The organism is Sulfurivermis sp. (genome assembly GCF_059410345.1).
The window spans coordinates 1-56819 of the sequence record NZ_JBLJDO010000018.1; the positions used below are offsets into that span (position 1 = coordinate 1).

Here is a 56819-nt window from a genome sequence, read left to right on the forward strand (position 1 = left end):
GCATCACGCAACAATTGCACATCGGCCACCTTCCACGGCGACCGCAATCCAAGAATCTGGGCGTACAGGTCTATGTCTCTCATGGTTCAACAGGCTAAGCTACCCACTCGATCCGGGGAAGAGCCAAGAAATCAAACCACGGCGGGCACGGAAGACACGGAGGGCGTAGAAGGATCAGCGACGGCTTGCGCAATCTCCGTGCCCTCCGTGGTCAAAACTCGTTCAGTGACTTTCTTCCGCCACCACCGCGGCGTAGCCGGCGGCATCGAGCAGACCGGCGAGGTCAGCGGCATTGGCCGGCTTCATCTTGAACAGCCAGCCGTCGCCGTAGGAGTCTTTGTTTACCAGCTCCGGATTGTCGGACAGCTTATCGTTGGCACCGATCACTTCACCGGCGATGGGGGCGTACACGTCGGAGGCGGCCTTCACCGACTCCACTACCGCGCAGTCCTGATCACTCTTCAGTGTGCGGCCCACCTCGGGCAGCTCGACGAACACCATGTCGCCCAGCAGTTCCTGGGCGTGCTCGGTGATGCCGATGGTAACGGTGCCGTCGCTCTCTGCGCGCACCCATTCGTGAGTCTTGGTGTACTTCAGTTCGGCCGGTACGTTGCTCATGGTTGTCTCCTCGGTCTCAATACGTGGGTTGTTCGGTTCAATCGATGCAGGGCTGGCCGTTGCGCACGAAGGGCGGCTTGACCACGCGCGCCTTGAGGCGCTTGCCGCGGATGTCTACCTCACACTCGCGCACCTCACCGGCCGGCACCCGGGCCAGCGCCACGGCGCGGCCCAGGCTCGGCGCAAAGGTGCCCGAGGTGATCTCGCCGGCGCCCTGCGCGGTAAATACCTGCTGGTGGCTGCGCAGCACGCCCTTATCCTCCAGCACCAGCCCGATCAGCTGCTGCGGCACACCGGCGCTGCGCTGCGCCTCCAACACCGGACGGCCGATGAAGTCACGCTCCTGCGGTTCCCAGGCCACGGTCCAGCCCAGCCCGGAAACCAGCGGTGTGGTGTCCTCGTCCATGTCCTGGCCGTACAGGTTCATGCCCGCCTCCAGGCGCAACGTATCGCGCGCACCCAGGCCGCAGGGCTTCACCTCCTGGGCATACAACTCGTTCCACAATTCTTCCGCCTGCTCCGTCGGCACCATGATCTCGTAGCCGTCCTCGCCGGTATAGCCGGTACGGGCGATGAACAGGTTGCCGGCTTCCACCGCAGCGAAACGCGGCAACTGCGGCGCCGCGCCGATGCGCGCGCCCAGCGCGGCCTGCGCCTTGGCACGGGCATTGGGGCCCTGCACGGCGATCATCGCCAGCCCATCTTGCACGTCCACCTCCACGTCGAAGGACGGGGCATGACGACGCAGCCAAGCGATGTCCTTGTGGCGGGTGCCGGCATTGACCACCATGCGGAACCACACCGGAGTCATATAGTAAACGATCAGGTCGTCGATCACCCCGCCGCGCTCGTTGAGCATGCAGCTGTAGATGGCCTTGCCGGGCACCGTCAGGCGGGCCACGTCGTTGGCCAGCAGGTAGCGCAGGAAGTCGGTCACCCGTGCCCCGCGCAGGTCCACTACACACATGTGCGACACGTCGAACATGCCCGCGTCACGGCGCACCTGATGATGCTCCTCGATCTGCGAACCATAGTGGATCGGCATGTCCCAGCCGGCGAAATCCACCATCTTCGCCCCCAGCGCCACATGCGCTTCATACAACGGTGTTCTGTTTCCCACCAGCGTTCTCCCCCAAAGCCATTAACCACGGAGCACACGGAAGACACGGAGAACCTCTACGCGGCATTGATGCCGGCGCCGTGTTCTCCGTGACTCTCCGTGGTTCAACCTACCTTACTCTTCCGCGTGATACGAGCTGCGCACCATCGGCCCGGCCTTGACCCACGCGAAGCCCAGGGCCTCCGCCTCACGGGCGTAAGCGGCGAAAGTGTCGGGATGGACATATTCCTTCACCGGCAGGTGCTGCCGGGTCGGGCGCAGGTACTGGCCCAGGGCCAGACGGCTCACACCGATGCCGCGCAGGTCACGCATCACCGCCACCACCTCGTCGAAGGTCTCGCCCAACCCCAGCATCAGCGCCGACTTGGCCGCCACCCCGGGCTGTGCCGCGGCCAGTTCCAGCAGGCGCAGGGATCGCTCGTACTTGGCACCCTTGCGCACCGTGCGGTACAGCGACGGCACGGTCTCCACGTTGTGACCCCAGACGAAGTCCGCTGCGGCGGCGCACAGCGCCGCGACGGCCGGTTCCTGGCAGCCGCGGAAGTCCGGCGTGAGCACTTCCAGGCCGATGGCCGGACGACGCGCGCGCAACTCGCGCAGGGTGGCGGCAAAGATACCGGCGCCGCCATCGGACAGCTCGTCGCGGTTCACCGAGGTGAGCACCACGTAATCCAGATTCATCTGCGCCACCGCCTCCGCCACCCGGCGCGGCTCGTCCAGGTCCAGCGTGCCGGGACGGCCGGTCTTCACCGCACAGAAGCCGCAGGCGCGGGTGCAGGTATCACCCAGCAGCATGATGCTGGCGGTACCGCGGCTCCAGCATTCGCCGCGATTGGGGCAGCGCGCCTCCTCGCATACGGTGTGCAGGCCATGGCCGTGCACCCGCTGCGCCGTGGCGGCGTAGTCTCCCGCCGCCAGCGACTGGCGCACCCACGCCGGCATGCGCCCGATATTGGGCTGCACCGAGTGGTCGAAGACAGGGATGGCTGTGGTGCTTCGATTCATGAGTCTGTAACTTACCGATGAAGCTTCCAACACCCGCCGCGGAAGATGCGGAACGGTGAATTGATTCACTCCGCGTCTCTGCAACAGATGTCTGTTGTTAACCCGGAAACAAAAAAGGGGCGACGCAAGGCCCAAGCCTTGCGTCGCCCCTCTGTCCTTTGCACCTGAGAGCTTAACCCCTTCGGTGGGCTGATCAGCAGCCTCTCTCCAGAGCCGACCGGAGTGACGCGGTCCTTTTGCCTGAGCGAGTATCCGGGCGATTTGCGCCTTCGGCGGCAGGGCTGACCTGCTCTCTCCCACGGTTCCAGGGTCGGTGCGGCACTATAACCTGGGAGGGGTGCCCCTTGCCAGCGGCGGCAGGTCGCCGGATAGCCCCATACCGCGGCGCATGAAGAAGTTCTTCATGGGGTGCAGGCGGTCGGCCAGACTCAGGCCAACGTTGCGCAGCTGCACCAACGGCACTTTATCGTTACTGAACAGGCGCTTGAACACATCCATCGCGCCCACCATGGCGATGTTGTCGCCCTTGCGCCAGCGCTCGTAGCGCCGCAGCAGGCTCAGGCTGCCGACATCCTTGCGCCCGGCCTTGAGCAGCACATCGGCCAATGCGGCCACGTCCAGCATGCCGATGTTGAGTCCCTGGCCGGCCAGGGGATGCAGGGCGTGAGCGGCGTTGCCGGCCAGGGCCAGACGCGGCAGCACATAGCGGTCGGCGTGTTGCAGGCGCAGCGGGAACACGCCGCGCGGCCCCACCGACTCCATGCGCCCGAGGCCATCGCCAAAGGCCTGTTGCAACTGGTCGAGGAATTCACCGGCCGGCAGGGTACGCAATACCTCGGCCTGTGCATGACTGGTGGACCAGACGATGGAACTGTAGCCTGCGGGCAGCGGCAGGAAGGCCAGCGGGCCGCTGGGCAGGAAGCGCTGCCAGGCAGCGTTCTGGTGATGCTTGGAGGTCTGCACCGTGGCCACCAGCGCGCTCTGGTCGTAGGCCCAGCCGGTGCTGTCGATGCCTGCCTGCTCGCGCACCCAGGAGGTAGTGCCGTCGGTGCCGACCAACAGCCGGGCCGTGAGGGTGCGGCCATCGGCGAGGAATAGTTGCGCCGCATCTGCGCCCAGTTGCAGGCCGGTGGCATGGGCCGGGCAGAGCAGGTCGATGTTGTCGAACTCACCCAGGCGATCGAGCAAGGCGGCGAGGATCACGCGATTTTCGACGATGTGGCCCAGGTCCGGCTCACCCAGCTCGGTGCAGTCGAAATGAATGGCACCGCTGCCGCAGGCGTCCCACACGTGCATCGCCTCGTAGGGCTGCACGCGCCGCGCCACCATGCCGCCCCAGGCGCCCACGGCGGCGAACACATTCTGTGTGGCGCGGGTGATGGCGCTGACGCGGATATCGAAATCGTCGGCGGGAAAATGGCGCGGCGCCACCACCGGCTCCACCACCGCCACGCGCAGCTTAGAACCGCCCAGGGCGCAGGCCAGCGACGCACCCACCATGCCGCCGCCGATAATCGCGATGTCGTAATCCAGTTTCATAGCGTTTCTGCCCAAAGATAGGGTCCGCGAATGGATGCCAATGTTTTCTTACCCGGGCTGCGGGATATTCGCGTTCATTTGCGGGCGCCTTGCCTTAATGGCAGGCCGCAGGCCAGTCGCGGCAAATGGCCGACCAACCCCATCGCCTGCCGCGCCAGCAAGTGCCTGGCCGGCGGCAGGGTATCCAGTGCCAGCAAACCGAGATTGCGCGCGAGTTTCAGCGGCGACAACGTGTTGGAATAGGTGCGCACCAGACCGTCGGTGAAGGCGGCGGTGCGCAGGTAGTCGGGGCGCCGCCAGGAAGCGTAATCCTTTAGCACCGACATGCTGCCGATGTCCGCACCGTCCGCCACCGCACCGGCGATCACCTGTGCCAGCGCCGCCACGTCGCGCAGACCAAGATTGAAGCCCTGCCCGGCCACCGGATGGATGGCATGGGCGGCATTGCCGATGAAGGCGACGCGCGCGCTCGCCGCCTCGCGCACGAAACGCAGCACCAGCGGATAGGCATGGCGCCCCGAGGTGCGCACAAAGCGGCCGGCGCGATAGCCGAAACGCTGTTGCAAGTGTTGCAGGAATTCCGCATCGCTGAGGGCCAGCAACGCGTCCACCTGCTCGTCACGCGCCGTCCACACCAGAGACCAGCGCCGGCCGCGCAACGCCGCATCGCCGTCGCCTGGCGGGTCACAGGGCAGCAGGGCCAGCGGTCCGGTGTCGGTGAAGCGCTCATAGGCGATGTTGCCGTGCGGCCGTTCGGTGGCGACGGTGGCAATCACCGCGGTCTGGCCGTAGCCCAGTTCCCAGGTGCGCGCGCCGATCTGTTCACGCACGGTGGAGCGGCCGCCGTCAGCAGCCACCAGCAGACGCGCACGCAGGTGACGCGGCGCACCGTCATGCTGCAACTGCACGGCAACCCCGTCGTCCTCCACCTGCGCCGCGGTGAGTTCGGCCGGGCACAGCAGCTCGACGTTGCTGCACTGCGCCAGCGCATCGGTGAGCGCCGCGCCAATGACGCGCCCCTCCACCACATAACCCAGCGCATTGACCCGTTCTTCCGCCGCCTCCAGCCGCGCCGTGCCGAATCCGCCGCGTTCGGAGACGTGAATATGTTCGATGGCGGTGACGCCGTGCGCCGCCAGACCATCCCACACGCCCATGCTGTGCAGGATGCGCTGCGAACCGGCGGCCAAGGCGATGGCGCGCGCATCGAAGGCGGGCTGTGCGGCAGAGTAATATGGCACCGCCTCCACCAACGCGATGGACACGGGCAGATCTTTCAGCGCCAACGCCAGACTGGCACCGGCCATACCACCGCCGATGATGGCGACGTCATAAACAGAAGATTCGCGGTTCGAGGTTCGAGGTGCAGATGGCGTACCCATGTCTCACACCTCCCCGCTAACCGAGGTTTTCGCCACACGAAACACGAAATGCGAAACGTTCATCGCCGACTCATCCACGCTTCGATCTCGTCCGCATCCTTGATCGCCTCCCTGGTCAACACCTCATGGCCGGTCTTGGTAACCAACACATCGTCCTCGATGCGGATGCCGGTGTTGTGCCACTTCTTCGCCACGCCCTTGGCAGGGCTGACGTACAGACCCGGCTCGATGGTCAGTACCATGCCCGGCTCCAGCACGCGCCACTCCTCACCCACCTTGTATTCGCCCACGTCGTGCACATCCATGCCGAGCCAGTGGCCAGTACGGTGCATATAGAACTGACGGTAGGCCTGATCCTTGATGAGTTGCGGCACGCGCCCCTTGAGCAGGCCCAGCTTGACCAGCCCCTGGGTCAGCACCTTCACCGCGGCCTCGTGCGGCTGGTTCCAGTGGTTGCCCGGCTGCACCTGTTCGATGGCTGCATAGTTGGCCTCCAGCACCAGGTCGTACAGCGCCCGCTGTTCCGGCGAGAAACGACCATTGACCGGAAAGGTGCGCGTGATGTCCGCGGCATAGTAGTCGTACTCGCAACCGGCATCGATGAGCACCAGGTCGCCGTCCCGCAGCTCGTCGCTGTTTTCCGTGTAGTGCAGGATGCAGCCGTTGGCGCCGCCGCCAACGATGGAGTTGTAGGAGGCAAAACGTGCGCCGTGCGTCATGAACTCGTGCAGGATCTCCGCCTCCAGCTGGTACTCATGCATGCCGGGCCGGCTGGCACGCATGGCGCGCAGGTGGGCCTGGGCGGTGATCTTCGCCGCCTTGCGCATGGTCGCCACCTCGGCCGCGCTCTTGTACAGGCGCATGTCGTGCAGCAGGTGGTCCAGGGAGACAAATTCGCCCGGGGTATGCACACCGGCGCGCGACTTCTTGCGCAGGGTGTTGATCCAGTCCATCACCTGACGGTCGAAGTCACTGTGCGCGCCCATGGTGTAATACACGCGCTCTTTGTTCTCCAGCAGGCCCGGCAGGATCTCGTCGATGTCGGTGATGGGGAAGGCGTCGTCGGCGCCGTACTGTTCCATGGCGCCCTCCAGCCCGGCGCGGCGGCCGTGCCAGGTTTCCATCTCGGCATCCTTCTCACGGCAGAACAGCAGAAACTCGCCGTGAGCACGCCCCGGGATCAGCACCGCCACCGCCTCCGGCTCGGGAAAGCCGGTGAGATAGTAGAAGTCGCTGTCGGCACGGTAGTGGTACTCGGTGTCGCGGCTGCGCACGCGCTCGGGGGCAGTGGGCAGGATGGCGATGGCATCGGCGCCCATGTACTGCATCAGGCGCTTGCGCCGCTTGGCAAATTCGCTACGGTTCATGATCGGCCGGGCTCAGTGCAGCGTGGGGTCCACCTGCGGCGCGGCGCGGGTGGGGTTAAGCTCTTCGTTCACCAGCAATACGGCGGTGCGCACGTATTCGAGCAGTTCGGTGTAGGCCTCCTCGTCCTCCTCCTCCTCGCCCACGTCGTAGCTGCCGGCACGCGACAGCTGTACCAGATCGCGTAGCACTTCGCCGCTGTCGCCGGGCATTTTGGCCACGTCCTTCAGTCCGCCCAGGCTCATGCCAAGGAGATAGCCCTGGCACCACTCCCCCAGGGCCTCCACCCGCTCCGCCAGCGGTTGATCGTCGGCCGGCAGCAGGGGCTGAAAATCCAGCAGGGCATCGTTGAGCTGGGCCACCACCGCCTGGCGCAGCCCCTCCAGGGTATCCGCCGCCTCCTGCGCCAGCACATCGCCGGCGGCCAGGTCCGGCACCACATGGCCCAGCCACTGCTCGCGCGTAAGGCCACGTGCCGCGCACAGCCAGCCGGTGAGGATGCCGTGGCACTCGGCCACACTCATCTCCGCATCGAGACGGCGCAGGGCGGCATCGACCAGGGCGGTGGCATCATTGGGGGTTTCGCTCATGGATTCTCCAGAAGGGCAGCCGGCTGGCCGCGCAAAGTGAGATGATCGTAGCATCGCCATCACAGCGACAACACCCCACGGCGGGCATGACATTGACCGCTTATCGCCACCGCTCTATAGTGGATTCGCTTTTTGCGGCCACCGCCGCGCCTATTTCATTACGGACACTACGCCGCCTGTCGACCATGAAGGACGAACTGGACATCAACATCCTGGAACGCCGTGTGGATGAGCTCATCCGCACCGTGGATCGGCTGCGCGACGAAAACCTGTCCCTGCGCGAACAGCACGCCTCGCTGCTGACGGAACGTGCCAAACTGCTGGAAAAGACCGAGTTGGCGCGCACCCGCGTGGAAGCGATGATTCACCGCATCAAGGCAATGGAGCAAGGCTGAAATGGCCGCCAACGATATCGTGCAGGTGCCGGTGCGCATTCTGGACAAGGAGTACACCATCGCCTGCCCGGCGGAGGAGCGTGACGGCCTGGTCGAGTCGGCGCGCATCCTCAACGACAAGATGCGCGATATCCGCAGCAGCGGCAAGGTCATCGGCAGCGAGCGTATCGCCGTTCTTGCAGCGCTCAACATCACTCACGAATTACTGCAACAACGCCAGCACGGAAGCAGCTATACTGGTGACCTCGGCCGACGTCTGCGCCGCCTGCAGGAGCGCATCGAAGGCGCCCTGGAAAGCGAAGACCGGCAACTCAAGCTATAGATTCAGCATTACAAGTTCACCTATGGGTGCCCCCTGCAGGGTACGTTAGTCGCTGGGGATTTCTTGAGCCGATAATCACACCCCCGGGGCTGCTTGCGACGGTATTGTGTGCATGTCCGCGCTGCGGAAAGCCTGATATGCCGACCGGCAGTCCCACTTGAGCCATTGGGTTCAAGGAGCAACGGTGACGACGGCCCAAGCGGAGGGCACCCTCCTTAATTCACGTGAGGTCGCGAAGGCGGGGGATCGCGAGATAGTCATGACAACTATCCTTACCGAGTCCTCTCTCGCCGCCTCTCCCGACCGTAACGCCATCCGGCGTGCGATGCGCTGTCGGCGCCGCGCCCTGTCCCGGGCGGAAAGAAACCAGGCGGCGCGGTACTTGGCGCGGCAGCTAGGCAACTCCACCCTGTTTCTACGCAGCGAGCACATCGCCTTTTACCTCGCCAACGACGGCGAGATGGATCTGGCGCCGCTCATTCGCCGCGCCTGGGCCATGGGCAAGCACTGTTACCTGCCGGTGCTGAGCCCGGCCTTCCACAACCGGCTCTGGTTCGCCCGCTACCGCCCCGACACGCCACTGACACCCAATCGTTTTCGCATCCCGGAACCGGCCCTGCGTTGGGACGATGCACGTGCGGCCAGTTGCATCGATCTGATGCTCACGCCGCTGGTCGCCTTCGACGGCCGCGGCAACCGCCTGGGCATGGGCGGCGGTTTCTATGACCGCACCCTGGCCTACCTGCTGCACCGCGAACACTGGCGCAAACCGGCCCTCATCGGCACCGCCTACGAATTCCAGCGGTTGGAGCAACTGCCCCACGCCGCCTGGGATGTGCCATTGGACGGCATCGTCACTGAACGAGGGCTGTACCGCTGCGGACAATAAAAAACCCGCCTTGCGGCGGGTTTTGTTCTCTTGGGCTCTCGTGGCTTGATTATTTCTTGTTGGCCTCGGCCACCGTAGGCGCCGGCGTACCTTACATCATCGCCTGCGTTATACCGGTAAAGAGGACCCCCATCGCTATCAGGGCTGCAAGCACCACGAGCAAGTCGGGTTTGCGTCGTCTCATCCTGACCTCCGTTACCTCTCCCACCCCTCCGTGGCAAATTCCGCGTCACTGCGATTGACCTATATAGCGCAAGGTCTTTTGTCTGACAAGAGGCCTGGGTCACAAAAAGCGCGTTTTGGGCTTCTATTTGCCCCTTTTCGTTACCATATCGCCCACTCACCCTTTGGAGAGCATTCCCCATGAACTATTGGCTGATGAAATCCGAGCCCGATGTCTTCGGCATCGACCACTTGGCGAGCCGTCCCCAACAGACCGAATACTGGGACGGTGTGCGCAATTACCAGGCGCGCAACATGCTGCGCGACCAGATGCAGGTGGGCGACCAGGTGTTCTTCTACCACTCCAACTGCAAGGTGCCTGGCATCGTCGGTATCGCCGAGATCGTCCGCGCCGGGTATCCCGACCACACCGCGCGGGATCCCGAGGGCAAGTATTACGATCCGAAAAGCACCGCGGACAAGCCCATCTGGTACATGGTGGACGTACGCCTGGTGCGCAAACTGAAGCGCACCATCACCCTGGAGGAACTCAAGCAGCGACCGGAACTGACAGAGATGCCGCTGGTACGGCGCGGCAACCGGCTGTCGGTGATGCCGGTCAGTGCGCAGGAATGGGAAGCGATCCTGGCGTTGGAATAAAGTTTCGAGTTTCGAAAAGCGGTTCCTGCCTTCTGCGAAACCCGAAACTCGCAACTCGAAACCGTTTTTGCGCCCTAGCGCAAAAACAACTCGTAAGCCGGATTGCCGCTTTCGTCCCAGTACGGATAGCCGATCTGAGCGAGGAAATCCTGGAATTTGGCCTCGTCGGCGGCGGGCACCTGGATGCCGCACAGGATGCGGCCATAGTCGGCGCCGTGGTTGCGGTAGTGGAACAGGCTGATGTTCCAGTGCTGGCCCATGTGGTTCAGGAAGCGCAACAGGGCGCCGGGGCGCTCGGGAAACTCGAAGCGCAGCAGGCGCTCATCGGCCAGGCCGCCGGTGTGACCGCCGACCATATAGCGCACGTGCAACTTGGCGATTTCATTGTCGGTCATGTCCAGCAGCGGGTAGCCCTGGCTCTTTAGCAAGGCCACCAGCTCTTCCTTGTCGCGGGCACCGTCGCGCATCTCCACGCCGACGAAGATGTGCGCCTCGGCGGCATCGGCGTAGCGGTAGTTGAACTCGGTGATGGCACGCTGACCCAGCGTTTCGCAGAACTGGCGGAAGCTGCCCGGCCGCTCGGGGATAGTGACGGCGAACAGGGCCTCGCGCTGTTCGCCCAGTTCGGCGCGCTCGGCCACATGACGCAGACGGTCGAAATTCATGTTGGCGCCGGAGTTGATGGCCACCAACGCCTGATCGCGCACGCCCTCGCGCTGCACATAGCGCTTCATGCCCGCCACCGCCAGGGCGCCGGCCGGCTCGACGATGGCGCGGGTATCCTCGAAGATATCCTTGATGGCCGCGCACACCTCGTCGGTGGACACCAGGATCACCTCGTCCACCCATTGCCGCGCCACACGGAACGGTTCGGCCCCGGCCTGACGCACCGCCACACCGTCGACAAATATCCCCACCTGCTCCAGCACCACCCGCTCCCCGGCCTGGAGGGCATCGTGCATGGACGCTGCATCATCAGGTTCCACCCCGATCACCCGCACATCCGGCCGCAGGTATTTGATGTAAGCGGCGACGCCGGCGATGAGGCCGCCGCCCCCCACCGGGACGAATACGGCATGCAGGTCAGGCGCCGAATACTGGCGCAGGATCTCCATTGCCACCGTGCCCTGGCCGGCGATGACGTCCTCGTCGTCGTAGGGGTGGATGAAGGTACGGCCCTGCTCGTCCGCCAGTTGGCGGGCATGGGCATAGGCCTCGTCGTAGGCATTACCGTGCAGTTCGATGCGGGCGCCGCGACGGCGCACCGCCTGTACCTTGATCTCCGGGGTGGTGCGCGGCATCACGATGAGCGCGTCCAGCCCCAGTTTCTGCGCCGCCAGGGCCACGCCCTGGGCATGATTGCCGGCGGAGGCGGCGATGACACCGCGGGCGCGGGCCTCGGGCGACAGCGAGGCAATTTTGTTGTAGGCGCCGCGCAGCTTGAAGGAAAACACCGGCTGCAGATCCTCACGCTTGAGCAACACCTTGTTGCCCAGACGGCGCGACAGGCCGGGGGCAGCCTCCAGCGGGGTTTCACGGGCGACGTCGTAAACCCGGGCCTGCAATATCTTTTTGGCGTAATGTTCGAGCATCCGGCTACGATACCAGTTATCCCGCCCCGGTGTCAGCGCGCCCGCTTGGCGTATAATCGGGGCCATCAATAAATTTCGCCGCGCCGCTGCGACCCGGGTTTTAGGTCTGTGCGGCGGATGAATAAGCACAAACAAATGTCTCGGAGAGCACAATGACGCAAGACGAAATGAAGAAGGCGGTCGCCAAGGCCGCCCTGCAACACGTGGTGCCCGACACCATCATCGGCATCGGCACCGGCTCCACTGCCAACCACTTCATCGACTTCCTGGCGGAGATCAAATCCTCCATCACCGGCACCGTGGCCAGTTCGGTGGCCAGCGCCGAGCGCCTGAAGAAACATGGCATCCCGGTACTGGACCTGAACGATGTGGGCGAAATCTCCGTCTACGTGGATGGCGCCGACGAAACCAACCGCCGCATGCACCTGGTCAAGGGTGGCGGCGGCGCGCTGACACGCGAAAAGATCGTGGCGGCGGCAAGCAAAAAATTCGTCTGCATCGTCGACGAAACCAAGGTGGTCGACGTGCTGGGCAAGTTCCCGCTGCCGGTGGAGGTGATCCCCATGGCGCGCAGCTATGTGGCGCGCGAACTGGTCAAGCTGGGGGGCAGTCCGGTCTACCGCGACGGCTTCGTCACCGACAACGGCAACGTGATCCTCGATGTGCACGGCCTGCAGATCAAGGAACCCACCGAGTTCGAGGCCCGCCTCAACAACATCGTCGGCGTGGTCACCAACGGCCTGTTCGCCCTGCGTCCCGCCGACGTGGTACTGGTCGGCACCCCCGACGGGGTCAGAACGCTATAGCAACCCCTTGGCCGCAGAGTGCGGAGACTGACCTCCGCGTCTCTGCGGCCAGTGTTATATGTCCTGGTAGTGCGGGCGATAAGTATTTGACGCTACACTCGACGGCGCGGCGGCAGCAAGGGAGCAGGCGTGGACATAGCAACCCTGTTGGGTCTCATTGGCGGCATCGCCATCATCTTTGCCGCCATCATCACCGGCTCCGATCTGACCATTTTCATCAACCTGCCCGGTCTGATGATCGTCGTCGGCGGAACGGTCGCCGCCACTCTGATCAAGTTTCCCCTCACCCATTGCTTCAGTGCCGTGCGCGTGGCGTTCAAGGCCTTTCGCAATGAAATCGATGCCCCTCTCGACCTGATCCGTCAGGCCAATGAACTGGCCGCCGTGGCGCGCAAAAGCGGTGTACTGGCCCTGGATGGCCACGCGGTTTCCAATGAATTCCTCGCCAAGGGCATCCAGCTGGCGGTGGACGGTCTGCCGCCGGAGTTCGTGCGCAAGGCGCTGCACGAGGACATGCAGCAGTCCATGGAGCGCCATGAAATCGGCCAGCGCATCTTCCGCGCCATCGGCGAGTCGGCCCCGGCCTTCGGCATGATCGGCACCCTGGTCGGCCTGGTACAGATGCTGGCCAACCTGCAGGACCCGTCCAGCATCGGCCCGGCCATGGCGGTCGCCCTGCTCACCACCCTGTATGGCGCCCTCATCGCCAACCTCGTCGCCCTGCCCATTGCCGACAAGCTGGAGCTGCGCGGCATGCAGGAACGGGTGAACAAGCTGCTGATGATCGAGAGCATGACCGCCATCCAGCAGGGACAGAACCCACGCCTGATGGATGAGGTGCTGGAGGCCTATCTCCCGCATCACGAACGCGAGCGGCTGGCGGCACTGTTGCAGACCGACAAGAGCCGCAGTGAACAGGAGAGCGGCGGCGCCTAGCCGCCCACGCCCATGTCCGGCAAACAAGGCCGCCGCGGCGCCCCGGTCTGGATGGTGACCTTCGCCGATCTGATGGCCCTGCTCACCACTTTCTTTGTGCTGCTGCTGTCGGTGTCCCAAATCGACGCCCAGCGCTACCGCCAGATCGCCGGCTCGCTGGAACGTGCCTTCGGCATCCAGTGGCTGGCTCAGCGCAGCGAGTCACCAGGACGTGAAGTGCTGATGGAGGGCAAACCGGAGGCTCCGATCGAGGCTGTGGTAGTGCAGCCGCCGCCGTTACCTGAAGATTTGGCGCAGCCGCAGGTGGATAGTAATCTGCAACGCTTCCGCGACGGACTGCTGCAGGATATCCAACAGGAACGGCTGGAGCTGAGCCGCAACAGTGAAGGCGAGCTGCTGATCAGTTTCCGCCACGAGGCGGCCTTTGAGTCAGGCAGTGAGGTCCTGCTGCCCCAGTTCCGCCCGGTAATCGACCGCATCGGCCGGCTCATCGCCACCACCGAGGGCGCCGTGATCGTCGCCGGGCACACCGACGACCGCCCGATCAGCACGCCGCGTTTCCGCTCCAATTGGGATCTGTCCAGCGCACGTGCCGTCTCGGTGGTACATCGTCTGCTGGAAATGCACACTGTCGAGGGCGCCCGCCTCATCGCCGAAGGCTACGGTGAAACGCGCCCCTTGCTGCCCAACGACAACGACACCAACCGCGCCCGTAACCGCCGCGTGGAGATACGTATCAAGGATCGGAGCAACACGCCATGAGCACGCCAACCGGCCGCCCCGAGCGGCGCAAGTTTTTCCGCATCGATGATGACATCTATCTGGAATACCGCCGGCTGGAAGAAGATGAGTATCAACAACGCCTCAAGCAGCCGGCCGGAGCGCGCCACGACAGTTCCAGTATGGCCCTACAGCTGCACAGTCTGACCACCCAGTCGAGCAACATCCTGTCGCAGATCCGCAAACGCGATCCGGATGTGGGCCAGTACCTGGCGATCATCGACCGCAAACTGGAGCTGCTCAGCCGCGCCCTGCTCGGCAGCCAGCTGGGCAACATCAGTGGCCCGAATACCCATGTCAACCTGAGCGGCAATGGCATTGCCTTTTTAAGTGCGGAGACACTGCCGCGCGACAGCAAGCTGGAACTGCGCCTGATGCTGTTCCCTGGCAACACGATAATCAACACCCTCGGCCGGGTGGTGCACTGCCTCACCGGCCGCAGTACTACCCCCCACCCCTACCGCATCGGTGTCGAGTTCACCCACATCGCGGAAATCGCCCGCGACGCCCTGGTCCGGCACACCCTGGAGTTGCAGTCGGCGCGGCTGCGGCAGAAGAAAGAGAAGGGCTAGGGCAGGAAAATGCCTTTCGAGCCCCTGCGGTTAGGGAAGCTCTGAATAAGTTCAGCGCTACCGCGGCACAGGGATGTGCCGCCATGTTCCAACGACCATAAGTCGTTGGAACATGAGGCGAATCGAAAATCACATTTTTCGATTCGCGTGGGCTGAGAAGTCCAGGATGGCCTTATTCAGACTTTCCTTAGAAGTTTGGCTTGACCGGCGCGTCCTTGTACATCTGCACACTGGCCAGGATCTCGGCCTTGGCGGCCTCGACACCCTCCCAACCCTGCACGCGCACCCACTTGCCCTCGTCCAGGTCCTTGTAGTGCTCAAAGAAGTGGGCGATCTGCTCCAGCAGCGCCGGGGACACGTCGCCGATGTCCTGCACCTTGCGGAAGATGCGGCACAACTTGTCGACGGGCACCGCCAGCACCTTGGCATCGTCACCGGACTCGTCGGTCATCTTCAGCACACCCACCGGACGGCAGCGGATCACCGATCCGGGGATCAGCGGCACCGGGGTCACTACCAGCACGTCCACCGGGTCACCGTCGTTGGACAGGGTGTGGGGTACATAGCCGTAGTTGCAGGGATAGTGCATCGCGGTGTTCATGAAGCGGTCCACGAACATGGCACCGGTATCCTTGTCCACTTCATACTTCACCGGGTCGGAATGGGCCGGGATCTCGATGATGACGTTGATGTCGTTGGGAACGTCCTTGCCGGAAGTGACGCGGTCCAAATTCATGGAAAAAACCTCTGCGGAATGGCAAAAAGAAAAGGCCGGCATTATATACCGGCCTTATAAGCGGATAAAAGATACAAGGGAAAAGGTACAGGGACGTCCCCTGTACCTTTCCCAGTGTTGTTACAGCAGCGGCACGATGAGCAGGGCCACGATGTTGATGATCTTGATCAGCGGGTTGATGGCCGGGCCGGCGGTGTCCTTGTAGGGATCACCCACGGTGTCGCCGGTGACCGCCGCCTTGTGGGCGTCGGAACCCTTGCCGCCGTGGTTGCCTTCCTCGATGTACTTCTTGGCGTTGTCCCAGGCGCCGCCGCCGGTGGTCATGGAGATGGCCACGAAGATGCCGGTGACGATACAGCCCAGCAGCACGCCGCCCAGGGCCTCGGCACCCAGGGTCAGGCCGACGATGACCGGCACCGCCACCGGCAGCAGCGAGGGCACGATCATCTCGCGGATGGCGGACTTGGTGAGCATGTCCACCGCCTTGGAGTAATCGGGCTTCTGCGTGCGCGCCATGATGCCCGGCATTTCCTTGAACTGGCGGCGCACCTCGACCACGATGCCGCCCGCCGCACGACCGACCGCCTCCATCGCCATGGCACCGAACAGGTAGGGGATCATGCCGCCGATGAACAGGCCGATGATCACGCGGTGATCAGACAGGCTGAACTCAACCAGCTTGCCCACCGCCTCCAGGCCGTGGGTGTAGTCGGCGAACAGTACCAGTGCCGCCAGACCGGCAGAGCCGATGGCATAGCCCTTGGTCACGGCCTTAGTGGTGTTGCCCACCGCATCCAGCGGGTCGGTGATGTTGCGGATGGAGTCGTCCAGCTCCGCCATCTCGGCGATACCACCGGCGTTGTCGGTGATGGGACCGTAGGCGTCCAGGGCCACGATGATGCCGGTCATGGACAGCATGGAGGTGGCCGCGATGGCAATGCCGTACAGGCCGGCCAGTTCGTAGGCACCCCAGATGGACAGGCACACGGCCAGTACCGGCGCCGCCGTGGACTTCATCGACACACCCAGACCGGCGATGACGTTGGTGCCGTGGCCGGTGGTGGAGGCCTGCGCGATGTGACGCACCGGGCTGAACTCGGTGGCGGTGTAGTATTCGGTGATCCACACCATCGCCGCGGTCAGCGCCAGGCCGATCAGCGCACTCAGATACAGGTTCATGGCACTGAGGATTTCGCCGCCGCCGATATCGACGCCGTCGCCCAGCAGCCAGGTGGTGATGGGGTAGAAGGCGATGGCCGCCAGCACACCGGACACGATCACACCGCGGTACAGGGCGTTCATGATCTTGCCGCCTTCGCGCACGTGCACGAAGAAGGTACCGATGATGGAGGCGATGATGGACACGCCGCCCAGCACCAGCGGGTAGATGGCGGCGATATCGCCGGCATCCTTGAGCAGCAGGGCACCAAGCAGCATGGTGGCAATCACGGTCACCGCGTAGGTCTCGAACAGGTCGGCGGCCATACCGGCACAGTCGCCCACGTTATCGCCCACGTTGTCGGCGATGACCGCCGGGTTGCGCGGGTCATCCTCGGGGATACCCGCCTCGACCTTGCCCACCAGGTCGGCACCGACGTCAGCGCCCTTGGTGAAGATGCCGCCGCCCAGACGGGCGAAGATGGAGATCAGCGAACCGCCGAAGGCCAGACCAACCAGCGGATGCAGCGGGTCTTCCACGCCCATGGCGAGCAGGATGGCGTAGTAGCCGGCCACACCGAGCAGGCCCAGACCGACCACCAGCAGGCCGGTGATGGCACCGCCGCGGAAGGCCACCTGCATGGCGGCATCCAGACCGCCCTTGGCGGCCTCGGCGGTACGCACATTGGCACGCACAGAGATGTTCATGCCGATATAGCCCGCCACACCGGAGAACAGCGCGCCGATGGCGAAACCGACGGCACTGCCCCAGCCGATGAACACTCCCACCAGCAGGAACAGCACCACACCGACGATACCGATGGTGGTGTACTGGCGGTTGAGATAGGCCGATGCACCTTCCTGTACCGCCTGGGCAATCTCGCGCATGCGCTCGTTGCCCTCCGCCTTGCCCAGGATCCATTGCACCGAGAAGATGCCATATAGCAGTGCCGCCACGGCACAGGCCAACGCAAATATCAAACCACTACTCATGCTCGCTTCCTCCTGTTTTGATGACTGTTGTTCTTAACCGGAAACTGATTTATCGCAATTGCGCCCCAATAAACACAAAGGGGAGCTTACGCTCCCCTTTGTCACCTCACTTCTTCAACTCGTAGGTTGTTTTCAGCTTTTTCGCCACCGCGACGTTCTTTAGCGTCACGTACTGTGGCAGGCCGTTCTTGTACGGCGGGTAATCCTCGCCCTTGATCAGCGGCGACAGGTACTCGCGGCATTTGTCGGTAATGCCAAAGCCATCCTTGGTAATGAAGTTCTTCGGCATCATCTTCTCGACGTTGGCCACCTTGGACAGCGGGGCCATGCCCACCTTCCACTTATAGGGGCTGCTGGAGACGCGGTCGATGGTCGGCATCACGGAGTTGTGGCCCTTGAGGGCGAACTCCACCGCTGCCTTGCCCATGGCATAGGCCTGCTCCACGTCGCTCTTGGAGGCGATGTGGCGGGCGGCGCGCTGCAGGTAGTCGGCCACACCCCAGTGGAACTTGTGGCCCAGGGCCTCCTTGATCATGTTGGCGACCACCGGGGCGGCACCACCCAACTGGGCATGGCCGAAGGCATCGCGGGTACCCTGCTCGGCCAGGAACTTGCCGTCTGGCCAGTGGCAGCCCTCGGACACCACCACGGTGCAATAGCCGAACTTCTTCACCAGGCTGTCGACCTTGGCCAGGAACTTGTCCTTGTCGAACAGTACCTCGGGGAACAGCACCACGATGGGCAGCTCGCAGTCCTTGGTGGAGGCCATGGCGCCGGCGGCAGCGATCCAGCCGGCATGACGGCCCATCACCTCCAGCACGAACACCTTGGTGGAGGTGGCGCACATGGAGCGCACGTCGAAGGTCGCCTCCAGGGTGGAGACGGCGATGTACTTGGCCACCGAGCCGAAGCCGGGGCAGTTGTCGGTGATCGGCAGGTCGTTGTCCACGGTCTTGGGCACGTGGATGGCCTGCACCGGGTAACCCATGGCCTCGGACAGCTGGGATACCTTGTAGCAGGTGTCGGCCGAGTCGCCGCCGCCGTTGTAGAAGAAGTAGCCAATGTTATGGGCCTTGAACACCTCGATCAGGCGCTCGTACTCGGCCTTGTTCTGCTCCAGGCTCTTCAGCTTGAAGCGGCAGGAGCCGAAGGCGCCGGACGGAGTATGACGCAGGGCGGCGATGGCCTTGGCTGACTCCTTGGAGGTGTCGATGAGGTCCTCGGTGAGGGCGCCGATGATGCCGTTACGGCCGGCGTAGACCTTGCCGATCTTGTCCTTGTGCTTGCGGGCGGTCTCGATGACGCCACAAGCCGAGGCGTTGATGACGGCGGTCACGCCGCCGGACTGGGCATAGAAGGCATTCTTTTTCTTTGCCATGGTGCTTGGTTGCTCCCGTTCGATAGTGAATTAGCGGTCTTGTTGTGCCGTTTGCTTCGCGTCGTGGTCCGCCTGCACCTGCAGCAGGGTGACCGTGCACTCGGCCAGATTGTCGAACTCGTCTATGCCGGTGCCGAATTGCTGGTGTACCCGGTAAAAGAACTGGCTGCGGTAGCGGCGGTCGCCCACCTTGAAGATAACGAAGTTGGTGCCGCTGCCGTCGCGCCAGAACAGAACCGGGCACGGGGTCAGGGTGCTGGAATGAGGATCGAGTCGCAGTTCGGCATCACCGATTTCGGTCTCCACGTCATGGCCGTAACGCTGCCTGAGCGTGTCGCGCACGGTCCACAATTCGGACTCGGTAAAATCAGGAATGGAATTCATCGATCACCAACGCCGCCGCAACGCATTTTTTGTATCAATTTCACTCGGATACATTGACTTGAGTATTAAGTGCGATTAGCTTAATCGCATGCTACTTGTAAAGGTAATGCAATTTGTGTATGTGGGCATGGAAAAAACTTAATAATCGTATATAACTGCCGCTTAAGAGTCACCTGACAGAGAGGGATACATGAGAATCGTATTGTTGGGGGCGCCCGGATCGGGCAAGGGTACACAGGCCAAACTGCTGGTCGACAAATATCACGTTCCACAAATTTCCACCGGTGATCTGCTGCGTGCGGCGGTAGCCGCCAACTCCCCCCTCGGCCAACGCGCCAAGGCGGCGATGGAAGCAGGTCAGCTGGTATCGGACGACATCGTCCTCGGCATCATCGAGGAACGCCTGTCGCAGCCGGACGCCAAGCGGGGCTTCATCCTCGATGGCTTCCCGCGCAACATCCCCCAGGCCGAGTCCCTGGACAGCATGCTGTCCAAGCTGGGGATGCCCATCGAGTCCGCACTGCTCATCGATGTCGATTTCGACATCCTGCTGCAGCGTCTGACCGGCCGCCGCACCTGTGAATCCTGCGGCCAGATGTACAACATCTACACCACGCCACCCCGTCTGGAGGATCGCTGCGACAAGTGCGGCGGCAACCTGCGCCACCGCGCCGACGACAACGAGGAAACCATCGGCAATCGCCTGCGTGTTTACGAAGCGCAGACGGCACCGCTGATTGAGTACTTCCGTCGGCAAGGGAAACTCCATACAATCAACGGCATCGGCGAGATCAACGAGATCTTCGATGCGATTATCGGAACCTTGAAAACCTCAACCAAGCACAAGGGGGAAAAAACCATGGAAGCAGAGCAGAACGAGGCCAATAAACCGGCAGCCGCCGAGGCCGCCACCAAGAAACCCGCGGCCCGTAAGAAAGCAGCAAAGAAGGCCGCCCCCAAGAAGAAGGCTGCTGCCAAGAAGGCCGCGGCTAAGAAGGCTGCTCCGAAGAAGAAGGCAGCCGCCAAGAAGAAGGCTGCTCCGAAGAAGAAGGTAGCCGCCAAGAAGAAGGCAGTGAAGAAGGCCGTAGCCAAGAAAAAGGCTGCTCCGAAGAAGAAGGTAGCCGCCAAGAAGAAGGCTGCTCCGAAGAAGAAGGCAGCCGCCAAGAAGAAGGCCGCTCCGAAGAAGAAGGTAGCCGCCAAGAAGAAGGCCGCTCCGAAGAAGAAGGCAGCCGCCAAGAAGAAGGCCGCCCCGAAGAAGAAGGTAGCCGCCAAGAAGAAGGCTGCTCCGAAGAAGAAGGCAGCCGCCAAGAAGAAGGCCGCCAAGAAGAAATAATCCTTCTTCCGGCAGCCGCTAAAGAAACGGCCACCCTCGGGTGGCCGTTTTTTTTTCAGGGATGGCCGGGAGCGGCGCTTGGACAGGGGAGCTTATGCCGCGAAGACCGGGGAGAGGGGCGCCTGTTCGGCCATGTTCGCCGGGGGGCCTGCAAGAGGAGAAACTGGAAGCCGGGGGCCGGCACAACCGGCCCCCCGGTAGGGAAACGATACAGCGGTGGCTCAGCGGTAGTTGGGATCGACCCAGCAGCGGGGCAAGGCCTCGCCGGACGGGAACAGCAGCTCCGCCTTGGCAAAATTGGCCGGATCCTGCAGCTCTTCACCGGCATGGAACCGTCCCGCCACCTGCTTGCGGTAAGGATCGGCGAGGGACTTCATATCCAGAACCTCCACCAAATCGCCGCTGGCTGCATGCTTCAGGTACATGGCTGCTCCTTTCGTTGTGCGGCACCTGCCGCTGTCGGATCGATATCGCCGAAACCGCAGGCACCCACTGCATGGACAAAGGGGCACCTGATACGGCGCATTCGCCGAGAGGACTCGGCACCTACGAAGCGCGGCGTCAGAACGCCCCCATCTCCAGATCGGCGGTGATGCTCTCCAGGCCGATACGGGCACAGCGCTCGTCCTGCTCGCCGGTGGGCGCACCGCTGACGCCGACACCGCCGAGGATCATGCCGCCTGCCGTGATGGGCAGCCCACCGGCGCTGAATACCAGCCCTTCCACCTTACCCACCGAGAAGGGCTTGGTAAAGCGGTCTTCCATCGCCGAAGTGGGGCTGTTGAAAGACATGGCGGTGTAGGCCTTTTGCCGACTGATCACCAGGGTCAGGTCCGGCGCCAGCACGTCGCGCAGCACCACCTGGGGGTGACCGCCGCGATCCATTACCGTTACACCGATCTGTACACCTTCCTTGCGGCACTGGGCGATGGCGGCCTGGGCCAGCTTGAGCGCCATCTCCATGGACAGACGCTTGATGTTGACCACCGGCTCCTCGGCCGCAGCAGGAGCGGCAACGCCCACCGCCAGGACGCTCGCCAGGGTAATGCCGCACAGCTTGTTCTTGTTCATGGACTCCTCCTCGTTATTAAAGGCAGATTCAAGTTACAAGATACAAGATACAACGGGTTCGTGCCGTATTCCTTCTGTCGTTACAGGAGCACACGCTCGATACCACCGTTCTGGGCCTGGTCGATGAAGCGGCGTTGCCAGTCTTCGCCGTGCAGCTGCCGCACCAGCTCCACCACGATATAGCCCGCCTCGGCGCCGGTGTCGTCGCGGTAGCGTGACAGCCCCTGCTGGCAGGCCGGGCAGGAGGTAAGGATCTTCACCTCACCGCTCGCGCCGTCCTTGCCGGTGAGCTGGCGCACCCCCTTGAGCAGTTCCTCCTGCTTGCGGAAGCGCACCTGGCTGGCGATGTCGGGCCGGCTGATGGCGAAGGTGCCGGCCTCACCGCAGCAGCGGTCGGACAGCAGCACCTCCTGACCCAGCAGCGTTGAGGCCACCTTCAGCGGGTTGTGGCGCTTCATCGGCGTATGGCAGGGATCGTGATAGAGGAACTGCCTGCCCGGCACGCCATCCAGCTTCACCCCCTTCTCCATCAGGTACTCATGGATGTCGAGCAGGCGGCAGCCGGGGAATATCTCGCTGAAACGGTAGGTCTGCAGCTGATCCATGCAGGTGCCGCAGGAGACGATCACCGTCTTGATGTCCATGTAGTTGAGGGTGTTGGCGACGCGATGGAACAGCACCTGGTTGTCGGTGGAGATGCGCTTGCCGCGCGCCGCGTCGCCCGCCGAGGTCTGCGGGTAGCCGCAGCACAGATAGCCCGGCGGCAGCACCACCTGGGCGCCGCTGTGATAGAGCATGGCCAGGGTTGCGAGTCCGACCTCCGAGAACAGACGCTCGGAGCCGCAACCGGGGAAATAGAACACCGCATCGGAGTCTTCGCTCACTCGTACCGGATCGCGCAGGATCGGCACCGTCTTGGCGTCCTCCACCCCGAGCAGGGCACGCATCGGCTGCGCCGGCACGCTGGCCGGCATCGGCTTCTTGACGAAGTTCACCACCTGGGCGCGCACCGTCATCGGTCCGGTGGTGCCCTGCGGGCGGCCGCGGCCGAGCAGGCCGAAACGCTTGAACAGGCGGTAGCCGAGGCGCTGCGCGGCATAGCCCCACTCGATCAGCCCCTTGCGCATCAGCTTGATGGTGCTGGGGTCGGTGACGTTGAGAAAGGCCATGGACAAGGCGGTGCCGACACTGCGGCGCTTCTGGCCGCGGGCGCGCAGGATGTTGCGCATCAGGATCGACACGTCGCCGAAGTCGATGTTGACCGGACAGGGATTGGCGCACTTGTGGCACACGGTGCAATGGTCGGCCACGTCGTTCATTTCGTCGAAGTGGCGCACCGAAATACCGCGCCGGGTCTGCTCCTCGTAGAGAAAGGCCTCGATGATGAGACCGGTGGCGAGGATCTTGTTACGCGGCGAGTACAGCAGATTGGCGCGCGGCACGTGGGTGTTGCACACCGGCTTGCACTTGCCGCAGCGCAGGCAGTCCTTGACCATGGTGTTGAGCTGATCCAGCTCGCTCGCCTCCAGGATCAGCGCCTCCTGCTGCAGCAGGCGCAGCGACGGGGTGTAGGCGTTGTCGAGGCCGGCGCCGGCCAGCAGCTTGCCGCGGTTGAAACGGCCGTCCGGGTCCACCGCCTGCTTGTAGCCGGCAAAGGCATCGACGGTATCCTGGTGCAGGAACTGGAACTTGGTGATGCCGATGCCGTGTTCACCGGAGATGACGCCGCCGAGGGACTCGGCCAGGGCCATGATGCGTTCCACCACCCGCTCCGCCTCCTGCAACATGGCGTAGTCGTTGGAGTGCACCGGGATGTTGGTGTGCACGTTGCCATCGCCCGCATGCATGTGGGTGGCGACGAACAGGCGGCTGGCGCGGATGCGGCCGTGGATGGCATCGAGCCGCTCGCGCACTGGCGCCATGTCGCGGCCGGTGAAGATCTCCTTCAGCGGCCGTTCCACCTCGCGGCGGTAGGAGATGCGCAGCTCACGCCGCTGCATCAGGTTGAACAGGCTGTCGCCCTCGGCCACCCGCGGCAGCAGCTCGCTACCCACCAGGGCGGGATGTTCCAGCGCCGGCGCGTCGAGGTTGGCCAGGGTCGCCTGCCAGCGCCCCTGTACCGCCAGCAGCAGCTCGCGCGCTGCCTGTTTCTTGCCGGCAACGATGGCGTCGTTCTCGGCGCTGGCCTCATAGTCCGGTGCCGTCTCCAGCTCCGGCCACTCGCCGGCCAGGTAGTCCAGCACGGCGTCGATCATGCGCAGCTTGTTCTGCGTCGACTGCTCGATGTTGATGCGCTCGATGCCCTCACTGTATTCGCCCAGCTTCTCCAGCGGGATCACCACGTCCTCGTTGATCTTGAAGGCGTTGGTGTGGGCGGCGATGGCGGCGGTGCGGGCGCGATCCTGCCAGAAGCGGTGGCGCGCCTCCGGACTCACCGCAATGAAGCCCTCGGCCTCGCGCGCGTTGGCCATGCGCACCACCATGGAGGCCGCCTCGGCCACGGCGTTCTCGTCGTCGCCGGCAATGTCCGCCAGCAACACCATCTTGGGCAGCTCCTTGCGCGGCGCCTTGGTGCTGTACTTCACGGCGCGCACATAACGCTCGTCCAGGTGCTCCAGGCCGGCCAGCACCACATTGGGCAGGGCGTCCAGATAATCCTTGGTCTCGACGATGGCCGGCACCGCCTGGCGCAGGTCGGCGCCGAAGAATTCCAGGCACACGGTGCGGATGTGCGCCGGCATGCGGTGTACCACGAAGCGCGCCGAAGTGATCAGGCCGTCGCAGCCCTCCTTCTGCACGCCGGGCAGGCCGCCGAGGAACTTATTGGTGACGTCCTTGCCCAGGCCCGATTTACGCAGCTCGGCGCCGGGGATGCGCAGGGTCTGCGCCTCACCCACCGGCGTCGTGCCGTCCGGCTCGAAACGGCGCACGCGGAACTCGGCGTAGTCCTGCTCGTGGATCTTGCCCAGGTTGTGATTGAGGCGTTCCACCTCGATCCAGTCCGCATCGGGGGTGACCATGCGCCACCAGGCCAGGTTGTCCAGGGTCGTGCCCCACAGCACCGCCTTCTTGCCGCCGGCGTTCATGGCGATGTTGCCGCCGATGCAGGAGGCATCCTGCGAGGTGGGATCGACGGCGAACACATAGCCGGCCGCCTCTGCCCGCTCCGCCACGCGCCGCGTCACCACGCCGGCCTCGACGAACAGGGTCGGCACCTGGTGCGCCACGCCAGGCAGCCCGGTCAGCTCCACCTCGTCCATGCGCAGCAGCTTCTCGGTGTTGATTACCGCCGAGTCGGCATGTAGCGGCACGGCGCCGCCGGTATAGCCGGTGCCGCCACCGCGGGGGATCACGGTGAGCCCCAGCTCGATGCAGGTCTTGACGATACCGGCCACTTCGCGCTCGCTATCCGGCGTGATCACCACGAAGGGATACTCCACGCGCCAGTCGGAGGCGTCAGTGACGTGGGACACGCGCGCCAGGCCGTCGAACTGGATGTTGTCCTTGCGCGTCACGCGGGCGAGGCGGCGCTGCACCTGGCGGCGGCGCTCGGCCTGATTGGACAGCCAGCTTTCGAATTCGCGCACTGCGGCGCGCGCGGCCTCGGCCAGTTGCAGTGCCAGCTCGTTGCCGCCGGCACGGGCGACGATCTGATCCAGACGGTGGTGCAGGGCATGGGCCAGGGAATCCCAGCGCTTGCTGTTTTCGATCAGATCATCCTGGATGAAGGGATTGCGGGTGATGACCCACATATCGCCCAACACCTCGAACAGCATGCGGGCGGAACGGCCGGTGACGCGCTCGGCGCGCAGGCGGTTCAACACCTGCCACATCTCCTCGCCGAGGAAGCGAATGATGATCTCGCGGTCGGAGAAGGAGGTGTAGTTGTAGGGAATTTCGCGTATGCGGGCGGGGGTATCGCTGCTCATCGGGACCGGCCGTGGGTAAGCTCAGGCAAGGGCGAAGTGTAGCATGGGGGGTATCCGCCGATGAACCGTCACCGTAACCCTGACCGCCATGCGGTCACTCAGTGTGGCCCGGCAAATACGCCCAATCTCAGAACCGCCCGACCTTGACCAGGCGTTTGCTCCAGTAGTCGTTGGACAAGGAAGCGTACTCCACCTGCTTGCCGCCGGAGGGGGCATGGACGAAGCGACTGTTGCCCAGATAGATGCCGACGTGGGACGGCTTGCCGTCGATGTGGAAGAACAGCAGATCGCCCGGTGCCCGCTGCGCCGCCGGTACGGCACGCGTCGCCGCGTACTGCCCCTCGGTACTGCGCGGCACCGTGCGCCCGGCCTGGCCATAGGAATACTGCACCAGCCCGCTGCAATCGAAACCGCGCGGGGTATTGCCGCCGTAGCGATAGGGCTTGCCCACCATCTGCTGCGCCACGGCCACCGCCCGCGGCATGGCCGCCGGCTCGGGTGCCCGTTGTGCCGCCGGTTGCGCCGGCGGATGCAGGGAACCACACCCGGTCAGCAGGGCCAGGGACAGAACGGCGAGCAGTCGGGGCATGGGGTGGCCTCGTGGATGCGGGGATTTCAGGGAGGATAGCGCATTGTGGGGGTGAGCTCACCAATGGCGCTTGTTTGGATGGGTTGGAGTGATGGGGTTTGTTGCGCTGGCGCGCGATTTAATTGGGTCGGAGTTCCGCCCCCGTACGACGTGTTACTTTCTTTTGTCTCGCCAAAAGAAACTAACGAAAGAAAAGGCGACCCGACTCCCGCGCCGCTATCGCGGTTCCCTGCGCTTCTCGCCCGAATCGGCGCTCGCCTACGCGCCTTCCTGGCGCGAAGGCGAGGACAGGCCATCCCTGGCCTGTCCCCTGCGGGCTTAATCCGATTCGGGCTGCGATGCTCGGCGCGGCAGACGGGGGGGAAGTCAAAACCAAAAAACAGGTGTGCGCTGTGCGCACACCCCGCAGCGCGATGCCGTCAGGCGAGCCTGTTTTAAATCCCCTTTGTCTCGCCGAGCAACGCAGTCCGGAGCGGAACAGCCCGCAGGGGGCGCGCCATGGATGGCGCGCATTCCTCCGCCAGCATAGGGATGTGCTGTCGGAGGAACCCGCTCCGGGCGAGTAGCGCAGGGAACCGCGATAGCGGCGAGACATCGGGGCGGCCTTTCTTTTGGTTACTTTTCTTTGGCCGTTCAAAGAAAAGTAACCCGCGCGCGGGGCGGCTCCCCGCACCCAATCAATCCGCGCGCAGCGCACCTTAACAACAGCGTAAAACAGCGCTGTGCGCTATCCCCTCTTCAAACTCCCCAACACCACCTTCTGCGGCTTCAGCCGCCCCATCACATGCATCTCGCAGCGCTTGCAGTCGAACTCCAGGCGCAGATTCTCGCCGGCGCTGATCAGGGTCATTGGCTCGGGCCGGATGCCCTTCACCTGCTTGGGGCAGAGGTTGAAGCTGTAGCGCACGCAGTGCTTGGTGATCATCAGCGACACCTCGCCGCGCTCCTGGTTGGCCTCGTAGGCATCGGCGATGAGGCTGACGCCGTGGCGGGCGTAGAAGTCGCGGGCGCGCTGGTTGTAGACGTTGCCCAGGTAGCTCAATTCGGTCTGCGGATAGGCCGGCGGCGGCTCCACCGCGGCAGCACGTGCCGGGCGCCGATAGGCGGCGCGGCGCGCCGCCTCCAGTTGCTCCACTGCATCGCGGCGCACCGCATTGAGGGCGCCCACCGGAATGAACCATGGCGCCGAGAGGTCCAGCGCGATGTCCTCCGCCGTAAAGATCGTGTTGCCCAGCTTGCCCAGCTGCTCGCGCAGGCTGGCTTCGGCGCGCGCGGCGTTCTGCGCCGGTTCATGCGGCTGGGCCAGTTCCACGCTGGCCGTGATACCCTCCTCGTCGATCAGGCTCAGGGCAAAGCCGCCGGCTGTCTCGGCGAGGCGCATCTGTACGCGAATGCGGCGCTCGGCGGACTTTTTCTCCAGCTGCCGCTCGAACGCCTGGTCCCGGTTGCGGCACAACGTATCGCCCACCGCGGGCAGGCGCTCTTTTTCCGCCGGAAACAGGCGGCGGCCCTCGACGCGATTGATGCGCACGCCCACCAGTTCATGCTTGGCGTCGTACCAGGTGAGGCCATCGCCATTATGCAGCGCCACCTCGCTCTCCACCTCGAACCAGTCCGCGCCGACGCGCGTGGCGGTGCCGATGGGTTCGCCGGCGAATTTGGGGCTGTCCAGCGCCAACAGGTCCTGGTGCCGCTCCTGCGCGAAGTAATCGGTGAAGCCGCGGTTGAAGCTCTTCTCCGGCTGCGGCTGGAAGAAGAAGGTGCAGCGCCCGGCCGAGGCAGCGCGATAGTGCGGCACCTCGTCGATGATCTCGTCCAGCAGGGTGCGGTAGTGGGCGGTTATGTTCTTGACGTAGGACAGGTCCTTGAGGCGGCCCTCGATCTTGAACGAGCTGATGCCGGCCTCGGCCAGGGCGCGCAGGTTGGCGCTCTGGTTATTGTCCTTGGGCGACAGCACATGGCGGTCGCGCACCACGATCGCACCGGAACTGTCGGCCACGGTAAACGGCAGACGGCACATCTGCGAACATTCGCCGCGGTTGGCGCTGCGTCCGGTCTGGGCATGACTGACGTAACATTGGCCGCTGTAGCTGACGCACAGCGCGCCATGCACGAAGAACTCCAGCTCTGCCGTGGTGGCCTGCGCAATCTCGCGGATCTGCGGCAGCGACAGCTCGCGCGCCAGCACCACACGGGTGAAGCCCACCTGCTCCAGGAAGTGCGCCTTGGCGGCGGTGCGGTTGTCGGCCTGGGTACTGGCGTGCAGGGCGATGGGAGGCAGATCCAGCTCCAGCAGGCCCATGTCCTGGATGATCAGGGCATCGGTGCCGGCCTCGTACACCTGCCAGGCGATCTGCCGCGCCGGCTCCAGCTCATCATCCTGCAAAATGGTATTGAGGGCGACGAATACCTGGGCCGAGTAACGGTGCGCATAGGCCGCCAGCTGTTCGATGTCTGCGATGGCATTTCCCGCCGCGGCACGTGCGCCGAAGGACGGCCCGCCGATATACACCGCATCGGCGCCGTGATTGATCGCCTCACAACCAAACTCGGCGTTCTTGGCCGGGGCCAGCAGCTCCAGCCGGTGGCGGGCTGGATTCATCGCCTGCGCTCCCGCATGAACTGGGTGGCGCGCTCCATGGGCAGGGGATGGCTGAACAGATAGCCCTGCGCCTCGTCGCAGCCCTCGGCCAGCATGAAGGCGCGCTGCTCCTCGGTCTCGATGCCTTCGGCGATGGTGGTCAGTTCCAGGCTGCGGCCGAGGGCGATGACAGCACGTGCGATGGCCACGTCGTCCGCGTCTGCGGGGATGCCGCGCACAAAGGACTGGTCGATCTTCAGCTTGGAAATGGGCAACTGCTTGAGATAGGCCAGCGATGAATAACCGGTGCCGAAGTCGTCGATGGACAGTTCGAAGCCCATGGCACGCAATTCACCGAGCAACTGGATCGATTGTTCCGGGTTCTTCATCACGAAACCTTCCGTGACCTCCAGCTCGATCCAGGCCGGATCGCAGCCGGACTCCTTCAGGACGCCGCGGATCACCTCCAATAGGTCGCGCTGGTACAACTGCTTGCCGGATAGATTCACCGCGATGCGGCCATTGAGCAGCCCCTGTTCGTGCCAGGTGCGCGCCTGGCTGAAAGCCTCGCGCAACACCCAGACACCGAGGGGAATGATCAGGCCGGACTCCTCCGCCACCGGAATGAAACGGCCCGGCGCAATCATCCCCCCCTCGGGCAGCTTCCAGCGGATCAACGCCTCCAGGCCCAGCACGGCACCGCTGCGCAGGTCGAACTGCGGCTGGTAATACAGCACGAACTCATCGTTGCGCAGGGCGTTGCGCAGATTGGTCTCCATCAAGATGCGGTCGTAGGCCTTTTCGGTCATGTCCTCGGTGTAGAAGTGGAAGGCGTTGCGCCCCTGCTCCTTGGCCTTGAACATCGCCGTGTCGGCGTTGCGCAGCAGGGTCTCGGCATCCTGGCCGTCGCTGGGATACAGGCTGATGCCGATACTGGTGGTGACATACAGCTCGCGCATATCGATATGCAGCGGCTCCTGCGTCACATGGATCAGCTTCTGCGCGATCTGCGACACGTTTTCTACCGACTGGACGGCCTCCAGAATGACGGTGAACTCGTCACCGCCAAGACGCGCCACCGAATCCTCTTCGCGCACCACTGAGAGAAAGCGCCGCGCCACCTGTTGCAGCACCAGGTCACCTACAGCATGGCCGAGGCTGTCGTTGATCTGTTTGAACTCATCCAGGTCGACAAACAACACCGCCAACTGCTCGCGCCGCCGCCGCGCCTTGAGTAGCGACTGCTCCAGACGATCACGGAACAGCACGCGATTGGGCAGCCCGGTGAGCGAATCGTAGTGGGCCAGGCGATCCAGATGCTGCTGTTTCTGCTCCAGCTCGACATGGGTCAGGTGGCGCTCGGTGACATCCTGCACCGTGCCAAAGGAGTGCAGCGCCTTGCCGAAGGTATCGAAGGTGGTCTCACACTGCTCCTCCACATACTTGATGCGGCCATCCCGCATCAGCAGGCGATGTTCCAGCTTGTAGGGCCGCCGCGTGCGCAGCGAGTCGCGGTAGGCTTGATCGACCATCTCACGGTCTTCCGGATGGATGGCGGCAAGAAAGCCGTCGTAACTGGGGGTGACATCGTCGGGGTCAATCTCGAAGATGCGATAGACCTCCCGCGTCCAGGTCAACCGATTGGCAATCAGGTCCAGATCCCACGAGCCGATGCGGGCGATACGCTGCGCGTCCTCCAGCATCTGCTGGCTGCGCCGCAACTGCTCATCCGCCTGATAGCGCGCGGTGATATCGCGACTGATGCCGAGCACGCCCATGGCGGTGTCGTGCGAGCCGTAGGGTGTCTTCAGCGTATCCACCAGCACGCGCCGGCCATCGGGGTAGGTGATCCACTCCTCGTTGCTACGGCGCTGCCCCGACTCCAGCATCTTGCGGTCATTGTTGCGGAAGAACTCCGCCACCTCGGCGTCGAACAGCTCGAAGTCGGTTTTGCCGACAATCTCCTTATCGGTCCGGCCGACAAACTCGGCGAAGGCGTTGTTGCAGCCAAGATAGACGCCGTTGCTGTCCTTGAAAAAGATCAGATCGGGCGAGGTGTCAAGAATGGAGCGCAGCAGGGCATTGCTGTTGGCCACCTCCGTTTCGCGTGTATTCAGGGTCGTCACCATGCGGCCAAACACATTGGCCAGACGCCCCAGCTCGTCGACGCGATCGAGGGTGAAGTCCACATTACGTTCGCCCCGGCGCACCCGCTCGGCCTGGGCGCTCAGGGCGCGCACGCCGCCGGTCAGGCCACGCGCCATGAACCAGGCAAACGCTGAACCGATGAGGATCGCCACCAGGGTATAAATCAGGCCATCATAGGTGACCTGTGTCAGGTTCTTGGCGATCTCGCCGCGGCTCAGGCCGACGCGCGCCCAACCGATATGGATATCGTTACTGAAAATGGGGGCTGCCGCGTCGCTGAAATCCACGCGATTGATGAGCAGGTGCGGTGCCGGCACAGCCTCCAGCAGGGTCTGGCTCACCGCATCGGACAGATACTGGCCCACCACGCTGCGATCGGTATAGGCCAGCACCCGGTTGTCGAGGTCCACGAACATCGCATAGCGCACACCCGGGTAGCTGTATTGCGCCGCGATCAGTTCTTCCATGCCGACGACGTCATTGGCCAGCACCCAGGAGGTGCCGTTCGCCGCCAGCGTGGTCGCCAAACTGAGCGCCTGCTTCTCGCTCTGGGTACTGAGAAAGGCCCGCTCGCGTCCCACCAGATCGAACACGAATACCGTCATCAATACCGCATGCACCAACGCGATACCCAGCATCAGCTGGCGCGTGATGGAGGCAGTAAATATTCGGTGCAGATATCGCAACATGGTCCTACTCGACCGGCCTGACTTCGGCGCTGAAGCGGGCGATGAACTCCTGCACCGGCTGATAGGTGGCATCGTCGGCCGGCTCGAAGCGGGACAGGCCGATGCGCGCCAGGATGGCGCGGCCATCCTCCGTCTGGTGCAGCGTGAACAACACGCGGCCCACCTGCGCCACGACTTCCGCCGGCACCTCGGGCAGCACCACCAGCCCATTGTTGGGCAGCGACTCGGTCTGCCATTTGATCTCCAGCGCCTCCAGCAGCTCGGGCCGCTCACGGCTAAGCGCCTTCCACGGCGGCGGCCAGGTGGCGCCGGCGGCGACATCGCCCAGATACACGTTCATGATGGACGACTCCTGCGAGCCTACATAACGGTTGTCGACGTCACGCATCACATCGAGGCCGTGGCTGTGCAGGTAATACTGCGGCAACATGGTGGCGGCCAGTGCGGTGGGGGCCGGATAGCTCACCGCCTTGCCGCGCAGGTCGGACACCTTCTGGATACCGCTGTCCTTGCGCACCAGGATGATGCCGCGGAAATTTTCGTCATCCCCCATCTTGCCGAACACGCGATAACCCTGCTTCACGGCATTGATGGTCTGATAGGGGTTGGGCAGGGCGAAATGGAACTGGCGGGCATAGAGCTTTTCGTCGTAGGCGGCATAGTTGCGCGAGGCCTCCAGGCGGAAGCGGGCGCCAGCTATGTTCTGGCTCAAATAGGCCATCAACGGGCCGAACACCTCATGCAGCCGTTGCGGATTGTGCAAGGGGTGCACGCCGAACACGTACACGGCCTCGGTCGAGGTGGCAACCGGAGAAAAAGTAGGGGCGTACTCCGGCCCGTCGCCGGCATGGCAGGCACTCAGCACCCAAACGGCGAGGGTGCACAAACCGGCCGCCAGAATGCGGAGGGGGTAACTCATAGTGGATGGGGTTTCCTGGTGGAACGCTTGCGCTGGTGACCTGCCAGTCCCGGGCAGGCACGACACGCATATGGTGTAATGACGGGAAGTATACGGGAAGGCCGCCGTCACGGCTAATTTCCGCGCTCCTGCGCTATAATCCCGCCCCTTTCCGCCGCCCTGCCTGACCCATGAGCAAACCCCTTCCCGGCGCCGACCCCGAACGGCTCGCCACCTGGCACAAATACCGCAACGGCCTGTGCAACGACTGCCGCGCCACCTGCTGCACGCTGCCGGCCGAGGCGCAGATCGCCGACCTGGTGCGCATGGGGGTGGTGGATGCCTTCGAGGCGGAGGAACCGCTCAAACCGATAGCGCGGCGCCTGGAGAAGGCCGGCCTCATCGAGCACTTCAACTTCAAGAGCGGACTGTTCACCCTAGCGCGCCGCGCCAGCGGCGACTGCATCCACCTCGATGCCGTCACCCGCCGCTGCACCATCTACGACCGCCGCCCCGATACCTGCCGCAACCACCCGCGCATCGGGCCGCGCCCGGGCTATTGCGCCTACATACCAGTCACCTAGGCGTCGCACTCCGCGCCCAGGGCCGCCAGACACACCTGGCACAGGCAATCGTCATACCGCGCGGCGATGTAGTCCCGTTGCACCGGCGTCAAGATCACGTCCTGGCACTGGCACAGCAACACCGTTCCGCTCTTGCATTCGAATTCCGCCCCGCAGCGGGGACATTGCTTCCACTCGTGCTCAGGCATGGCCGTCACGGCGGGTCGATGATGTAGTCTTCCAGATCGTCCGGGTCGGGCACCGCCGCCAGCGGCAGCGCATAACTCCGCACCGACACTCCGGCCCGATGGACACTCTCAGGATCACCACTCAGCAAGGGATGCCATGATGGCAGCGGCAGGCCGGCGCGGCGCAACCGATAGGCACAACTCTCCGGCAGATAATCCAGCGCAGCAATATTGGCCGGCGTGATCACCGCGCATTCCGGCTCCACCTGCGCCCGCTCGGCATAGGCGGTGCAGCGGCAGGACTCGAGATCGAGGCGGGCACAGGCGATGCGGGTGTAATACACCTCGCCGGTGTCCTCGTCCTCCAGCTTGTGCAGACAACAACGGCCGCAGCCGTCGCACAACTGCTCCCACTCCGCAGCGGTCAGCTGATCGAGAGGGCGTTGCCAAAAGGGAAGGATGGTCATGGCGCCATTCTACCTGCTCCGGCTGCCGCCGGGTCGGCTTCCACCACCCCGGCGGCGAACATAACAACAAACCGGAGATAACACGTAGAATAGCGTCGCCCACCCCAACGGAGGTGTCGCCATGAGCGCCCTTTGGATCCTCGCCTTCCTCATCGTCTTGTCCGGTTGTTTTTCCCTGGCCGAAATGGCCCTCGCCTCCGCCCGCCGCTCGCGCCTCACGCAAATGGCGGAAGAAGGCGATACTGGCGCCGGCGCCGCCATTGCCATCAAGGATCAGCCCAGCCGCCTGCTGGCCGCTACCCAGACCGGCATCACCGCCGCCGCGCTGCTGATGGGCATCTACGGCGAATCGGCCCTCTCCGCCTCCATCGAGCAGGCCATTGCCGCCACCCTGCCGCTGCTGGCGGGCTGGAGTACAGGCATCTCCTTTACCATCACCATCATCATCGTCACTGCCGTTTCCATCGTGCTGGGCGAAATCGTGCCCAAGCGCATCGCCATCGCCCATCCCGAAAAAGTGGCCGCCGCCTGTGCCCCGGCCATGGCGCTGTTCATCCGCCTGCTCTCGCCCGCCATCCACTTCCTGTCCTGGTCAGCGGATCGCATCCTGGCCCTGCTGCCGATACGCTCCGCACCCGCCGTCACCAGCGTGGAAGATATCCTCGCCTATATCGACGAGGGTGAGCGCTCCGGCACCATCGCGCCGGAAGAAAGCCTGCTGGTCGGCAACGTGCTGCGGCTGGACGATCGCCGCCTGGCTGCCATCATGACACCCATCGCCGATGTCGCCTGGCTCAATCTGACCGCCCCGCGCGAAGACAACCTGCGTGTGCTGCGTGAGGCGCCGCACTCGCAGCTACCCGTATGCAAGGGGGACATACAGCAAGTCATCGGCATCGCCGAGAGCCATGACATCCTGCAGGCCGCCATCGCCGGCGACATCAACTTCGCAGAGATTCCGCTGGCCCAACCGCTGTATGTGCCGGCCACACTCACCCTGTTCGATCTGCTGCGCACCTTCCGCCAGCAGAAGACCACCATCGCCCTGGTGGTCAGCGAGTTCGGCCATACCGAAGGCATCGTCACCGTCGACGATCTGATGCTGTCGCTGGTGGGCGACATGATGCCCATGGCCGACAGTCCGGAAGAAACGCTCGCCGTGCGCCGCCCCGATGGCTCCTGGCTACTCGACGGCCTGCTCGCCATCGATGAAATGAAGGACAAGCTGGAGATCGACAGCGTGCCGCACGAAGAGCTAGGCAACTTCCACACCGTCGGTGGCTTCGTGCTCGCCGCTCTGGGCCGCATCCCGCGCAAGGCCGAGCGCTTTTCCTGGGAAGGCTGGGACTTCGAGGTGGTGGATGTGGATCGCAACCGCGTCGATCAGGTGCTCGCCACGCGGCAGGCGCCGACATTATCTCCAGCCGGATCACACGACGGGCCATAAATGGCGCTATATTGACGGTATATAGGAAATAACAAATGCCGTCAGCCATGGAACGCTCCCGACTACTCTCGCTACTGGCCACCGCCGCCATCATTGGCGCACTGCTCTTCGCCGCCGCGCTGTCGCTGCGCGGCACCAACGGCGGCGCGGCGCGGGAGATCCGGGTCGGCCTCTACGAGAACGAACCGAAGCTCTATACCGCGGCCAATGGCCGCCCGGCCGGCCTGTTTGTCGAGCTGCTCAATCAGATGGCGCGCGACGAGGGCTGGCAGCTGCGCTATGTCCCCTGCGACTGGTCACAGTGCCTGGATATGCTGCAGCAGGGCCACATCGATCTCATGCCCGATGTGGCCTTCTCCGTGGAGCGCAGCCGGCAATACGACTTTCATACCGCCTCCGTCGCCAGTAGCTGGTCGCAGATCTACGTCACCCCCCACAGCAAGGTGTTCTCCCTGGCCGATCTGGCGGGCAAGCGCATCGCCATGCTGCAGGGTGGCATCCAGATGGCCTTCTTCGCCCAACTCATGGCAGCGTCCGATTATCCCTATCAACCGGTATTGGTGACATCACTGGAACAAGCATACACTGCCGTGGTGGCAGGCGAGGCCGACGCGGTGGTGACCAACAGCTTCTTCGCCGCGCGCAACGGCGCCAAATACCAGTTGCAGGAAACCCCCATCGTCTTTCTGCCGAGCAATCTCTATTACGTGACGGCCAAAGGCCACAACACCGACCTGCTGCAACGCATCGACGCCCACCTCAGCGCCTGGCGCACCGATCCGGAGTCGATCTATTTCACCGCCCTGCACCGTGCCATGGCGGCGCGGCCCGAGGTGCTGGTGCCGCACTGGGTACGCTGGTCCTTGTCGGCCCTGGGCGGCGGCCTGCTCCTGCTGTTGCTGCTCAGCCTGCTACTGCGCTGGCAGGTGGCGCAGCGCACCCGCGCCCTGGTGCAGACTACCCGCGAACTGGAGCTGCAACGCGCCAATCTGGAGCGCGAGGTGGCGGCACGCACAGCGGAACTGCGCGCCGCCAAAGAGGAGGCCGAGCGGCTGACACAGGTCAAGAGCGAATTCCTCGCCAACATGAGCCACGAGATCCGCACGCCGATGAACGCCATCCTCGGCATGCTCTACCTGGCCCTCAAGTCTGACCTTGCGCCGCAACTGCGTAATCACCTGAGCAAGGCGCAGAGCGCGGCCCACTCGCTGCTCGGCATCATCAACGACATCCTCGACTTCTCCAAGATCGAGGCCGGCAAACTCACCATCGAACAGGTGGAGTTCGGCCTCGACGCAGTGCTCGAACAGCTAACCAATGCCGTCAGCTATCTCGCCGACCAAAAGGGTATCGAGTTCCTCATCCGCTACGACCCCACCATCCCGCGCCACCTGATCGGCGACCCGTTGCGTCTGGGCCAGATCCTGCTCAACCTATGCAGCAACGCCATCAAGTTCACCGATCAGGGCGAGGTCGAACTGGCATTCCGCAGTCTCAATGCCAGCGAAACCGATATCACCATGCAGATATGCGTGCGCGACTCCGGCATCGGCATGACAGCGGAAGCGCAACAAAAGCTGTTCGAGAAATTCACCCAGGCCGACCAGACCACCACCCGCCGCTTCGGCGGTACCGGCCTGGGACTCGCCATCAGCAAGAACCTGGTGGACTTGATGGGCGGCCGGCTATGGCTGGAAGACTCGCAGCCGGGCAAGGGCTCCACCTTCTGCTTCACCGTGCGCCTGCCCATTGCCCAGCAGGCCCAGGCCCATGCCCGCGAGCTCGTCGAGCAGGCGGGACCACTGCTCAAAGGGGTGCGCGTGCTGGTGGTGGACGACAACGAGGTATCGCGCGACATCCTGGTCGAACTGCTGCGCTACTTCCATCTCGATGTCAGCACCGCTACCGGCGGTCATGCCGCGCTCGCCACGCTGCAATCCAGCAACACCAGGCCCTACGATCTGGTGCTGATGGACTGGCGCATGCCGGGCATGAACGGCGATGAGGTCACCCAACGTATCCACAGCGACAAGAATATCGTTCACAAACCCAAGGTGGTGATGATCACCGCCTACGGCCGCGAGGAGGTCATCCGTCTGGCGGAACAGGCCGGTGTCGACGGCTTCCTAATCAAGCCGGTGTCGCCCTCCACACTGCTGGACACCATCCTGCCGGTGCTCGGTCGCGGCCGTCTGCTCGGCGAACACGCACCGCGCCGCAACGGCAAAGCCCACGCCGCCGACACCGCCCGACTGGCCGGTGCACGTCTGTTGTTGGTGGAGGACAATGAAATCAACCGCGAATTCGCCACCGAACTGCTGCGCAGCGTGGGCATCACGGTCGACGAGGCGATGAACGGCCAGGAGGCGGTCGAGCAGGTGCGGCGGCAAAGCTACGATGCTGTGCTGATGGACATCCAGATGCCGGTGATGGACGGCCTGGAGGCGACACGTCGTATTCGCGCGCTGGGCGCCGAACCGGGCGGGGAACATTACCGCGACCTGCCGGTCATCGCCATGACCGCCCTCGCCATGGCGCAGGATGCCGAACGCAGCGCGGCCGCCGGCATGAACGACCACGTCACCAAGCCCGTCGATCCGGAACAACTGCTCGCCGCGCTGGTGCGCTGGGTGCGCCCGCCGGCGGAGCGCGCTATGCAGACGTCATTGACGGCGGATACCGCACGCAGTGACACACTGCCCAGTGACCTGCGCGCGCTCACCGGCATTGATGCCCAGGAAGGCCTACGCCGCATCGGTGGCAAGGTAGACGCCTACCGCCGCCAGTTGCGGCGCTTCCGCGACCACTACGGTGATGCCATTAACGAACTGCGCCGCCTGTTGCACGAACAGGGTACGCGCCAGGCCGAGGAATACTGCCACTCCCTCAAGGGCGTCAGCGGCAATCTCGGCGCGCAGGCGCTGTACGCGCAGGTTTCCGCCATCGACGACATCCTGAAGCAGAGCCGCGAACCGGACGCAGACACTCTCACCACGGCGGACACACTGCTCGCACAGGTGCTGTGCGATATCGATAGCCTCGGCGCCGCCGAACCGCAGCCGGCCGCCGCGCCGCTGGACGCCGCCGGGCTGCGTCACCTGGTGCAACGTCTGCGCCACGCGCTGGAATACGACCTCGGCGCCGCGGAGCCACTACTGCTTGAGCTGCGTGCCGGCATCACTGGCAGTAGGCTGGAGCAGGATGTTGCCACCATGGCGACGCGGATCGACGTCTTCGATATCGACGATGCGCTGGCTCGCCTGGAGAAAATAGAAGCCGAACTGACGAGGGAAACGTCATGAGCAACGCAATCCACGGCACCGAGGGCGTACGCCCACGCATACTCATCGTCGATGACGTGCACGAGAACGTACATGCACTGATGAACGTGCTGCGCGACGAATACGCCATCCTCGCCGCCACCAGCGGCGACAAGGCCCTCGAGCTGGCACGGCGCGAACCACGGCCCGACCTGATCCTGCTCGACATCAAGATGCCCGGCATGGACGGCTACTCCGTGCTGTCGGCCCTGAAGATTGATCCCACCACCGCCGAAATCCCGGTGATCTTCGTCACTGCGCTGGCCGAGGCCGCGGACGAGGCGCGCGGCCTCGCCCTCGGCGTGGCCGACTACATCACCAAACCGGTCAACCCCGATCTGCTCAAGACGCGCATCCGCAATCAGCTCGAACTGCGCCGCCACCGCCGTCACCCAATCACGTTCGACATCGCGGCGCACAGCGACCCCAATTACAAGCCGGCGCTGCTGGTGGTGGATGACGTCCCGGAAAACATCCACGAACTCATCACCGCGCTGAAGGACGTGTACCGGATCATGGTCGCCAATAACGGCGCCCGGGCGCTGGAGATCGTGCAGGGTGAGAACCCACCCGACCTGGTGCTGCTCGACATCGTCATGCCGGAAATGGACGGTTACGAGGTATGTCGGCGTATCAAGGCCACCCCAGCTGGCAACCGCATCCCTGTGATCTTCGTCACCGTGGTGGACACCACCGAGAACAAGGTGCGCGGCTTCGAACTCGGCGCCGCCGACTACATCACCAAACCCTTCGACATCGACGAGGTGCACGCACGCATCCGCACCCACTTGGAGCTGGCCCGCCTGCGCCACTTCCTGGAAGACCTGGTCGCCCAGCGCACCGCCATGCTGCAGGTGAGCGAGGAAAAATACCGCATCCTCACCTACCGCGACCCCCTCACCAACCTGCCCAACCGCGTACTGTTCACCGAGATGCTCGGCCATGCCCTGACTTACGCCGAACGCAACAACATCGAATTCGCCCTGCTGTTTGTTGACCTCGATCGCTTCGCCACCATCAACGAAAGCCTGGGCCACAACCTGGGCGATCAGGTGCTCATCGAGGCCGGCCGCCGCCTGCAGGAACTGCTGCCGGAGCGCGACTCGATCGCCCGCATCGGCAGCGACGAATTCAACATCATCGTCATGCTCAACGACGACGTCGCCGTCGACCTGCTTGCCCAGCGCATGATCGAAGCGATGGCAGAGCCATTCCTGCTCGGCGGACGGCGCATCTACGTCGGTGCCAGCATCGGCATCGCCATGTACCCCGCCGATGGCCGCGACACCCAGACCCTGCAGAGCAACGCCGACGCCGCGCTGCATCGCGCCAAGATGCAGGGCCGCGGCGTGCTGCGTTTCTTCTCGCCGGAAATGAGCGTCCGCGCCCTGGAGCGCGTGACGCTGGAGGCCGAACTGCGCCACGCCCTGGAGCGGCAGCAGCTGTTACTGCACTACCAGCCGCAGGTGGATCTACTCAACGGCGAGATTGTCGGCTTCGAGGCGCTGGTGCGCTGGCACCATCCGGAACGCGGCATGGTACCGCCGGACAGCTTCATTCCGCTGGCGGAGGACAGCGGCCTGGTGGTTCCGCTCGGCGACTGGGTGCTGGGCGAGGCCTGCCGCCAATTCCAGGCCTGGTCCACCGCGGGACTGGCGCCGCGGCTGATGGCGGTGAACGTCTCCGCCGTGCAGCTCAGCCACGGTCATCTGGTTCAATCGGTACGCATGGCGCTCGCTGCGAGCGGCATGCCCGCGGCGCAACTGGAACTGGAGATCACCGAAAGCTTCCTGATGCTGGACCGCGAAAAGTCCTTCCAGTCGCTGCGCGAACTCAAGGCACTCGGCGTGCGCCTGTCCATCGACGACTTCGGCACCGGCTACTCCTCGCTCAGCTACCTGCAACAACTGGAAGTGCACAAGCTGAAGATCGACATGTCCTTCGTACGCGACATGACCAGCAACAGCGGCAATGCCTCCATCGTCAAGGCCATCATCGTCCTCGGCCACAGCCTCGGCCTGGAGGTCATCGCCGAGGGCGTCGAGGAATTGGGGCAGGCGCGTTATCTGCGCTCCCTGCAATGCGACGTGGCGCAGGGCTATCTGATCAGCCGTCCGATGCCGGCCGACGAGGCCGCCACCTTCATGACCGACTATCAGCCGCCCGTCATGGCCGATGAACAGCAAACCACGCCGACCCTGCTGCTGGTGGACGACGACGCCAATGTCCTCGCCTCACTCAAGCGCCTGCTGCGCCGCGAGAGCTACCACATCCTCACCGCCGGCAATAGCGAGGAGGCCCTTAGCCTGCTGGCACAACACGATGTTGGCGTCCTCATCGTCGATCAGCGCATGCCCGGCATGGGCGGAACCGAACTGCTCGCCCGCGTGCGCACCATCCATCCCCGCACCGTGCGCATGGTGCTGTCCGGCCATACCGCGCTGGACAGCCTGACCGACGCCATCAACCGCGGCGAGATCTACCGCTTCTTCACCAAACCCTGGGACGACGCCGAACTGCTACACGCCATACGCGACGCCTTTCGCCAATACGCACAACACAGCGGCGCGCGCCAAGGAAGCTCTGAATAAGTTCAGAGCTTCCGCGGCACAGGGAGGTGCCGCCATGTTTTAACAACCATAACTCGTTGGAACATGAAGCGAACCGGAAACCACACTTTTCGATTTGCGTGGGTTGAGAAGTCCAGGATGGACTTATTCAGACCTTCCTTAATTTCTTCCTGAATATCGGCGTACTGCGCGGTTCAATTTACATCCGCCAGCCGACAGCAATTGCGACCGCCGCGTTTGGCCTGGTACAAGGCCGCGTCGGCGCGCGATAACAGTTGATCCACGGTCTGACCCGGCGCCAGTTCGGCCACACCAATACTCACCGTAAACGCCGTCGCCTCACCGCTCGGGCCGGCCACCGTCAGCCCGCGCACCATCTCCAGCACGCGCCGCGCCGCCTCCGCCCCGTGCTCCCGGTCAAGCTCCGGCAGCACCACCGCGAATTCCTCGCCACCGATGCGACCGACCACGTCATGCTGCCGCATGCACGCCGTCAGCGCCCGCGCAAACGACTGCAATGTGCGGTCGCCCGTCGGGTGGCCATAACTATCATTGATCCGCTTGAAGTGATCGAGGTCGAGGGTCATCAGGGCCAGCGGCCGGTGATAGCGCTCGGCGCGTCCCACCTCCTCCGCCAATGCCTCAAAGAACGTACGCCGGTTGAGCAACCCGGTCAGCGCGTCGATGCGCGCCAGCTCCAGCAACTGAGCCGTCAACCGCTTGTGGGCGGTGATATCGGTGAAGGTGCGGACGAAGCCGCCATCCGGCAATGGGTCATGGGTCAACACCATCCAACGCGGCTCGCCCTGGATCAGCTGCTCCAGCTCGAAGGTAAACGGCTCGCGCATATCCAGCTCGACCAGCGCCCGTTGCCGCATCGCTTCGTCCTGCCCGGTCGCCCGCGCCCAACTATTGATGATGTCGCGGAAATCGGCCCCAACGACGAAGGTGCCTGGCGGTAGCTTGAAGATCGGCTCGATGGGCTTGTTGAACGCCAGCAGGCGATAGTCGTGCCCCACCACCACGATGCCCTGCGGCACATGGTCGAGCACGATATCCAGAACCGCGGAGCGTTCGGCAAACGCGGACTTGTCATACAGCGGCTGATCGCCGGTTGTCATGGTTCTACGCACCGCAGCAAGGTCATCCGCTGACTGACATGAATGCAGCAAGCCGTCCTGCCCGCCGGCCTGGTGCAGATTATTGTCTGTTCAACGCCGGCTGCCAACCGCCCATGGCATCCAGATACTATTTACCTGCCCATATTGATGGGGTACCCTGCGCCCCACCCATCCAGTACACGCCTTGGCATACCGTTGTGACCGATAACATGATGAATATCCTGATGAAACCGCTGTTTGCCGCCGCCGTGTGTGCCCTGCTCCTGACCGCCTGCGGCACCAACTCCGGCAGCGTCACCCTGGAGACGCTGGTGGAGATGCAAAGCGAGTACAACGGCGAGCGCGTCGCCACCCGTGGCGTGCTGCGCACCTTCGACCATCCGCGCCACTACTGGATCGAGGACGACAGGTTGAACCGCGTCGCCCTGCAGCCGGAAGACCAGCTGCCCCCGCTGGTGGGCCGCACCGTGCGTGTGGTCGGCACCTTCAGCTACAGCCCGTCCACCGGCCGCATCATCACCATCGAGCGCATGGAACTCGAACTCTGAGTCAAACCGTAGAGTGGCTGGAGCGACAACGAGACCAGCCCTATTTTTCGTTGACGTGCTACGCAGCGCCGCACCTATCCTATAGCGCCAACACGCCATCCATCACGGTATGGTTGGCGCTGACGCAGAAAGCCCAACACTCCCGGCCCCCACCAAGGGCAACGCACGTTACCCGCGCCTCAAAGCGCGAGAACATCCCTGAACCAGCTAACGCGCCACCGCGATCAGCACACCGGCAGCAATCGACAGTCCAGCCATAACCACACCGATACCGGAAAAGCTGAGGTGCAGCAGTGGAATCAGGCCATTCAACACGAGCCAGATGGCCAGCACGAGGAAACCGATTTTTCTAGTCAATTTAATTCCTCTCCCTACGATTCAATCATGATTAACCGGACTCAATATACTGCCCAGCCGAGGCAGAAAACCGTTATCTTCTCCAGATTATTCTGTAATGCCCCGAGCGGGGCATCATCGTAGGTTGGCGCTGACGCCGGAAGCCCAACGATCGGCGTCCGCAGGACACCAACAACGCAAGCCTAGCCCCTGCCGCCCTGCCTCTTAATCTCTGTGTCCGCTTTTACAATGTATTTCAACCCAACCGCACTGCGTTCTCTACCTATTTCGACAATGCTCTCCCGGGCGCGGCGAACACCAGTACCCAAACCATCATCGCGGCCGCGACAGCAATCTGCCTGCGCCATTCGTCCGACACGTCGGGAAAGAAGAATCCAATGGCAAACCAAACGGCTGCACCAACCAGCAATTGCATTGCCACGAACGCGAATAGCAACAATAAAGCGAGCGTCAGTTTCCTGAGCGAGGAGAATGCATCGGCAGGCCGCTCCGCATCGCCGTCACGCTGCATCACGCGGTGGGCCGTGTACCACAGGGCAAGGAACCCCGCGCCAATCAAGATAAGCAAATAGATCGACATGCTCACCCTTTCAACAGCCAATAAACCAGCATGCCGGCAAATCCGATCACAAATGCTACCGCGCCTATGACAAATGCCTTGCCCCATCCAAGGGGCTTGCCCACAAGCCTGGCGACCAATTTTGCGAGCAATGCAGAACCGACGACGATAGCCGGCGGCAACCCGTACACGAACAGCAGAAACTCATCCCATGCATCCACTACTGCGCGCCCTTTGCCTGCAAGAACCGACCTGGAGCAGACTGCAAAAGTATATCTGCCGCCCTTTGCTGCTCGTCACCTTCGTTGCTCAACCGTCGCCGTAGGTTGACGCTGACGCTGGAAGCTCAACAATACAGCGATTCCGTTGGGCTTCGTGCCTCAGCCCAACCTACCATCTCTGAAACCGTGGTCTGTCCCCGGTTGTTCCGGTTGTTCCCAGATGGCCACGCTTGTGCCGGTGATAAATCTCATTGGTCGTGAATGACAACACGTTGAGGGCGATCAAAAACCAGCCCACACCTGGTGTCGGCCGACCGCGCACCGCATCATCGATGACCAACCACAACATAAAACCCAGGATGAGCAAGTGCGCTATCCGCCACAGCTTATGCCCCCCCGCCGTGGCGGCAGACACTGCAAAAAAATAACCGGCGATGGGCGCCAGAAATAAGATCAGGGTAAGCAACGTGCGCGGGTCCGGTGCAAGGGAGCCGCCCCTGAACAGGAAGAACACGAAAACCAGCATGGCAATGCCATACATCCAGTTGCCAAATCGCCAATAGGGATTCGCGCGCCACGTTGTCGCGCCGCGCTCCAGTGCCGCGCGTGGCGGAAGATAAGGGTTGATCGTCACGACAGTTTCAGAGGCATGACCTTCGTCACTGGAGCAAATGAGAGTAGATTCGAGTGAATTCTAGTCTAACTCCATTTCTTAGCTGAATTGCGGGCCTCGTGCCCATCATATGGGAATGGTGTCCGCTTCGCGCAGCATGAGCTACGCCGCGTAGCGCACAATCTCCACTTCGGCGCCCTGGCGGATCGCCTCTTCCGCGCGGCTCATGAGCCGGTCGGTCACTTCACCGGAAAGATAGTATTCGCCGCAGTTCTCGCATACCCCTGCCGGAACATCCTTGAAGATCACCACGCTGCCGCCCCGCTCGAGGGTAACGGTGACATGGCCCGGCCGGGTTGCGCCGTATCTACAAAATACGCACTGCATGCCTACCTCCTCGTCCTGAAATCGTCGCTTCACAATATTGAGGGCGACTTCACTCCTGTGGCGGTTGCGTTATATCTCCGCGAGCCTGCGACTTATATCAACCGCACTTGGAATCGCCACAGTTCAGACAAGTCATACACCCATCCATCTGGATCACGGCCTTGGTGTGACACTTGCCGCACAGCTGGGCGCTGTCGGGAAACTCGCTCGGTTCCTTGGCCTCGGCGTCCTTCACGGTGGCGTCGTACTGGGCACGCTTTTCGGCGATCAGCTTGCGCTGGTGTTCGTCGAGGTCGTTGTCCTTGATGAGGCCGATCATGCGCAGGTGGCATTCGATGGCGTCGCCGATCTCGGCCACCAGGGAAGGCATGTATTTGCCACCCTTCTTGAAGTAGCCGCCACGCGGGTCGAACACCGAGCGCAGTTCTTCCACCAGGAAGGTGACGTCACCACCTTTGCGGAACACGGCGGAGATGATGCGGGTGAGGGCGACGATCCACTGGAAGTGGTCCATGTTCTTCGAGTTGATGAACACCTCGAAGGGGCGGCGCAGTTCGTGCGGGGTGCCGGCGTTGAGGATCACGTCGTTGATGGTGACGTAGAGGGCGTGTTCGGACAGCGGCGTCTTCACCTTGTAGGTGGAGCCGAGCAGCATCTCCGGGCGCTCCAGCGTCTCGGTCAGGTGGACGACGTTGCTTTCCTTCTTGACCTCGGCGACGGCGGGTGCCTGTTCCTTCTTGTCGTCCTCTTTGACGACACCGTAGCCGACGATTTTCTTTTCGATCTTGATGGCCATGTGGTTTTCTCCTTAGCCGGGGTTAAGAACGGTGGGCACGGAGCTGGTTTGGTTGTTCTCCGTGCCCACCGTGGCTTTCCCCCTGGCAAAACGCTGTTGTTGTGTCCTTTTTTCTATCCCCTCACCCTAACCCTCTCCCTGGGGGAGAGGGGACTTCCCCCCTCCCGACCTCCCCCACAAGTGGGGGGAGGAGAAAGAAGGGGCGGGCGGATTAGAACTTGCCGTAATAGCCTTCCTTGATGGCGTCGTACAGGTTGGCGGCGGTATGCATCTCGCCGTCGTATTCGATCTCTTCGTTGCCCTTCACTTCCAGCACCTGGCCGTCTTCCAGTTCGAAGCGGTAGGTGGTGTTCTCCAGGTCCTTGTCCTTGACCAGGACGCCCTGGAAGGCCTCGGGGTTGAAGCGGAAGGTGGTGCAGCCCTTGAGGTCCTGCTCGTAGGCGTAGAGGTAGATGTCCTTGAAGTCCTCGTAGGGGAAATCCGTGGGGACGTTCGCCGTCTTGGAGATGGAGGAGTCGATCCACTTCTGCGCCGCGGCCTGGATGTCGACGTGCTGCTTGGGAGTGACTTCATCGGCGGAGATGAAGTAGTCGGGCAGCTTCTGCTCCGGCTTGTCGGCGTAGGGCATGGCCTGGGCGTTGACCAGTTCGCGGTAGGCGAGCAATTCGAAGGAAAACACGTCCACCTTCTCCTTGGTCTTCTTGCCTTCGCGGATCACGTTGCGCGCGTAGTGGTGCGCGAAAGATGGCTCGATGCCGTTGCTGGCGTTATTGGCCAGGGACAGGGAGATGGTGCCGGTGGGGGCGATGGAGCTGTGGTGGGTGAAGCGGCAGCCCACCTCGGCCAGCGCGTTGACCAGCTCCGGATCGACCTCAGCGACGCGCTGCATGTAACGGCTGTAGCGCGCGTGCAGCACCTTGCCCTTCACCTTGTGGCCGACCTTGTAGCCGTCCTTCTTCATCTCCGGACGCTTGCGCAGCATGTCGCCGGTGACGGTGAACTCCTGCTCCATGATCGGGGCCGGACCTTTCTCCTTCGCCAGGTCGAGGCCGGCGCGCCAGCCCACCAGGGCCATTTCGCGCGTGACGCGCTCGGTGAAGGCGATCGAGTCGTCATCGCCGTACTTCATGCGCAGCATGGTCAGGGTGGAGCCGAGGCCGAGATAGCCCATGCCGTGGCGGCGCTTGGTGGTGATCTCGATGCGCTGCTGCTCCAGCGGCAGGCCATTGATCTCCACCACGTTGTCCAGCATGCGGGTGAACACGGCGACCGCCTCGCGGAAGGTGTCCCAGTCGAAGCGCGCCTTGTCCGTGAACGGGTCGAGCACGAACTTGGTCAGGTTGATGGAGCCGAGCAGGCAGGAGCCGTAGGGCGGCAGACCTTGTTCACCGCAGGGGTTGGTGGCGCGGATGTTTTCGCAGAACCAATTGTTGTTCATCTCGTTGTACTGATCGATGAGGATGAAGCCCGGTTCGGCGAAGTCGTAGGTGGAGGCCATGATCATGTCCCACAGACGACGCGCGCGGATGGTCTTGTAGATCTTGCAGGCGACCAGGCCTTCGTCGTTGGCGATGTAGCCCTGGCTGGTGGGCCACTCACGCCACACCACGCTGGCGCGGTCGGACAGGTCGATGTTGTCGATCTCCACTTCCTTCTCGGACAGCGGGAAGGCCAGTTCCCAATCGGCGTCGGCCTTGACCGCTTCCATGAAGTCGCGCGTCACCAGCAGCGACAGGTTGAACTGGCGCAGGCGGCCGTCCTCCCGCTTGGCGCGGATGAAATCCGTCACATCCGGGTGGCCGACATCGAAGGTGGCCATCTGCGCACCGCGGCGGCCGCCGGCGGAGGAGACGGTGAAACACATCTTGTCGAAGATATCCATGAAGGACAGCGGGCCGGAGGTGTAGGCACCGGCGCCGGCGACGAAGGCGCCCTTGGGGCGCAGGGTGGAGAACTCGTAGCCGATGCCGCAGCCGGCCTTGAGGGTCAGCCCCGCCTCGTGCACCTTGCTCAGGATATCGTCCATGGAGTCGCGCACCGTGCCGGACACCGTGCAGTTGATGGTGGAGGTGGCAGGTTTGTAGGCCAGCGCGCCAGCATTGGAGGTGATGCGGCCGGCCGGGATGGCGCCCTGGCGCAGCGCCCACAGGAAGCGGCCGTACCACTCCTCACGCTTGTCCTGGGTTTCCTCAACGTCGGCCAGGGCGCGGGCGACGCGCTGGTAGGTCTCGTCGATGCTCTGGTCGATGACCTCGCCGGACTTGGTCTTGAGGCGGTATTTCTTGTCCCAGATATCCAGGGACGCGGGTTGGAACGGAATTTCGGTAACTGTGGTGGAAACTGCCTTGAGGTGTGCCGTGCTCTTGGTCACTTAATCAATTCTCCCTTTATTGTTGTCTTGCTCAGGTGCCGCCGCCGTCCTGACGACACATTGTGGTCCTGATGCTGCTCAACACAATATGTTGTTATGGGCGCAATAGATTAGGGATGACACCCTGGACTGTCAACAAAAAGAAATTTATTGCAAAACAACGTGTTAAAAGTTTTCTTTGTGGATTCAGAGAGATAGAAAACGCACCGCAATTGTGCAACACAACACAATATATAGTGTTGCTTATATTGCAGTTTCGGGAGCCTTTTTCACGAAAGTAAGTTCTTACCAACATGCCACCAGCCCGCCGCCGGACTACGATTTCCTTGCCCATGATGCGGCCTTGAACTGCCGCCGGCCCATTCCCATATGTGGGATCAGCTATCCCCTCAACCCAAGATAAGGAGGTTAATCATGAGCCTGGTTCGTTACGATCCCTGGAGCCTGTTGGACCAGCTGCGCCGTGAGATGGACCGCAGCTACGAGGGCCGCGAGGAAGGCGGCATCAGCACCGCGTCCGACTGGGTCCCCGCCGTAGACATCAAGGAGGAAGGCGACTGCTTCCTGATCCGCGCCGACGTCCCCGGCGTCGATCCCAAGGCCATCGAGGTCCATGCCGAGAACGGCATGCTGACCATCAAGGGCGAACGCGAGTCGGAAAAGAAGGAGGAGAAGGAAGGCTATAAGCGGGTGGAGCGCGTCTACGGCAGCTTCTTCCGCCGCTTCAGCCTGCCCGACACCGCCGACACCGACAAGATCAGCGCCAAGAGCAACAACGGCGTGCTGGAGATCCGCGTGCCGAAACATGAGAAGGTACAGCCGCGCAAAATCACGGTGGAAGGCTGATCCCCTCTTCACCCTCCCCCGCGCATGGGGGAGGGTGCTTTGAGACGGCATCCCGCTCAGCATGCAATACAAGGACTACTACAAAATCCTCGGCGTGGAGCGCTCTGCCACCCAGGACGACATCAAACGCGCCTACCGCCGGCTGGCGCGCAAATACCATCCCGACGTCAGCAAAGAACCGGACGCCGAGGAACGCTTCAAGGAAGTTAACGAGGCGCACGAGGTGCTGCAGGATCCGGAAAAGCGTGCCGCCTACGATCGCCTCGGTGCCAACTGGAAGGCCGGCCAGGACTTTACCCCGCCACCGGGCTGGGACACCGGCTTCGAATTCCGCGGCGGCAGCGGCTTCAGCGGCAGCGACTTCTCCGATTTCTTCGAAAGCCTGTTCGGCCACGGCAGTCCCTTCGGCGACACCTTCCAGCAAGGGCGCGGCGGACGGGGCTTTCGCCTGCGTGGCGAGGACCGCCGCGCCAAGATCCGCATCCGCCTGGAAGACGCCTTCCACGGCGGTGAGCGCGCCATCCGCCTGGAGACCCCGCAGGTGGATGCCGGCGGCCACGTCACGCTGCGCCCGCATACCCTCAAGGTGCGCCTCCCCGCTGGCATCAGCGCCGGTCAGCAGATTCGTCTTGCCGGCAAGGGCTCGCCCGGACAGGGCGGTGGCCCGGCAGGTGATCTGTACCTGGAAATCGAGTTCGAGCCGCATGCGCTCTATACCATCGACGGACGCGACATCTATCTCGACCTGCCCATCACGCCGTGGGAGGCCGCCCTCGGCGCCCGCCTCGCCGTGCCCACCCTGGGCGGCGCGGTGGAGATGAAGATCCCCGCCGGCGCGCGCAGCGGCCAGAAACTGCGCCTCAAGGGCCGTGGCCTGCCCGGTCACCCGCCCGGCGATCAATACGCCGTGCTGCAGATCGTCACGCCGCCGGCAGATAACGCCAAGGCGAAAAAATTTTACGAGGACATGGCCAAGGCCATGCCGTTCAATCCAAGGCGGCATCTGGAGAGTTGACACCTCCCCATGGCCATGGGGGAGGCCGGAAGGGGGCGGCCATCGAAGCCCCCCACCCCAACCCTCCCCGCCGAGCGGGGAGGGAGCTTATCCCCTCCCCCACAACCGGGGGGAGGCCACTTGATTCCTCCCCCCATGACCGTGGGGGAGGCCACTTATTCTCCTCCCCCATGACCGTGGGGGAGGCCACTTATTCCTCCTCCCCCATGAACATGGGGGAGGCCGGGAGGGGGCGCCCGTCGAAGCCCCCTCCCCAACCCTCCCCGCCGGGCGGGGAGGGAGCTTGCTCTCCTCCCCCATGACATGGGGGAGGCCGGGAGGGGGCGCCCGTCTAAGCCCCCCTCCCCAACCCTCCCCACCGGGCGGGGAGGGAGCTTGCTCTCCTCCCCCATGACATGGGGGAGGCCGGGAGGGGGCGCCCGTCAAAGCCCCCTCCCCAACCCTCCCCGCCGAGCGGGGAGGGAGCTTGCTCTCCTCCCCCATGACATGGGGGCGGCCGGGAGGGGGCGCCCATCTAAGCCCCCCTCCCCAACCCTCCCCGCCGGGCGGGGAGGGAGCTTGCTCTCCTCCCTCATGACATGGGGGAGGCCGGGAGGGGGCGCGCGGAACTTGCCGCCATACCCCCTGTCTTTCATAACGCTGTTCACAAGGAGACGAGCATGAGCACACTGGAACAGATTCGTCACGGCCTGTCCCGCGCCTGGGACTCGGTGGCCGAAGGCTGGCAGCAACTGCGCGAGCGAGCGGCGCAGGCGATGACGCGCTACACCCCGACGCGTCACGGCGGCACCGTGGAAACCACGGAAGATCAGATTGCCGCCAGCAGTGCGCGCTGGGGCCTGCTCGCCGCCGAGGTGCAGGAGAACGACGACGAGGTCGTCGTGCGTCTGGAGGCACCTGGGATGGAGAAGGAACAGTTCGACATCAACGTGATCGACGGCCGCTATCTCAGCGTGCGCGGCGAGAAGCGCGTGCAGCGCGAGGAAAAGCGCGGCCGCTATCATGTCATGGAATGCGCCTACGGCCGCTTCGAGCGCGCGGTCGCCCTGCCTGCCGAGGTGGACGACAGCCGTGCCAAGGCCAGCTACCGCAACGGCGTGCTGCGCATCACTCTGCCCAAGGTAAGCGGCGGTGGCATGCGTCGCATTCAGGTACAGGGTTGATCACCTATTCCTTGTAGGAACCGAGTCTCTCGGCGCTAGGGCGCATAACCTCGGCAAGCATTCGCCGAGAGACTCGGCTCTTACCGTACGTCACAGCAGTTCACCAAACGCGTATGGCAGCATACGTTACAACAGACCACCGGCATCCCACACCACGGCCTGCGCGCCGTTGCATTCACTGACATCGAGGCACTTCATGCACAAATACCTCTTCGCCCTGCTGCTGCTCCTCGCAGCCAGCGCCCCCATACACGCCGCCCTGCCCGTCGCCGACAGCCAGGGCGAGCCGCTGCCGACCCTGGCACCAATGCTGGAAAAAACTGTCCCTGCGGTGGTGAACATCTTCACCCGCACGCGCGTGCCGGTGCAGCAGAATCCGCTGCTGGCCGATCCCTTCTTCCGCCGCTTCTTCGATGCACCGGAACAGCCGCGCGAGCGCATCACGCAAAGCCTCGGCTCCGGTGTGGTGCTCGACGCCGCCAAGGGCTACATCGTCACCAACCATCACGTCATCGATCGCGCGGTGGAGATCGCCGTGCATCTGGCCGACGGCCGCACCTTGCAGGCGGAGCTGGTGGGCAGCGATCCGGAAACCGATGTGGCGGTGATCAAGGTGCCTGCGGAAAATCTCCGCGCCCTGCAACTGGCCGACTCGGATCAGTTGCGCGTGGGCGATTTCGTCGTCGCCATCGGCAATCCCTTCGGCCTGGGCCAGACCGTCACCTCCGGCATCGTCAGCGCCGTGGGCCGCTCCGGCCTCGGCATCGAAGGCTACGAAGACTTCATCCAGACCGACGCCTCGATCAATCCCGGCAACTCCGGCGGCGCGCTGGTCAACCTGCGCGGCGAACTGGTGGGCATCAACACTGCGATCCTGTCGCAGAGCGGTGGCAACGTCGGCATCGGCTTCGCCATCCCCATCAACATGGCGAAGGAAATCATGGCGCAACTGATCGAACACGGCGAAGTGCGCCGCGGCGTGCTCGGCGCACAGGCGCAGGATCTCACGCCGGAACTGGCCCAGGCCTTCGGCCTCAGCGCGCAACGCGGCGCCGTGGTCACGCAAGTCACCGCCGGTTCCCCCGCCGACAAGGCCGGCCTCAAGAGCGGCGACATCATCACCCACCTCAACGGCCGCCCGGTGCGCGACGCCTCCGACGTGCGCAACGTCATCGGCCTGCTGCGCATCGGCCAGAAGGTGGAAATGCAGGTGATGCGCAACGGTAAGCCACACACCCTGCGCGCCATGGTGGAACAACCGCGCGCCACCACCGTCGGCGGCGACAAGCTGCACCCGCGCCTCGCCGGCGCCGTCATCGGCGACATCATCGAAGGCATGCCGATATACGGCCGCATCGAAGGCGTGGTGATACTGGAAGTGGAACCGGGCAGCCCAGCCATGCGCGCCGGGCTGCGCAAGGGTGACGTCATCGTCCAGGCCAACCGCCAGGACATCAGCGACCTCGCCGGCCTGCGCAAGGTCGTGCGCCCCAAATCACCGCTGCTGCTCAACGTGCAACGGCGCGAAGGGGCGTTGTTTATCCTGCTGCAGTGAAGGTAGTTCTCCTCCCCCATGACCATGGAGGAGGCCGGGAGGGGGCGCCTATTGAAGCCCCCCACCCCAACCCTCCTCGCCCCAGCGGGGGGGGGTTATCCCCTCCCCCACGACAGTGGGGGAGGCCGGGAGGGGGCGCCTTTCGAAGCCCCCCCTCACCAACCCTCCCCGCCGAGCGGGCGGGCTTATCCCCTCCCCCACGACAGCGGGGGAGGCCGGGAGGGGGCGCCTTTCGAAGCCCCCCCCTCACCAACCCTCCCCGCCGAGCGGGCGGGCTTATCCCCTCCCCCACGACAGTGGGGGAGGCCGGGAGGGGGCGCCTTTCGAAGCCCCCCTCACCAACCCTCCCCGCCGAGCGGGCGGGCTTATCCCCTCCCCCACGACAGTGGGGGAGGCCGGGAGGGGGTGCCTGTCGAAGCCCCCCACCCCAACCCTCCCCGCCCAGCAGGGAGGGAGGTTATCCCCTCCCCCACAACAGTGGGGGAGGCCGGGAGGGGGCGCCTTTCGAACCCCCCCACCCCAACCCTCCCCGCCCAGCAGGGAGGGAGCTTCCCTCCTCCCCCACGACCATGGAGGAGGCCGGGAGGGAGCGCCTTTCGAAGCCCCCCTCACCAACCCTCCTCGCCCCAGCGGGGGGAGGTTATCCCCTCCCCCACGACAGTGGGGGAGGCCGGGAGGGAGCGCCTTTCGAAGCCCCCCTCACCAACCCTCCCCGCCCCAGCGGGGGGAGGTTATCCCCTCCCCCACGACAGTGGGGGAGGCCGGGAGGGGGCGCCTGTCGAACCCCCCCACCCCAACCCTCCCCGCCCAGCAGGGAGGGAGTTTGCTCCCCTCCCCCATAACCATGGGGGAGGCCGGGAGGGGGCGCTAAACGCGCCCCGCCCCCTCACACACGCCCCACCCGCATAAACAACGGCCATACCACACGCTGCGGCGCCGCGACCTCGCCCCACGCCGCCGTCAGCTCTTCTGCAATCAATGACAACGGATCAACGCCACGCTCCTGGCGATAGCGCTGCACCGCCGACCAGGTACCGAGGTATCCTATCAGTTGCTCCAGCGTCCACTCCGCCTCCATGGCGAACGGCGGCGCCGCGATCTCGTCGAGGGGAAACGGCAGCGTACGATACCGCTCCTCCACGTAACGCCGCTCCGGCGGCCAGTACGGCCCGGTGATCGGCTCGTACAGCCGCCACACCGACGCATCGACCGCAGGGTTCACCTGCATCAGGCCGTAACTCCACGCCGCCAGCACGCCGCCAGGTTTCAACACCCGCGCGGCCTCGGCATAGAAGGCAGGGAAATGAAACCAGTGTAGGGCCTGGCCGACACTGATCAGATCGACACTGTGTGCCGCGACGCCGGAGTCCTCTGCCGGCGCCACCGTATAACGCACCCGCGGATGCGCCTTCGCTGCCGCGATCTGTTGGGCGCTGGCATCGGTGGCAATGACATGATCGAAAAACTCCGCCAGCCCCACAGCGGCCTGCCCATTGCCGGTGGCACAGTCCCACACCCGCTCGCGCGCCGGTGCCTGCTGCGCCAGCCAGGCGAACAACGCGTGTGGATAGCCGGGACGATAGCGGGTGTAGTCGGCGGCGTGGCCGGAGAAGTGATCCTTGAAAGCCATGCTCAGGTGCGCGCGCGCCCCGACACCAGCCAATAGGTGACGCCCAGCGCCAGTACCACGGCGGCGGTGGCCCACACATACTCCGGGCCGACCGCATTGAAGTCGAACACGATGACCTTGCGCGCGATGGCCATCAGGGCGGTGGCGATGACCAGCTTGACGTGAATGATGTCGTCACGCAGGTACATGGTGATATTGACGAAGATCTCGATGGCGATCAACACGGCGAGGAAGGCGCCGAAGGTGGCAAGGATATCGTTGATGGCCAGCAGCATGAACGGCGGCGCCATCAGGCGCTGATACAACACCCACACCACATCGCCGATGCCCCACAGAATAACCAGCACCATCAGCACCGCCAACGCCCGCACTGCCTGGCGGATGACCTTGTGCAATCCGTCAATGAGCGGGTCACGGTGCTCGATGGAAAAATCGGTGTGATGCTCCGGGTCGTGCCGTCGTTGCTGCTCGTCGCTCACCGCCACACTCCTCTAATTTCCAAGGAAGCTCTGAATAAGTTCGGAGCTTCCCTAATTGGGGAGTCACCCATTACCCCATACCAAATCAAGGAACGATCACCCGCGGCTTGAGACCAAGCCGCTTGACTCTGCGCGCGAACTTGCGGTCGTCAAACGATGCCACGCTCTCACATTCACGATAACAAGTAAGATGCAAGGCGTCTGCAAAATCCAGACCCGCGTCAGTGTGGGAAAGCGCCTGTGTGACAGCTTCACGCTCCTCGACTGTGACGTGTGGCAGCGCAAGGAGATGATTCATGGCTGCCGCGATTTGGTGCGACGTAAAACCGTAATAGCCGCGCATCACCCATTCCAACTCGAGCAACACGGTTTTGCCCACCATCAGCGGTTGACCCGATTCAATCAGATCGCGAGCAGCCTGGTGCTGACTGGCTGCCTGCGCATCACTTTCATCCTGGACGTAGTAGCGCGCCAGGACGTTGGTATCGAGTCCAATCATGGCTTCAGCAAACTGGCCGGATCGAAATCGGCAGGCACAGCAGCACGCTTGCTCTTGAGCATGCCGAAACCGCTAGTTGGTATCTCGGCTGGAGAACTGACAACCCGTATCTCGACATGATCGTTTTTCAGAACAAAGGCAACCTTGCTACCCTGCCGGATACCCAGCTTTTGCCTTAGCGCCTTGGGTATAGTGACCTGTCCTTTACTCGTAACCGAAGTAGTATCCATACACACCTCCCACAACCCAGAAGTAATACCTGGTATGAATACTAGCAAAAGAAACAGCGATATCACAGCCAAGCGGGGTCAGTTCTTTACTTTATAGCTTCCAATATGGACGCCAACGGTCCCGTCGGCGGATTTGCCTCAATCTGTGCCTGAATCTGCGACACTCGCGGCGGCGAAATCAAAGCCAGCTGCGCCACCTCCTTGAGGCTCAAATTGGCAACCCGCCGCAACAGGTAAACCATGACCTGAAATGCCTGCTGATTCACACGACTGAACAGCGCTGCCGGCTCAAGACCATAAACTTTCGCTACCGCATCCACAATGACATCATGACTCGGGCGTAGCGGCCTGCGCTGCACGGAAGGAACATCTTCCGCCGGCTGCTCCGCTGCAAACTTTTCCATCCGCGCAAGGAAGGCATCGTCACCAAGATATATCTGGCCCGCCAGGTTCGCCCAAGGCGCCGCCAGCCCTATGCCATCGGCGACGAAACGCGCATACGCCGCCGGCGAGTGAAAGAGATTCCGCACCACATCCACCGCAAGCCAGCCTGGAGCTACTGCCAGCCCGGCTGTGGCCGCATAACTGCTCCACGCCCACAGGTCTGGCTGCGCCACCATCCCGGCCCGTACCGGGTTCAACACCACATAGCGACACAACTCGGACAAATAGGCGTCACGATCCACAACAATGGCCTTGTAACGGCCCTGAAATAGATGCCCCACCAAGCCATGGCGGCGATTGAACGCCTGGGTATAGACACCGTTGAGCCGCCGCATGCCGCGCCCCAGATTCGGCTCAGGCGTTTCGACTAACAAGTGAAAATGATTGGTCATCAGACAGTAGGCATAGAGTTGCCACCCCTGCTGCCGCACCTCCAGGCCCAGCAGATGCAAAAACTGCTGCCTGTCTTCATCATTGAGGAAAATGGGCTCACGGCGATCGCCGCGGCTGGTGACGTGGTATACGGCTCCGGGAAACTCCAGTCGTAATGGGCGCGCCATGGCACCTACCCTAGGCCGCAACAGCTATAAAGTAAAGAACTGACCCCTTTTCCCTACCCTAGGCCGCAACAGCTATAAAGTAAAGAACTGACCCCTTTTCCCGCTATTCAACAGCTATAAAGTAAAGAACTGACCCCTTTTCCCCCTCGGCTGGTGACGTGGTATACGGCTCCGGGAAACTCCAGTCGTAATGGGCGCGCCATGGCACCTACCCTAGGCCGCAACAGCTATAAAGTAAAGAACTGACCCC

52 protein-coding genes, 1 other RNA gene and 2 riboswitches are annotated in these 56819 nt (G+C 63.5%); of the genes, 19 read left to right on the forward strand and 34 right to left on the reverse strand.

Annotated elements, in window-relative coordinates; all coding sequences use genetic code 11:
* Positions 1-222: 222 nt before the first annotated feature.
* The 7 genes from gcvH to ACMV8A_RS12465 form a co-directional block, all read right to left on the reverse strand.
* On the reverse strand, positions 223-618 hold the full coding sequence (gcvH, locus tag ACMV8A_RS12435) for a glycine cleavage system protein GcvH (protein ID WP_495326165.1): 396 nt from the start codon (positions 616-618) through the stop codon (positions 223-225).
* A 37-nt stretch (positions 619-655) separates the two neighbouring features.
* Positions 656-1738, reverse strand: a complete 1083-nt coding sequence (gene gcvT / locus ACMV8A_RS12440; protein WP_495326167.1) for a glycine cleavage system aminomethyltransferase GcvT — start codon at positions 1736-1738, stop codon at positions 656-658.
* A 114-nt stretch (positions 1739-1852) separates the two neighbouring features.
* On the reverse strand, positions 1853-2743 hold the full coding sequence (lipA, locus tag ACMV8A_RS12445; RefSeq protein WP_495326168.1) for a lipoyl synthase: 891 nt from the start codon (positions 2741-2743) through the stop codon (positions 1853-1855).
* 141 nt (positions 2744-2884) lie between these two features.
* Positions 2885-2961, reverse strand: a riboswitch (glycine riboswitch).
* A riboswitch (glycine riboswitch) is annotated at positions 2962-3052 on the reverse strand.
* Between the two features lie 12 nt (positions 3053-3064).
* Positions 3065-4282 (reverse strand): UbiH/UbiF/VisC/COQ6 family ubiquinone biosynthesis hydroxylase, encoded by a 1218-nt coding sequence (locus ACMV8A_RS12450; RefSeq protein ID WP_495326169.1) that lies wholly within the window; start codon positions 4280-4282, stop codon positions 3065-3067.
* Positions 4283-4356: 74 nt separating this feature from the next.
* Positions 4357-5664 (reverse strand): 2-octaprenyl-6-methoxyphenyl hydroxylase, encoded by a 1308-nt coding sequence (gene ubiH / locus ACMV8A_RS12455; RefSeq protein WP_495326171.1) that lies wholly within the window; start codon positions 5662-5664, stop codon positions 4357-4359.
* A 59-nt stretch (positions 5665-5723) separates the two neighbouring features.
* Positions 5724-7031 carry a Xaa-Pro aminopeptidase gene (gene pepP, locus ACMV8A_RS12460; RefSeq protein WP_495326173.1) on the reverse strand — a complete coding sequence of 436 codons (1308 nt, stop codon included), beginning with the start codon at positions 7029-7031 and terminating at the stop codon, positions 5724-5726.
* Positions 7032-7043: 12 nt separating this feature from the next.
* Positions 7044-7619 (reverse strand): UPF0149 family protein, encoded by a 576-nt coding sequence (locus tag ACMV8A_RS12465; protein ID WP_495326174.1) that lies wholly within the window; start codon positions 7617-7619, stop codon positions 7044-7046.
* Positions 7620-7804: 185 nt separating this feature from the next.
* Between ACMV8A_RS12465 and ACMV8A_RS12470 the strand changes: the two genes are divergently transcribed.
* From ACMV8A_RS12470 to ACMV8A_RS12490, 5 genes are all read left to right on the forward strand, one after another.
* Positions 7805-8014 (forward strand): TIGR02449 family protein, encoded by a 210-nt coding sequence (locus ACMV8A_RS12470; protein WP_495326176.1) that lies wholly within the window; start codon positions 7805-7807, stop codon positions 8012-8014.
* Between the two features lies 1 nt (position 8015).
* Complete coding sequence (locus tag ACMV8A_RS12475) at positions 8016-8336, forward strand: cell division protein ZapA (protein WP_495326177.1); 321 nt, start codon at positions 8016-8018, stop codon at positions 8334-8336.
* 27 nt (positions 8337-8363) lie between these two features.
* Positions 8364-8546, forward strand: a non-coding RNA gene (ssrS, locus tag ACMV8A_RS12480) — 6S RNA.
* Between the two features lie 49 nt (positions 8547-8595).
* Positions 8596-9225: a 5-formyltetrahydrofolate cyclo-ligase gene (locus tag ACMV8A_RS12485; RefSeq protein ID WP_495326179.1), complete on the forward strand. Its 630-nt coding sequence runs from the start codon at positions 8596-8598 to the stop codon at positions 9223-9225.
* 363 nt (positions 9226-9588) lie between these two features.
* The gene (locus ACMV8A_RS12490; RefSeq protein WP_495326181.1) at positions 9589-10047 is read left to right on the forward strand and encodes an EVE domain-containing protein; all 459 of its coding nucleotides are present in this window, start codon (positions 9589-9591) and stop codon (positions 10045-10047) included.
* A 74-nt stretch (positions 10048-10121) separates the two neighbouring features.
* Here ACMV8A_RS12490 and ilvA read toward each other — a convergent pair whose 3' ends face one another.
* Positions 10122-11639 (reverse strand): threonine ammonia-lyase, biosynthetic, encoded by a 1518-nt coding sequence (ilvA, locus tag ACMV8A_RS12495; RefSeq protein ID WP_495326182.1) that lies wholly within the window; start codon positions 11637-11639, stop codon positions 10122-10124.
* Between the two features lie 152 nt (positions 11640-11791).
* Between ilvA and rpiA the strand changes: the two genes are divergently transcribed.
* The 4 genes from rpiA to ACMV8A_RS12515 all read left to right on the forward strand — a co-directional run bounded on the left by rpiA (position 11792) and on the right by ACMV8A_RS12515 (position 14733).
* Positions 11792-12445, forward strand: coding sequence for a ribose-5-phosphate isomerase RpiA (gene rpiA, locus ACMV8A_RS12500; protein ID WP_495326183.1), 654 nt, complete (start codon positions 11792-11794; stop codon positions 12443-12445).
* 129 nt (positions 12446-12574) lie between these two features.
* The gene (locus tag ACMV8A_RS12505) at positions 12575-13381 is read left to right on the forward strand and encodes a MotA/TolQ/ExbB proton channel family protein (RefSeq protein ID WP_495326184.1); all 807 of its coding nucleotides are present in this window, start codon (positions 12575-12577) and stop codon (positions 13379-13381) included.
* Between the two features lie 12 nt (positions 13382-13393).
* Positions 13394-14143 (forward strand): flagellar motor protein MotB, encoded by a 750-nt coding sequence (locus tag ACMV8A_RS12510; protein WP_495326185.1) that lies wholly within the window; start codon positions 13394-13396, stop codon positions 14141-14143.
* A complete protein-coding gene (locus ACMV8A_RS12515) occupies positions 14140-14733 on the forward strand; it encodes a PilZ domain-containing protein (protein WP_495326186.1) in 594 nt (197 codons plus the stop codon). The genes ACMV8A_RS12510 and ACMV8A_RS12515 overlap by 4 nt, the downstream gene beginning before the upstream one ends.
* Before the next feature lie 187 nt (positions 14734-14920).
* On the opposite strand, the gene ppa is transcribed toward ACMV8A_RS12515, so the two are convergent.
* The 4 genes from ppa to ACMV8A_RS12535 all read right to left on the reverse strand — a co-directional run bounded on the left by ppa (position 14921) and on the right by ACMV8A_RS12535 (position 19382).
* On the reverse strand, positions 14921-15469 hold the full coding sequence (gene ppa, locus ACMV8A_RS12520) for an inorganic diphosphatase (RefSeq protein WP_495326187.1): 549 nt from the start codon (positions 15467-15469) through the stop codon (positions 14921-14923).
* 120 nt (positions 15470-15589) lie between these two features.
* The gene (locus ACMV8A_RS12525) at positions 15590-17620 is read right to left on the reverse strand and encodes a sodium-translocating pyrophosphatase (protein WP_495326188.1); all 2031 of its coding nucleotides are present in this window, start codon (positions 17618-17620) and stop codon (positions 15590-15592) included.
* A gap of 106 nt (positions 17621-17726) precedes the next feature.
* A complete protein-coding gene (locus ACMV8A_RS12530; protein ID WP_495326190.1) occupies positions 17727-18998 on the reverse strand; it encodes a 6-phosphofructokinase in 1272 nt (423 codons plus the stop codon).
* Between the two features lie 30 nt (positions 18999-19028).
* Complete coding sequence (locus tag ACMV8A_RS12535) at positions 19029-19382, reverse strand: hypothetical protein (protein ID WP_495326191.1); 354 nt, start codon at positions 19380-19382, stop codon at positions 19029-19031.
* Positions 19383-19572: 190 nt separating this feature from the next.
* Here ACMV8A_RS12535 and ACMV8A_RS12540 point away from each other — a divergent pair, with 190 nt between their 5' ends.
* Positions 19573-20715 carry an adenylate kinase gene (locus ACMV8A_RS12540; RefSeq protein ID WP_495326192.1) on the forward strand — a complete coding sequence of 381 codons (1143 nt, stop codon included), beginning with the start codon at positions 19573-19575 and terminating at the stop codon, positions 20713-20715.
* 221 nt (positions 20716-20936) lie between these two features.
* On the opposite strand, the gene ACMV8A_RS12545 is transcribed toward ACMV8A_RS12540, so the two are convergent.
* The 7 genes from ACMV8A_RS12545 to ACMV8A_RS12575 form a co-directional block, all read right to left on the reverse strand.
* Positions 20937-21140, reverse strand: a complete 204-nt coding sequence (locus tag ACMV8A_RS12545; RefSeq protein WP_495326193.1) for an acetyltransferase — start codon at positions 21138-21140, stop codon at positions 20937-20939.
* Between the two features lie 136 nt (positions 21141-21276).
* Positions 21277-21786: a GlcG/HbpS family heme-binding protein gene (locus tag ACMV8A_RS12550; protein ID WP_495326194.1), complete on the reverse strand. Its 510-nt coding sequence runs from the start codon at positions 21784-21786 to the stop codon at positions 21277-21279.
* A gap of 80 nt (positions 21787-21866) precedes the next feature.
* A complete protein-coding gene (locus ACMV8A_RS12555; protein WP_495326195.1) occupies positions 21867-25715 on the reverse strand; it encodes a DUF3683 domain-containing protein in 3849 nt (1282 codons plus the stop codon).
* 127 nt (positions 25716-25842) lie between these two features.
* On the reverse strand, positions 25843-26304 hold the full coding sequence (locus ACMV8A_RS12560) for a C40 family peptidase (protein ID WP_495326196.1): 462 nt from the start codon (positions 26302-26304) through the stop codon (positions 25843-25845).
* Between the two features lie 727 nt (positions 26305-27031).
* Positions 27032-28906 carry a peptidase U32 family protein gene (locus tag ACMV8A_RS12565; RefSeq protein ID WP_495326197.1) on the reverse strand — a complete coding sequence of 625 codons (1875 nt, stop codon included), beginning with the start codon at positions 28904-28906 and terminating at the stop codon, positions 27032-27034.
* The gene (locus ACMV8A_RS12570; RefSeq protein ID WP_495326198.1) at positions 28903-31722 is read right to left on the reverse strand and encodes an EAL domain-containing protein; all 2820 of its coding nucleotides are present in this window, start codon (positions 31720-31722) and stop codon (positions 28903-28905) included. The genes ACMV8A_RS12565 and ACMV8A_RS12570 overlap by 4 nt, the downstream gene beginning before the upstream one ends.
* A gap of 4 nt (positions 31723-31726) precedes the next feature.
* Positions 31727-32641, reverse strand: coding sequence for a phosphate/phosphite/phosphonate ABC transporter substrate-binding protein (locus tag ACMV8A_RS12575; RefSeq protein WP_495326199.1), 915 nt, complete (start codon positions 32639-32641; stop codon positions 31727-31729).
* Between the two features lie 170 nt (positions 32642-32811).
* On the opposite strand from ACMV8A_RS12575, the gene ACMV8A_RS12580 reads away from it, so the two are divergent.
* Positions 32812-33204, forward strand: a complete 393-nt coding sequence (locus tag ACMV8A_RS12580) for a YkgJ family cysteine cluster protein (RefSeq protein WP_495326200.1) — start codon at positions 32812-32814, stop codon at positions 33202-33204.
* Here the strand turns inward: ACMV8A_RS12580 and ACMV8A_RS12585 are convergent.
* Positions 33201-33392 (reverse strand): cysteine-rich CWC family protein, encoded by a 192-nt coding sequence (locus tag ACMV8A_RS12585; RefSeq protein ID WP_495326201.1) that lies wholly within the window; start codon positions 33390-33392, stop codon positions 33201-33203. The genes ACMV8A_RS12580 and ACMV8A_RS12585 overlap by 4 nt on opposite strands.
* Positions 33393-33397: 5 nt before the next feature.
* The gene (locus ACMV8A_RS12590) at positions 33398-33838 is read right to left on the reverse strand and encodes a YcgN family cysteine cluster protein (protein WP_495326202.1); all 441 of its coding nucleotides are present in this window, start codon (positions 33836-33838) and stop codon (positions 33398-33400) included.
* A gap of 121 nt (positions 33839-33959) precedes the next feature.
* Between ACMV8A_RS12590 and ACMV8A_RS12595 the strand changes: the two genes are divergently transcribed.
* From ACMV8A_RS12595 to ACMV8A_RS12605, 3 genes are read left to right on the forward strand one after another with little or no spacing between them, the layout of a single operon-like run.
* A complete protein-coding gene (locus ACMV8A_RS12595) occupies positions 33960-35285 on the forward strand; it encodes a hemolysin family protein (protein ID WP_495326203.1) in 1326 nt (441 codons plus the stop codon).
* Positions 35286-35320: 35 nt separating this feature from the next.
* The gene (locus tag ACMV8A_RS12600) at positions 35321-38587 is read left to right on the forward strand and encodes a response regulator (RefSeq protein ID WP_495326204.1); all 3267 of its coding nucleotides are present in this window, start codon (positions 35321-35323) and stop codon (positions 38585-38587) included.
* Positions 38584-41196 carry an EAL domain-containing protein gene (locus ACMV8A_RS12605; protein ID WP_495326205.1) on the forward strand — a complete coding sequence of 871 codons (2613 nt, stop codon included), beginning with the start codon at positions 38584-38586 and terminating at the stop codon, positions 41194-41196. The genes ACMV8A_RS12600 and ACMV8A_RS12605 overlap by 4 nt, the downstream gene beginning before the upstream one ends.
* Before the next feature lie 173 nt (positions 41197-41369).
* On the opposite strand, the gene ACMV8A_RS12610 is transcribed toward ACMV8A_RS12605, so the two are convergent.
* On the reverse strand, positions 41370-42296 hold the full coding sequence (locus ACMV8A_RS12610) for a GGDEF domain-containing protein (RefSeq protein ID WP_495326206.1): 927 nt from the start codon (positions 42294-42296) through the stop codon (positions 41370-41372).
* A 224-nt stretch (positions 42297-42520) separates the two neighbouring features.
* Between ACMV8A_RS12610 and ACMV8A_RS12615 the strand changes: the two genes are divergently transcribed.
* The gene (locus ACMV8A_RS12615) at positions 42521-42844 is read left to right on the forward strand and encodes a hypothetical protein (protein ID WP_495326207.1); all 324 of its coding nucleotides are present in this window, start codon (positions 42521-42523) and stop codon (positions 42842-42844) included.
* Positions 42845-43051: 207 nt separating this feature from the next.
* Here ACMV8A_RS12615 and ACMV8A_RS12620 read toward each other — a convergent pair whose 3' ends face one another.
* The 7 genes from ACMV8A_RS12620 to ACMV8A_RS12650 form a co-directional block, all read right to left on the reverse strand.
* The gene (locus ACMV8A_RS12620; protein ID WP_495326208.1) at positions 43052-43201 is read right to left on the reverse strand and encodes a hypothetical protein; all 150 of its coding nucleotides are present in this window, start codon (positions 43199-43201) and stop codon (positions 43052-43054) included.
* 262 nt (positions 43202-43463) lie between these two features.
* A complete protein-coding gene (locus ACMV8A_RS12625) occupies positions 43464-43781 on the reverse strand; it encodes a hypothetical protein (RefSeq protein ID WP_495326209.1) in 318 nt (105 codons plus the stop codon).
* A gap of 2 nt (positions 43782-43783) precedes the next feature.
* Positions 43784-43981 carry a hypothetical protein gene (locus ACMV8A_RS12630; RefSeq protein ID WP_495326211.1) on the reverse strand — a complete coding sequence of 66 codons (198 nt, stop codon included), beginning with the start codon at positions 43979-43981 and terminating at the stop codon, positions 43784-43786.
* 169 nt (positions 43982-44150) lie between these two features.
* The gene (locus ACMV8A_RS12635; RefSeq protein ID WP_495326213.1) at positions 44151-44615 is read right to left on the reverse strand and encodes a hypothetical protein; all 465 of its coding nucleotides are present in this window, start codon (positions 44613-44615) and stop codon (positions 44151-44153) included.
* A gap of 141 nt (positions 44616-44756) precedes the next feature.
* Complete coding sequence (locus ACMV8A_RS12640) at positions 44757-44981, reverse strand: type II toxin-antitoxin system MqsA family antitoxin (RefSeq protein ID WP_495326214.1); 225 nt, start codon at positions 44979-44981, stop codon at positions 44757-44759.
* Positions 44982-45078: 97 nt separating this feature from the next.
* Positions 45079-45777: a TSCPD domain-containing protein gene (locus ACMV8A_RS12645; protein WP_495326215.1), complete on the reverse strand. Its 699-nt coding sequence runs from the start codon at positions 45775-45777 to the stop codon at positions 45079-45081.
* A gap of 211 nt (positions 45778-45988) precedes the next feature.
* Entirely contained in the window at positions 45989-48148 is a 2160-nt protein-coding gene (locus tag ACMV8A_RS12650) for an adenosylcobalamin-dependent ribonucleoside-diphosphate reductase (RefSeq protein ID WP_495326216.1), read from the reverse strand.
* A 414-nt stretch (positions 48149-48562) separates the two neighbouring features.
* Between ACMV8A_RS12650 and ACMV8A_RS12655 the strand changes: the two genes are divergently transcribed.
* From ACMV8A_RS12655 to ACMV8A_RS12670, 4 genes are all read left to right on the forward strand, one after another.
* Positions 48563-48994, forward strand: coding sequence for an Hsp20/alpha crystallin family protein (locus tag ACMV8A_RS12655; RefSeq protein ID WP_495326217.1), 432 nt, complete (start codon positions 48563-48565; stop codon positions 48992-48994).
* 61 nt (positions 48995-49055) lie between these two features.
* Positions 49056-50009, forward strand: a complete 954-nt coding sequence (locus tag ACMV8A_RS12660) for a DnaJ C-terminal domain-containing protein (protein ID WP_495326218.1) — start codon at positions 49056-49058, stop codon at positions 50007-50009.
* Positions 50010-50668: 659 nt separating this feature from the next.
* A complete protein-coding gene (locus ACMV8A_RS12665; RefSeq protein ID WP_495326220.1) occupies positions 50669-51172 on the forward strand; it encodes an Hsp20/alpha crystallin family protein in 504 nt (167 codons plus the stop codon).
* Positions 51173-51368: 196 nt separating this feature from the next.
* Positions 51369-52727, forward strand: a complete 1359-nt coding sequence (locus tag ACMV8A_RS12670) for a DegQ family serine endoprotease (RefSeq protein ID WP_495326221.1) — start codon at positions 51369-51371, stop codon at positions 52725-52727.
* Between the two features lie 886 nt (positions 52728-53613).
* Here the strand turns inward: ACMV8A_RS12670 and ACMV8A_RS12675 are convergent.
* The 5 genes from ACMV8A_RS12675 to ACMV8A_RS12695 form a co-directional block, all read right to left on the reverse strand.
* Positions 53614-54357 (reverse strand): class I SAM-dependent methyltransferase, encoded by a 744-nt coding sequence (locus ACMV8A_RS12675; protein ID WP_495326223.1) that lies wholly within the window; start codon positions 54355-54357, stop codon positions 53614-53616.
* A 2-nt stretch (positions 54358-54359) separates the two neighbouring features.
* The gene (locus ACMV8A_RS12680) at positions 54360-54836 is read right to left on the reverse strand and encodes a phosphate-starvation-inducible PsiE family protein (protein WP_495326224.1); all 477 of its coding nucleotides are present in this window, start codon (positions 54834-54836) and stop codon (positions 54360-54362) included.
* Positions 54837-54921: 85 nt separating this feature from the next.
* Positions 54922-55335 carry a type II toxin-antitoxin system VapC family toxin gene (locus tag ACMV8A_RS12685; RefSeq protein WP_495326226.1) on the reverse strand — a complete coding sequence of 138 codons (414 nt, stop codon included), beginning with the start codon at positions 55333-55335 and terminating at the stop codon, positions 54922-54924.
* Positions 55332-55565: an AbrB/MazE/SpoVT family DNA-binding domain-containing protein gene (locus ACMV8A_RS12690; protein ID WP_495326227.1), complete on the reverse strand. Its 234-nt coding sequence runs from the start codon at positions 55563-55565 to the stop codon at positions 55332-55334. The genes ACMV8A_RS12685 and ACMV8A_RS12690 overlap by 4 nt, the downstream gene beginning before the upstream one ends.
* Before the next feature lie 86 nt (positions 55566-55651).
* On the reverse strand, positions 55652-56569 hold the full coding sequence (locus ACMV8A_RS12695; RefSeq protein ID WP_495326228.1) for a transposase: 918 nt from the start codon (positions 56567-56569) through the stop codon (positions 55652-55654).
* Positions 56570-56819: the final 250 nt, after the last annotated feature.

Bases quoted from the DNA above. Each gene is read 5' to 3' on its own strand.
- gcvH (WP_495326165.1), bottom strand. From the start codon at position 618: ATGAGCAACGTACCGGCCGAACTGAAGTACACCAAGACTCACGAATGG.
- ACMV8A_RS12485 (WP_495326179.1), top strand. From the start codon at position 8,596: ATGACAACTATCCTTACCGAGTCCTCTCTCGCCGCCTCTCCCGACCGT.
- ACMV8A_RS12575 (WP_495326199.1), bottom strand. From the start codon at position 32,641: ATGAGTTACCCCCTCCGCATTCTGGCGGCCGGTTTGTGCACCCTCGCC.
- ACMV8A_RS12675 (WP_495326223.1), bottom strand. From the start codon at position 54,357: ATGGCTTTCAAGGATCACTTCTCCGGCCACGCCGCCGACTACACCCGC.
- ACMV8A_RS12645 (WP_495326215.1), bottom strand. From the start codon at position 45,777: ATGGCCATCAAGATCGAAAAGAAAATCGTCGGCTACGGTGTCGTCAAA.
- ACMV8A_RS12465 (WP_495326174.1), bottom strand. From the start codon at position 7,619: ATGAGCGAAACCCCCAATGATGCCACCGCCCTGGTCGATGCCGCCCTG.
- ACMV8A_RS12580 (WP_495326200.1), top strand. From the start codon at position 32,812: ATGAGCAAACCCCTTCCCGGCGCCGACCCCGAACGGCTCGCCACCTGG.
- ACMV8A_RS12490 (WP_495326181.1), top strand. From the start codon at position 9,589: ATGAACTATTGGCTGATGAAATCCGAGCCCGATGTCTTCGGCATCGAC.
- ACMV8A_RS12530 (WP_495326190.1), bottom strand. From the start codon at position 18,998: ATGGCAAAGAAAAAGAATGCCTTCTATGCCCAGTCCGGCGGCGTGACC.
- ACMV8A_RS12640 (WP_495326214.1), bottom strand. From the start codon at position 44,981: ATGCAGTGCGTATTTTGTAGATACGGCGCAACCCGGCCGGGCCATGTC.
- ACMV8A_RS12695 (WP_495326228.1), bottom strand. From the start codon at position 56,569: ATGGCGCGCCCATTACGACTGGAGTTTCCCGGAGCCGTATACCACGTC.
- ACMV8A_RS12570 (WP_495326198.1), bottom strand. From the start codon at position 31,722: ATGTTGCGATATCTGCACCGAATATTTACTGCCTCCATCACGCGCCAG.
- ACMV8A_RS12670 (WP_495326221.1), top strand. From the start codon at position 51,369: ATGCACAAATACCTCTTCGCCCTGCTGCTGCTCCTCGCAGCCAGCGCC.
- ACMV8A_RS12605 (WP_495326205.1), top strand. From the start codon at position 38,584: ATGAGCAACGCAATCCACGGCACCGAGGGCGTACGCCCACGCATACTC.
- ACMV8A_RS12510 (WP_495326185.1), top strand. From the start codon at position 13,394: ATGTCCGGCAAACAAGGCCGCCGCGGCGCCCCGGTCTGGATGGTGACC.
- ACMV8A_RS12470 (WP_495326176.1), top strand. From the start codon at position 7,805: ATGAAGGACGAACTGGACATCAACATCCTGGAACGCCGTGTGGATGAG.
- ACMV8A_RS12690 (WP_495326227.1), bottom strand. From the start codon at position 55,565: ATGGATACTACTTCGGTTACGAGTAAAGGACAGGTCACTATACCCAAG.
- ACMV8A_RS12515 (WP_495326186.1), top strand. From the start codon at position 14,140: ATGAGCACGCCAACCGGCCGCCCCGAGCGGCGCAAGTTTTTCCGCATC.
- ppa (WP_495326187.1), bottom strand. From the start codon at position 15,469: ATGAATTTGGACCGCGTCACTTCCGGCAAGGACGTTCCCAACGACATC.
- ilvA (WP_495326182.1), bottom strand. From the start codon at position 11,639: ATGCTCGAACATTACGCCAAAAAGATATTGCAGGCCCGGGTTTACGAC.
- ACMV8A_RS12625 (WP_495326209.1), bottom strand. From the start codon at position 43,781: ATGTCGATCTATTTGCTTATCTTGATTGGCGCGGGGTTCCTTGCCCTG.
- ACMV8A_RS12450 (WP_495326169.1), bottom strand. From the start codon at position 4,282: ATGAAACTGGATTACGACATCGCGATTATCGGCGGCGGCATGGTGGGT.
- ACMV8A_RS12540 (WP_495326192.1), top strand. From the start codon at position 19,573: ATGAGAATCGTATTGTTGGGGGCGCCCGGATCGGGCAAGGGTACACAG.
- ACMV8A_RS12550 (WP_495326194.1), bottom strand. From the start codon at position 21,786: ATGAACAAGAACAAGCTGTGCGGCATTACCCTGGCGAGCGTCCTGGCG.
- ACMV8A_RS12535 (WP_495326191.1), bottom strand. From the start codon at position 19,382: ATGAATTCCATTCCTGATTTTACCGAGTCCGAATTGTGGACCGTGCGC.
- ACMV8A_RS12555 (WP_495326195.1), bottom strand. From the start codon at position 25,715: ATGAGCAGCGATACCCCCGCCCGCATACGCGAAATTCCCTACAACTAC.
- ACMV8A_RS12560 (WP_495326196.1), bottom strand. From the start codon at position 26,304: ATGCCCCGACTGCTCGCCGTTCTGTCCCTGGCCCTGCTGACCGGGTGT.
- ACMV8A_RS12665 (WP_495326220.1), top strand. From the start codon at position 50,669: ATGAGCACACTGGAACAGATTCGTCACGGCCTGTCCCGCGCCTGGGAC.
- ACMV8A_RS12610 (WP_495326206.1), bottom strand. From the start codon at position 42,296: ATGACAACCGGCGATCAGCCGCTGTATGACAAGTCCGCGTTTGCCGAA.
- lipA (WP_495326168.1), bottom strand. From the start codon at position 2,743: ATGAATCGAAGCACCACAGCCATCCCTGTCTTCGACCACTCGGTGCAG.
- ACMV8A_RS12600 (WP_495326204.1), top strand. From the start codon at position 35,321: ATGCCGTCAGCCATGGAACGCTCCCGACTACTCTCGCTACTGGCCACC.
- pepP (WP_495326173.1), bottom strand. From the start codon at position 7,031: ATGAACCGTAGCGAATTTGCCAAGCGGCGCAAGCGCCTGATGCAGTAC.
- rpiA (WP_495326183.1), top strand. From the start codon at position 11,792: ATGACGCAAGACGAAATGAAGAAGGCGGTCGCCAAGGCCGCCCTGCAA.
- ACMV8A_RS12585 (WP_495326201.1), bottom strand. From the start codon at position 33,392: ATGCCTGAGCACGAGTGGAAGCAATGTCCCCGCTGCGGGGCGGAATTC.
- ACMV8A_RS12615 (WP_495326207.1), top strand. From the start codon at position 42,521: ATGAAACCGCTGTTTGCCGCCGCCGTGTGTGCCCTGCTCCTGACCGCC.
- ACMV8A_RS12525 (WP_495326188.1), bottom strand. From the start codon at position 17,620: ATGAGTAGTGGTTTGATATTTGCGTTGGCCTGTGCCGTGGCGGCACTG.
- ACMV8A_RS12545 (WP_495326193.1), bottom strand. From the start codon at position 21,140: ATGTACCTGAAGCATGCAGCCAGCGGCGATTTGGTGGAGGTTCTGGAT.
- ACMV8A_RS12685 (WP_495326226.1), bottom strand. From the start codon at position 55,335: ATGATTGGACTCGATACCAACGTCCTGGCGCGCTACTACGTCCAGGAT.
- ACMV8A_RS12660 (WP_495326218.1), top strand. From the start codon at position 49,056: ATGCAATACAAGGACTACTACAAAATCCTCGGCGTGGAGCGCTCTGCC.
- ACMV8A_RS12655 (WP_495326217.1), top strand. From the start codon at position 48,563: ATGAGCCTGGTTCGTTACGATCCCTGGAGCCTGTTGGACCAGCTGCGC.
- ubiH (WP_495326171.1), bottom strand. From the start codon at position 5,664: ATGGGTACGCCATCTGCACCTCGAACCTCGAACCGCGAATCTTCTGTT.
- ACMV8A_RS12475 (WP_495326177.1), top strand. From the start codon at position 8,016: ATGGCCGCCAACGATATCGTGCAGGTGCCGGTGCGCATTCTGGACAAG.
- ACMV8A_RS12565 (WP_495326197.1), bottom strand. From the start codon at position 28,906: ATGAATCCAGCCCGCCACCGGCTGGAGCTGCTGGCCCCGGCCAAGAAC.
- ACMV8A_RS12590 (WP_495326202.1), bottom strand. From the start codon at position 33,838: ATGACCATCCTTCCCTTTTGGCAACGCCCTCTCGATCAGCTGACCGCT.
- ACMV8A_RS12595 (WP_495326203.1), top strand. From the start codon at position 33,960: ATGAGCGCCCTTTGGATCCTCGCCTTCCTCATCGTCTTGTCCGGTTGT.